This is a genomic window from Salmonella sp. SAL03688 (assembly GCF_046551895.1).
Lineage (GTDB): Bacteria > Pseudomonadota > Gammaproteobacteria > Enterobacterales > Enterobacteriaceae > Salmonella > Salmonella enterica.
In genome coordinates this window covers 1-40853 of record NZ_JBGDVI010000031.1, presented here as the reverse complement: position 1 = coordinate 40853, position 40853 = coordinate 1, and the positions used below count along the sequence as shown (strand labels likewise).

At 52.3% G+C, this 40853-nt stretch carries 30 protein-coding genes, 1 tRNA gene and 1 pseudogene; 13 read left to right on the top strand and 19 right to left on the bottom strand.

The annotated features are described in order from the left end of the window. Positions 1–155: 155 nt before the first annotated feature. The 7 genes from ihfB to ACLJR2_RS21910 form a co-directional block, all read right to left on the bottom strand. Complete coding sequence (ihfB, locus tag ACLJR2_RS21940) at positions 156–440, bottom strand: integration host factor subunit beta (protein WP_000167332.1); 285 nt, start codon at positions 438–440, stop codon at positions 156–158. A gap of 155 nt (positions 441–595) precedes the next feature. After that, the gene (gene rpsA, locus ACLJR2_RS21935) at positions 596–2269 is read right to left on the bottom strand and encodes a 30S ribosomal protein S1 (protein WP_000140325.1); all 1674 of its coding nucleotides are present in this window, start codon (positions 2267–2269) and stop codon (positions 596–598) included. Between the two features lie 113 nt (positions 2270–2382). Further along, complete coding sequence (cmk, locus tag ACLJR2_RS21930; RefSeq protein ID WP_000125007.1) at positions 2383–3066, bottom strand: (d)CMP kinase; 684 nt, start codon at positions 3064–3066, stop codon at positions 2383–2385. A gap of 172 nt (positions 3067–3238) precedes the next feature. After that, complete coding sequence (locus ACLJR2_RS21925; RefSeq protein ID WP_000792301.1) at positions 3239–4000, bottom strand: M48 family metallopeptidase; 762 nt, start codon at positions 3998–4000, stop codon at positions 3239–3241. A gap of 142 nt (positions 4001–4142) precedes the next feature. Then, positions 4143–5426: a 3-phosphoshikimate 1-carboxyvinyltransferase gene (gene aroA, locus ACLJR2_RS21920; protein ID WP_001535014.1), complete on the bottom strand. Its 1284-nt coding sequence runs from the start codon at positions 5424–5426 to the stop codon at positions 4143–4145. A 70-nt stretch (positions 5427–5496) separates the two neighbouring features. Further along, positions 5497–6585, bottom strand: coding sequence for a 3-phosphoserine/phosphohydroxythreonine transaminase (serC, locus tag ACLJR2_RS21915; RefSeq protein WP_000079590.1), 1089 nt, complete (start codon positions 6583–6585; stop codon positions 5497–5499). A gap of 185 nt (positions 6586–6770) precedes the next feature. After that, the gene (locus tag ACLJR2_RS21910) at positions 6771–7463 is read right to left on the bottom strand and encodes a DUF421 domain-containing protein (RefSeq protein ID WP_000642868.1); all 693 of its coding nucleotides are present in this window, start codon (positions 7461–7463) and stop codon (positions 6771–6773) included. A gap of 136 nt (positions 7464–7599) precedes the next feature. Here ACLJR2_RS21910 and ycaO point away from each other — a divergent pair, with 136 nt between their 5' ends. From ycaO to pflB, 3 genes are all read left to right on the top strand, one after another. Next, complete coding sequence (gene ycaO / locus ACLJR2_RS21905) at positions 7600–9360, top strand: 30S ribosomal protein S12 methylthiotransferase accessory factor YcaO (RefSeq protein ID WP_001535017.1); 1761 nt, start codon at positions 7600–7602, stop codon at positions 9358–9360. A gap of 404 nt (positions 9361–9764) precedes the next feature. After that, positions 9765–10622: a formate transporter FocA gene (gene focA / locus ACLJR2_RS21900; protein ID WP_000642539.1), complete on the top strand. Its 858-nt coding sequence runs from the start codon at positions 9765–9767 to the stop codon at positions 10620–10622. 59 nt (positions 10623–10681) lie between these two features. Continuing rightward, complete coding sequence (pflB, locus tag ACLJR2_RS21895) at positions 10682–12964, top strand: formate C-acetyltransferase (RefSeq protein WP_001292799.1); 2283 nt, start codon at positions 10682–10684, stop codon at positions 12962–12964. A 75-nt stretch (positions 12965–13039) separates the two neighbouring features. Here pflB and sopD2 read toward each other — a convergent pair whose 3' ends face one another. After that, positions 13040–13999 carry an SPI-2 type III secretion system effector SopD2 gene (gene sopD2, locus ACLJR2_RS21890; RefSeq protein ID WP_001145549.1) on the bottom strand — a complete coding sequence of 320 codons (960 nt, stop codon included), beginning with the start codon at positions 13997–13999 and terminating at the stop codon, positions 13040–13042. Between the two features lie 130 nt (positions 14000–14129). Between sopD2 and ACLJR2_RS21885 the strand changes: the two are divergent. Then, positions 14130–14466: pseudogene (locus ACLJR2_RS21885) on the top strand (cytoplasmic protein). A gap of 118 nt (positions 14467–14584) precedes the next feature. Beyond that, a complete protein-coding gene (pflA, locus tag ACLJR2_RS21880; protein ID WP_000067928.1) occupies positions 14585–15382 on the top strand; it encodes a pyruvate formate lyase 1-activating protein in 798 nt (265 codons plus the stop codon). Between the two features lie 291 nt (positions 15383–15673). Here pflA and ACLJR2_RS21875 read toward each other — a convergent pair whose 3' ends face one another. The 10 genes from ACLJR2_RS21875 to lrp form a co-directional block, all read right to left on the bottom strand. Beyond that, positions 15674–17095: an APC family permease gene (locus tag ACLJR2_RS21875; RefSeq protein WP_001134264.1), complete on the bottom strand. Its 1422-nt coding sequence runs from the start codon at positions 17093–17095 to the stop codon at positions 15674–15676. Positions 17096–17312: 217 nt separating this feature from the next. Then, a complete protein-coding gene (locus ACLJR2_RS21870; RefSeq protein ID WP_000109271.1) occupies positions 17313–18461 on the bottom strand; it encodes an MFS transporter in 1149 nt (382 codons plus the stop codon). 349 nt (positions 18462–18810) lie between these two features. Then, the gene (locus ACLJR2_RS21865; RefSeq protein WP_000534681.1) at positions 18811–19674 is read right to left on the bottom strand and encodes a dimethyl sulfoxide reductase anchor subunit family protein; all 864 of its coding nucleotides are present in this window, start codon (positions 19672–19674) and stop codon (positions 18811–18813) included. Between the two features lies 1 nt (position 19675). Further along, complete coding sequence (gene dmsB / locus ACLJR2_RS21860; RefSeq protein WP_000213069.1) at positions 19676–20293, bottom strand: dimethylsulfoxide reductase iron-sulfur subunit DmsB; 618 nt, start codon at positions 20291–20293, stop codon at positions 19676–19678. Positions 20294–20303: 10 nt separating this feature from the next. Further along, entirely contained in the window at positions 20304–22748 is a 2445-nt protein-coding gene (gene dmsA / locus ACLJR2_RS21855; RefSeq protein WP_000850247.1) for a dimethylsulfoxide reductase subunit A, read from the bottom strand. 235 nt (positions 22749–22983) lie between these two features. Then, positions 22984–24276 carry a serine--tRNA ligase gene (serS, locus tag ACLJR2_RS21850; RefSeq protein ID WP_000886697.1) on the bottom strand — a complete coding sequence of 431 codons (1293 nt, stop codon included), beginning with the start codon at positions 24274–24276 and terminating at the stop codon, positions 22984–22986. 258 nt (positions 24277–24534) lie between these two features. Then, complete coding sequence (rarA, locus tag ACLJR2_RS21845; RefSeq protein WP_000067785.1) at positions 24535–25878, bottom strand: replication-associated recombination protein RarA; 1344 nt, start codon at positions 25876–25878, stop codon at positions 24535–24537. A 9-nt stretch (positions 25879–25887) separates the two neighbouring features. After that, positions 25888–26499 (bottom strand): outer membrane lipoprotein chaperone LolA, encoded by a 612-nt coding sequence (gene lolA / locus ACLJR2_RS21840; protein WP_001519746.1) that lies wholly within the window; start codon positions 26497–26499, stop codon positions 25888–25890. A 142-nt stretch (positions 26500–26641) separates the two neighbouring features. Next, complete coding sequence (gene ftsK / locus ACLJR2_RS21835) at positions 26642–30781, bottom strand: DNA translocase FtsK (protein WP_001535019.1); 4140 nt, start codon at positions 30779–30781, stop codon at positions 26642–26644. 134 nt (positions 30782–30915) lie between these two features. Next, the gene (lrp, locus tag ACLJR2_RS21830; RefSeq protein ID WP_000228469.1) at positions 30916–31410 is read right to left on the bottom strand and encodes a leucine-responsive transcriptional regulator Lrp; all 495 of its coding nucleotides are present in this window, start codon (positions 31408–31410) and stop codon (positions 30916–30918) included. A 546-nt stretch (positions 31411–31956) separates the two neighbouring features. Here lrp and trxB point away from each other — a divergent pair. The 5 genes from trxB (at position 31957) to infA (ending at position 37806) form a co-directional block, all read left to right on the top strand. Continuing rightward, positions 31957–32925 (top strand): thioredoxin-disulfide reductase, encoded by a 969-nt coding sequence (gene trxB, locus ACLJR2_RS21825; protein WP_000537406.1) that lies wholly within the window; start codon positions 31957–31959, stop codon positions 32923–32925. Positions 32926–33038: 113 nt separating this feature from the next. Further along, positions 33039–34805 carry a heme ABC transporter permease/ATP-binding protein CydD gene (cydD, locus tag ACLJR2_RS21820; RefSeq protein ID WP_001535016.1) on the top strand — a complete coding sequence of 589 codons (1767 nt, stop codon included), beginning with the start codon at positions 33039–33041 and terminating at the stop codon, positions 34803–34805. Next, positions 34806–36527: a heme ABC transporter ATP-binding protein/permease CydC gene (gene cydC, locus ACLJR2_RS21815; RefSeq protein WP_001202257.1), complete on the top strand. Its 1722-nt coding sequence runs from the start codon at positions 34806–34808 to the stop codon at positions 36525–36527. Between the two features lie 44 nt (positions 36528–36571). Then, complete coding sequence (gene aat / locus ACLJR2_RS21810; protein ID WP_001241650.1) at positions 36572–37276, top strand: leucyl/phenylalanyl-tRNA--protein transferase; 705 nt, start codon at positions 36572–36574, stop codon at positions 37274–37276. A 311-nt stretch (positions 37277–37587) separates the two neighbouring features. Then, complete coding sequence (gene infA, locus ACLJR2_RS21805) at positions 37588–37806, top strand: translation initiation factor IF-1 (protein WP_001040187.1); 219 nt, start codon at positions 37588–37590, stop codon at positions 37804–37806. A gap of 90 nt (positions 37807–37896) precedes the next feature. On the opposite strand, the gene ACLJR2_RS21800 is transcribed toward infA, so the two are convergent. After that, complete coding sequence (locus ACLJR2_RS21800) at positions 37897–38808, bottom strand: LysR family transcriptional regulator (RefSeq protein WP_000597932.1); 912 nt, start codon at positions 38806–38808, stop codon at positions 37897–37899. Positions 38809–38916: 108 nt separating this feature from the next. On the opposite strand from ACLJR2_RS21800, the gene ACLJR2_RS21795 reads away from it, so the two are divergent. From ACLJR2_RS21795 to ACLJR2_RS21785, 3 genes are all read left to right on the top strand, one after another. Further along, positions 38917–39777 (top strand): pirin family protein, encoded by an 861-nt coding sequence (locus tag ACLJR2_RS21795; RefSeq protein WP_000809969.1) that lies wholly within the window; start codon positions 38917–38919, stop codon positions 39775–39777. Between the two features lie 19 nt (positions 39778–39796). Next, complete coding sequence (locus tag ACLJR2_RS21790) at positions 39797–40474, top strand: hydrolase (RefSeq protein ID WP_000097893.1); 678 nt, start codon at positions 39797–39799, stop codon at positions 40472–40474. Between the two features lie 148 nt (positions 40475–40622). Then, a tRNA-Ser gene (locus tag ACLJR2_RS21785) sits at positions 40623–40710 on the top strand. The last annotated feature ends 143 nt before the right edge of the window (positions 40711–40853 follow it).

The following is a 40853-nucleotide window of genomic DNA, read 5'->3' as shown; positions in this document are numbered from 1 at the left end:
ATAGAGGATAATCGCGTTGGGTGCGTTTGAACTCAGTCATCATCACGTTCTCCGGATTTAAGTCTGGAACGTGTCAACGCTATTCAGGACGGGTCATATAAATGAAAAAAGCACCCTGACGGTGCTTTTTTCGGGTTCAAGTTTTGCGTTAAAACTTAACCGTAAATATTGGCGCGATCGCGCAGTTCTTTACCCGGTTTAAAGTGAGGAACGTATTTTCCTTCCAGTTCCACTTTATCGCCGGTCTTGGGGTTACGTCCGGTACGAGGCGCGCGGTAATGCAAAGAAAAACTGCCGAAACCGCGGATTTCAATACGCTCGCCCTGCGCAAGAGTCGAGGCCATATGCTCCAGCATCTCTTTTACCGCGTCTTCAACCGCCTTAGCGGGAATGTGAGATTGCTGGGTTGCAAGTCTTTCAATCAATTCTGACTTGGTCATGATTCCTCCGGTTCCTTAAAGGCAAATTGGCTGCAGCCGTGAGATTGATTAAGGGCGGCCGTAGCCGCCCTTAGTGCTTGATTACAGGCCGAAACCTGCAATCTGTCAAGTAATCTCGTTATACTTCGGACTAAAAGGCCCGAAGTTTCAGAGGATTACTCGCCTTTAGCTGCTTTGAATGCTTCAGCCATTGCGTTGTTAGAGAAGTTTGCATCTTCCTGTTTGTTAACAGTTGCGATGGCATCTTTCTCGTCAGCTTCGTCTTTCGCACGAACAGACAGGCTGATTGCGCGGTTTTTACGATCAACGCCGGTGAATTTAGCTTCAACTTCGTCGCCAACGCTCAGAACCAGAGTCGCATCTTCAACGCGGTCACGGGATGCTTCAGAAGCACGCAGGTAACCTTCAACGCCGTCAGCCAGTTCTACGGTTGCGCCTTTAGCGTCAACTGCAGTGACTTTACCGGTTACGATAGCGCCTTTCTTGTTCAGAGCAACCCAGTTGTTGAACGGATCTTCTGCGAGCTGTTTAACGCCCAGGGAGATACGTTCACGTTCTGCGTCAACCTGCAGAACAACTGCAGCGATTTCGTCGCCTTTTTTGTATTCACGAACTGCTTCTTCGCCTGCAACGTTCCAGGAGATGTCAGACAGGTGAACCAGGCCGTCGATGCCGCCGTCCAGGCCGATGAAGATACCGAAGTCAGTGATAGACTTGATTTTACCTTCAACGCGGTCGCCCTTGTTGTGGGTTTCTGCGAACTGCTGCCACGGGTTAGATTTGCACTGCTTCAACCCTAAGGAGATACGACGACGTTCTTCGTCGATATCCAGAACCATCACTTCCACTACGTCGCCAACGTTAACCACTTTGGACGGGTGGATGTTTTTGTTGGTCCAGTCCATTTCGGAAACGTGAACCAGGCCTTCAACGCCTTCTTCGATTTCAACGAAGCAGCCGTAGTCGGTCAGGTTGGTCACGCGACCGGTCAGTTTGGTACCTTCCGGATAACGTTTAGCGATAGCAACCCACGGATCTTCGCCCAGCTGTTTCAGGCCCAGGGATACACGGGTACGCTCGCGGTCGAATTTCAGCACTTTCACGTTGATTTCGTCGCCAACGTTCACGATTTCGCTCGGATGCTTAACGCGTTTCCAGGCCATATCAGTGATGTGCAGCAGGCCGTCAACGCCGCCCAGATCAACGAATGCACCGTAGTCAGTGAGGTTCTTAACGATACCTTTAACTTCCATGCCTTCCTGCAGGTTTTCCAGCAGCTGATCGCGTTCTGCGCTGTTTTCGGATTCGATAACGGCACGACGAGAAACCACAACGTTGTTACGTTTCTGGTCCAGCTTGATTACTTTGAATTCAAGCTCTTTGCCTTCCAGGTGCAGAGTGTCACGCACCGGACGAACGTCTACCAGAGAACCTGGCAGGAACGCGCGAATACCGTTCAGCTCAACAGTGAAGCCACCCTTAACTTTGCCGTTGATAACACCGGTAACAGTTTCAGCATCTTCGTAAGCTTTTTCCAGCGTGATCCATGCTTCGTGACGTTTAGCTTTCTCACGAGAGAGCAGAGTTTCACCGAAGCCGTCTTCTACTGCATCCAGAGCAACGTCAACTTCGTCACCAACCTGGATTTCCAGTTCGCCCTGGGCGTTTTTGAACTGCTCAGCCGGAATGGCAGACTCAGATTTCAGACCGGCGTCAACCAGTACTACGTCTTTGTCGATAGCAACAACAACACCACGAACGATGGAACCCGGGCGGGTTTCGATTTCTTTTAAGGATTCTTCAAAGAGTTGAGCAAAAGATTCAGTCATGTTTAATCTTCAGGTTTCATATTTAACGTCCACCTGGCTCCGTGCCGGATGGGGTTGTTTAACATACCCGCTGTCAATCCTTTGCAACGGGGGTACTACAAATTCGGTCGCATTTAAGCGAGAGCCAATTTTTGGCGCGCATATTGTAACGCTTTTTCAATCACTTGCTCAATGCTTAATCGGGTAGAATCCAAAACTAATGCATCAGCAGCAGGAACTAACGGCGCTACAGCGCGATTACGATCGCGATCGTCGCGTTCCTTGATCTCGGCCAAAAGGCGTTCAAAGTTAACACTAAAGCCATTCTCCTGCAACTGTAGCATACGTCGATGCGCACGTTCCTCCGAGGAGGCGTCAAGGAAAATTTTTACCGGCGCATCCGGGAAGACCACGGTCCCCATATCGCGTCCATCGGCGATTAAACCAGGCGCTTCGCGGAATGCGCGTTGGCGGCGAAGAAGCGCTTCACGCACGCGTGGGAATGCCGCCACCTGGGATGCCGCGTTCGCGACTTCCTGCGTACGGATTTCGCCGCTAACGTCCTCGCCTTCCAGGATAACTTCCAGGTTGCCGTCCGTTGAGACGAAACGCACGTCCAGATGGGACGCCAGCGGCACCAACGCATCTTCAGAGGCGAGATCGACATGGTGGTGCAATGCCGCCAGCGCCAGTACGCGGTATATCGCGCCGGAATCCAGCAGATGCCATTGCAATGCTTCCGCCATTGCTTTGCACAAGGTGCCTTTACCTGCACCGCTTGGGCCATCAATGGTTATTACCGGGGCAATTGCCGTCATCTTTATCTCCTTAAACAGGCGTACCGTTAACGTAAACGCCGCGCATTATACGCGCCAACGCTCGCGACCGTTAACGTTGCGTGCAAAAACCAGTTTTGTCTGTAATCAGATGCGGAATAATTGCGCAATTATAGCGGGCCGGCGAGAAACCAGCCCGAAAGATGACAATGATTTACTTTTTATCTTCGGCAATTCTGTCGCGCATATGCTGCGCGCGATCGGCTGAGGCCGGGTGGGAGTCCATCAATGATTTTGCATGACCTGCGTCCATTGTGGCGAATTTATCGAATGCCGTGACTAAGCCCTGGGTGTTAATCCCACGTTTTTTCAGCAGATCGTAAGAGAAGTCATCCGCATCAGACTCCTGACTGCGAGAAAACGCCGAATTGATGACGCCTTCCGCCAGATCGCCCAATTGAGACTGGGAAAGCTGCGCTGCGACGCCGCTGGTGGCGGAAATCGCATCGCGAGCCGCCAGTGTGGCATAGGCGGTCTGCATTGCCTTGCGGGAGTGCCCTAAAGAGACATGGCCCAGTTCATGGCCCAGTACGCCTTCAATTTCATTATCGGTCATCAGATCCATCAGGCCGGAGTATACGCGAACGCAACCGTTCGCCATCGCCCATGCGTTGATATCGCTGGTCATATAGACTTTATAGCTAACCGGCGTACCGTCAATGTTGTTACCCAGCGCTTTAGCGATTTTGCTCAGACGTTTGGTGTATTTGCTTTTCGAACCTGCCAGTTGATTCTCGCTGTCCATTTGTTTACAGGCATTATTAGATAATGCTTTAACATCCGCATCGGACAGTGTGGCGGCTTTGTAGGCTGACATGCCGGAACTGGCGATTAAATTGCCATTCACGCCATTTTTACATCCTGCCAGTAGCGTGGCGGAAATCGCCACCGCCAGTAATAATGATTTATTTTTCATACTAATCTTCCGTTGATAACTATTATAAAAAACACATAAATCAATGTGTTAAATCATCAACAAATTAGCATTAGTCATAATTATAAAAATAGTGCGAATACGGACTCGGCGCGCCAGCCCGTCGACTGGCGCAACAGAAGACTTAGGCAGGCGTACTCATTCGCGCCAGTTGTTCGAAATAATCAGGGAACGTTTTTGCGGTACATTTAGGGTCCAGGATCGTGACTGGCGTGTCGGACAGTGCGACCAGTGAGAAACACATCGCCATACGGTGGTCGTTGTACGTGCCAATATCCGCGTGTTGGAGCTTCGCCGGCGGCGTGATACGAATATAGTCGTGCCCTTCTTCGACTTCAGCGCCCACTTTACGTAGCTCGGTCGCCATCGCGAACAGGCGATCGGTTTCTTTCACTCGCCAGTTATAAATATTGCGCAACGTCGTGGTTCCTTTCGCAAACAACGCCGTGGTGGCAATCGTCATCGCCGCATCCGGAATATGGTTCATATCCATATCTATGGCGTGCAATTCGCCGCGCGTGCAGGCAATAAAATCATCGCCCCAGGTAATGGTCGCGCCCATTTTCTCCAGCACATCGGCAAAACGAATATCGCCCTGCATACTTTTGCGGCCAATCCCGGTCACTTTTACCGTGCCGCCTTTTATCGCCCCAGCGGCGAGAAAATAGGACGCTGACGAGGCATCGCCCTCGACCAGATAGCGACCTGGAGAGTGATACTGTTGACCGCCCTTCACGACAAATTGTTGGTAGTGATGGTTCGCTATCTCCACGCCAAAGGTTTTCATTAAATTTAGCGTGATATCGATGTAAGGTTTTGATACCAGTTCGCCTTTAACGCGAATAGTTGTGTCTTCAGGCGCCAGCGGCGCCGTCATCAGCAGAGCGGTCAGGAACTGGCTGGAAACGCTACCATCAACCTCAATGTCGCCGCCGGTAAAACCGCCGCGCAGACGCAGGGGCGGATAGTTTTCCTGCTCCAGGTAATCAATATTCGCCCCGCCCTGACGCAGCGAATCGATCAGATGGCCTATCGGACGCTCTTTCATACGCGGTTCGCCGGTTAACACTATCTCATTTTGCCCCAGACATAGCGCTGCCGCTAACGGACGCATCGCGGTTCCGGCATTACCGAGAAACAGTTCCAGAGCGCCTGGCGCACGTAATGCGCCGCCATTACCCGTGATATCACAGCGGGTGCGATCGGCAGAAAGGGTGTAATTGATCCCCAACGCGCTCAGGGCATTGAGCATATGGCGGACGTCATCGCTATCCAGCAGATTCGTCAGAACGGTTTTACCACAAGCTAAAGCCGCCAGGAGCAAAGCACGGTTTGAAACACTTTTGGAGCCAGGTAAATTAATGGCGCCATCGACCCGCGCGATGGGTTGTAACGTCAGGGATTCCATGAAACTCAACTCTCAAAAAACAGAAATAAAAACCCCACAGACTGGCCGTGGGGATGAAAAAAAAAACGTATTAGCCGTGGCGACGCTCAAAATCGATCATGAAATCGGTCAGCGCTTTCACCCCTTCAATTGGCATGGCGTTATAGATAGAGGCGCGCATACCGCCAACAACACGGTGCCCTTTTAAGGCGTGCAGACCGGCGGCGAAAGACTCTTCCAGAAAGACCTTGTCCAGCGCATTGTCCGCTAACTGGAACGGAACGTTCATCCGCGAACGGTTGGCCTGTGCGACATCGTTACGGTAGAAATCGCTGTTATCAATCACACCGTACAGCAACTCCGCTTTTTGCTGATTGATTTTGTGCATCGCCGCCACGCCGCCCTGCGCTTTCAACCATTTGAACACCAGGCCGGAAAGATACCAGGCGAAAGTCGGCGGCGTATTAAACATCGAGTCGTTATCATTCAGGACGGTGTAGTCGAGGATGGACGGGCAGCTCTCATGCGCCTTGCCTAACAGATCCTCCCGGACGATAACCAGCGTCAGTCCTGCCGGACCGATATTCTTCTGCGCGCCAGCATAAATTACGCCATAGCGAGAGACGTCCAGCGGCGCAGACAGGATGGTAGAAGAAAAGTCCGCCGTGACGACCACTTCCGGGCCAAAATCCGGCGTTTCATCGATGGCGATGCCGTCAATGGTCTCATTCGGGCAATAGTGTAAATAAGCGGCGTTATCGGAAAGCTGCCACTCGCGCATCGGTTTTACGGCACGTTTGCCGTCAACGGTGATTTTGGCGTCGATAATCTGCGGCGCACAGTATTTTTTGGCTTCTTTGATGGCGCTCGCCGCCCAGTAACCAGCATCGACATAATCCGCCGTGGTTTTATCGCCCAGCAGATTGAGCGGCACGCCAGCAAACTGCCCGCGACCGCCGCCGTGACAAAATAAGACTTTATAGTTGGAGGGGATATTAAGGAGATCGCGAAAATCCTGCTCCGCCTCTTCAGCGACCTGGATAAACTCTTTGCCTCGATGGCTAATTTCCATTACCGACGTACCAAGACCGTGCCAGTCACGCAGTTCCTGTTGCGCCAGTTTAAGTACTTCCGCCGGTAGCATCGCCGGACCTGAACTAAAATTAAAGACCTGAGCCATTTCCCCTCACCACGCTGCATTGTTTCCTGCCTGACAGACATCAGGCAAACGTTATTCATGTGAATATCGGTTTTATCATTCAGTGACACGCGCCGCAATGGGTAAAACAATGCGAGGAGAAAATGCGGCATGCGTCACACAACAGAATCTTCCGGATTAACCGTATAAATCCGATATTTTCGCTGTTAAACAACGCGTTTAGCCCGGCTTGCCTTCGTCCATTCTGGATTTGCGCAGCGCGGACATAATTGCTTTTCCCCGACGTTCATGCGTATCACTTCACTGCAACGTACGCAGGCATAGTCGCCAGCCTCCGGCGCCACGATAAAGCGTGGCGTACAGTGCTCAGGAAGAATGCTTAACCCCGGCTTAACGTCTTTATTTTCAAAGAAATAGACGCTGATTTGTCCGTTTGTCTCCAGGATGGCCAGTCTGACCTGCCCCAGTTGCTCAACGCCATTCAAGCGAAGCTCCATAAAAAATTCAAACTCCGTCATGTTCGAGCGCTGCAGTTTTTCCCACGCCAGTTCGCCGTCTTCAACAATGACCACCGACTTGCCTTCCAGCAGATCTTCCAACTTTTCACTATGCGCCATCAGCCACATGACCAGGCGATAGAGCAGCGCCAGGGTGATGAATACCACCAGAACAGGTAGCATCGGAACGTCATCATAAAACGCGACGTCGCCTGCCGCCGACCCCAATGTCAAAATGATCAGCACTTCAAAAAGCGACATTTGCCGTACGCCGCGTCGTCCTGTCACCTTTAAGAAAAGAAACACCAGAACAAAGGTGTAAAAGCTACGTAGCGCCACTTCCCCCAAAAACGCTACCGGCACGTTATCCAGCGCCATTCGTTGCAAATCAAATGCTTTCATTTTTTATGCTCTTCCTGTGAATTCCAGTGTAAAAGCATAGCCAATACTTTTATTTCCGCCGATGTCCCGGCGAGATAGCGCCCGTCACATAAAACCCGTATCATTGCGCGCTTTCCGTACGACAAAAGTGATTTTCATGACGCAAACATTTATTCCCGGCAAAGACGCCGCGTTGGAAGACTCCATCGCCCGCTTCCAGCAAAAGTTACTCGACCTCGGCTTTCACATCGAAGAGGCCTCCTGGCTGAACCCGGTGCCAAACGTCTGGTCAGTGCATATTCGCGATAAAGAGTGCGCGTTATGCTTTACCAACGGAAAAGGCGCGACCAAAAAAGCGGCGCTGGCCTCGGCGCTGGGCGAATACTTCGAGCGTCTGTCAACCAACTACTTTTTTGCTGATTTCTGGCTGGGTGAAACCATCGCCAACAGCCCGTTCGTGCATTATCCGAATGAAAAGTGGTTCCCGCTGACTGAAAATGACAACGTACCGGAAGGCTTGCTTGATGCCCGTCTGCGCGCATTTTACGATCCAGAGAACGAATTAACCGGAAGCATGCTTATCGACCTGCAATCCGGTAATGAAGATCGTGGCGTCTGCGGCCTGCCGTTTACCCGTCAATCTGATAACCAGACCGTGTATATTCCGATGAATATCATCGGCAACCTGTACGTCTCTAACGGAATGTCCGCCGGCAATACGCGTAATGAAGCCCGCGTTCAGGGACTGTCGGAAGTCTTCGAGCGCTATGTGAAAAATCGCATCATTGCAGAAAGTATCAGTCTGCCGGAGATTCCCGCAGAGGTGATGGCGCGTTATCCGGCGGTAATGGAGTCAATCGCCACGCTGGAAGCCGAGGGTTTCCCGATTTTCGCCTATGACGGCTCGCTGGGCGGTAAGTATCCGGTTATCTGCGTCGTGCTGTTCAACCCGGCTAACGGTACCTGCTTTGCTTCTTTTGGCGCCCATCCTGACTTTGGCGTTGCGCTGGAGCGTACAGTGACCGAGCTACTCCAGGGACGCGGTCTGAAAGATCTTGATGTCTTCACGCCACCAACGTTCGATGATGAAGAAGTCGCGGAGCACACTAATCTGGAGACCCACTTCATCGACTCCAGCGGCCTGATTTCCTGGGATCTGTTCAAACAGGACGCCGATTATCCGTTCACGGACTGGAGTTTTTCCGGCACTACCGAAGAAGAATTCGCCACGCTGATGGCCATCTTTGCTGCTGAAGATAAAGAAGTTTACATTGCCGATTACGAGCATCTCGGCGTATACGCCTGTCGTATTATCGTACCGGGAATGTCTGATATTTATCCTGCCGAAGATCTGTGGCTGGCCAACAACAATATGGGTAGCCATCTTCGTGAGACTCTGCTTTCGCTGCCCGGTAGCGCCTGGAATAAAGAAGATTATCTCAATCTGATTGAACAATTGGATGAAGAAGGTTTTGACGATTTCACCCGCGTGCGTGAACTGTTGGGTCTGGCGACCGGAGCGGACAATGGTTGGTATACACTGCGCGTCGGCGAATTAAAAGCAATGTTAGCGTTAGCGGGCGGCGATTTGGAGCAGGCGCTAATCTGGACAGAATGGACGATGGAGTTCAATTCGTCGGTCTTTAGTCCGGCACGCGCAAACTATTACCGTTGCCTGCAAACTCTGCTGCTCCTGTCGCAAGAAGATGCGCGTCAGCCACTGCAATATCTCAATGCTTTTATAAAAATGTATGGCGCAGAGGCTGTAGAAGCCGCCAGCGCCGCGCTTAGCGGTGAAGCGGCTTTTTATGGACTACCGGCTGTCGACCACGATCTACAAGCGTTCCCGGCGCATCAGTCCTTGTTAAAAGCGTATGATAAATTACAGCACGCGAAAGCGGCATACTGGTCAAAATAAGGCCATATGAGTGACTTAGGGTAGGTTTACCCTCTCGGCTGCGTTATATTACGGGGCGCCTTTGCGGCCCCGTTTTATTTATTTTCGCTAAACGGCGAAAAATGTAATAACAAGGTTAAATATTGGTTGTTGATATTAAATTAATTGACATAGTGATGTTACTTTATTTGTTGATTACTCCATATTAATTAACCGTGCAGCAGGAGGAGTCAGGAAAAAATTCAACTCTATTTATAATTTTTAAAATTTATTTTTATTAGGATAATCAAAAAGTTACACCGTAATTGCATAAAAGCCATGCGACTTACGGGCCTATAAGCCAGGCGAGATATGATCTATATCAAATTCTCATCTATAATGCTTTGTTAGTATCTCGTCGCCGACTTAATAAAGAGAGAGTTAGTGTGAAAGCTGACAACCCTTTTGACCTTTTACTCCCTGCAGCAATGGCCAAAGTGGCTGAAGAAGCAGGCGTCTATAAAGCAACGAAACATCCGCTTAAGACTTTCTATCTGGCGATTACCGCCGGCGTATTCATTTCAATTGCCTTTGTTTTTTATATTACTGCGACAACCGGTACTGGCGCGATGCCTTATGGCATGGCGAAACTTATCGGGGGTATCTGTTTCTCTTTGGGACTGATTCTCTGTGTTATTTGCGGCGCTGATCTCTTTACCTCTACTGTTCTGATCGTTGTAGCTAAAGCTAGCGGTCGCATCACCTGGGGGCAACTGGCTAAAAACTGGTTAAACGTCTATTTTGGTAACCTGATTGGCGCTCTGCTTTTCGTGTTACTGATGTGGCTTTCCGGCGAGTATATGACTGCCAACGGTCAATGGGGACTTAACGTCCTGCAAACCGCCGACCACAAAATGCACCACACTTTTATTGAAGCTGTCTGCCTCGGTATTCTGGCGAACCTGATGGTTTGTCTGGCCGTGTGGATGAGCTACTCAGGTCGTAGCCTGATGGACAAAGCGTTCATCATGGTGCTGCCCGTCGCCATGTTTGTCGCCAGCGGTTTTGAGCACAGTATCGCAAACATGTTTATGATTCCTATGGGTATTGTAATACGCGATTTTGCTACACCGGAGTTTTGGACCGCGGTTGGTTCGTCTCCGGAAAGTTTTTCTCACCTGACCGTGATGAGCTTCATCACTGATAACCTGATTCCGGTCACGATCGGTAATATTATCGGCGGCGGTTTGTTGGTCGGGTTGACATACTGGGTCATTTACCTGCGTGGTAACGAGCATCATTAATCTGTTGATGCCCATTACACGCAGTAAATAAAAAATCCACTTAAGAAGGTAGGTGTTACATGTCCGAGCTTAATGAAAAGTTAGCCACAGCCTGGGAAGGTTTTACCAAAGGTGACTGGCAGAATGAAGTAAACGTCCGTGACTTCATTCAGAAAAACTACACTCCGTATGAGGGTGACGAGTCCTTCCTGGCTGGCGCTACTGACGCGACCACCAAGCTGTGGGACAGCGTAATGGAAGGCGTTAAACAGGAAAACCGCACTCACGCGCCTGTTGACTTTGACACCTCCGTTGCTTCCACCATCACTTCTCACGACGCTGGCTACATCAACAAAGCGCTTGAGAAAATTGTTGGTCTGCAGACTGAAGCTCCGCTGAAGCGTGCGATTATCCCGTTCGGCGGCATCAAAATGGTTGAAGGTTCCTGCAAAGCGTACAATCGCGAGCTGGACCCAATGATCAAAAAAATCTTCACCGAATACCGTAAGACTCACAACCAGGGCGTGTTCGACGTTTATACTCCGGACATCCTGCGTTGCCGTAAATCCGGCGTTCTGACCGGTCTGCCGGATGCGTATGGCCGTGGCCGTATCATCGGTGACTACCGTCGCGTAGCGCTGTACGGTATCGACTACCTGATGAAAGACAAATTCGCACAGTTTACGTCTCTGCAATCCGATCTGGAAAACGGCGTAAATCTGGAAGCGACTATCCGTCTGCGTGAAGAAATCGCTGAACAGCACCGCGCTCTGGGTCAGATCAAAGAAATGGCAGCTAAATACGGCTGCGATATCTCTGGTCCGGCGACTAACGCTCAGGAAGCAATCCAGTGGACTTACTTCGGTTACCTGGCTGCGGTTAAATCTCAGAACGGCGCAGCAATGTCCTTCGGTCGTGTATCCACCTTCCTGGATGCGTACATCGAACGTGACCTGAAAGCAGGCAAAATCACCGAGCAAGACGCACAGGAAATGATTGACCACCTGGTCATGAAACTGCGTATGGTTCGCTTCCTGCGTACTCCTGAATATGATGAACTGTTCTCCGGCGACCCGATTTGGGCAACCGAATCTATCGGCGGTATGGGCGTTGATGGCCGTACTCTGGTCACCAAAAACAGCTTCCGTTTCCTGAACACCCTGTACACCATGGGGCCGTCTCCGGAGCCGAACATCACCGTTCTGTGGTCTGAAAAACTGCCGCTGAACTTCAAGAAATTCGCCGCTAAAGTCTCCATCGACACTTCTTCTCTGCAGTACGAGAACGATGACCTGATGCGTCCGGACTTCAACAACGATGACTACGCTATCGCATGCTGCGTAAGCCCGATGATCGTTGGTAAACAAATGCAGTTCTTCGGCGCGCGTGCAAACCTGGCGAAAACCATGCTGTACGCTATCAACGGCGGCGTTGATGAAAAACTGAAAATGCAGGTTGGTCCGAAATCCGAACCGATCAAAGGCGATGTTCTGAACTTCGACGAAGTGATGGACCGCATGGATCACTTCATGGACTGGCTGGCTAAACAGTATGTCACCGCGCTGAACGTTATCCACTACATGCACGACAAGTACAGCTACGAAGCCTCTCTGATGGCGTTGCACGACCGTGACGTTATCCGCACCATGGCGTGTGGTATCGCAGGTCTGTCCGTTGCGGCTGACTCCCTGTCTGCCATCAAATATGCGAAAGTTAAACCGATTCGTGACGAAGATGGTCTGGCTATCGACTTCGAAATCGAAGGCGAATACCCGCAGTTTGGTAACAACGACGCTCGTGTAGATGACATGGCGGTTGACCTGGTAGAACGTTTCATGAAGAAAATTCAGAAACTGACCACCTACCGTGGCGCTATCCCGACGCAGTCTGTTCTGACCATCACTTCTAACGTTGTGTATGGTAAGAAAACCGGTAACACCCCGGATGGTCGTCGCGCTGGCGCGCCGTTCGGACCAGGTGCTAACCCGATGCACGGTCGTGACCAGAAAGGCGCTGTCGCTTCTCTGACCTCCGTTGCTAAACTGCCGTTTGCTTACGCGAAAGATGGTATTTCTTATACCTTCTCTATCGTTCCGAACGCACTGGGTAAAGACGACGAAGTTCGTAAGACTAACCTGGCAGGTCTGATGGATGGTTACTTCCACCACGAAGCGTCCATCGAAGGCGGTCAGCACCTGAACGTCAACGTCATGAACCGTGAAATGCTGCTGGACGCGATGGAACATCCGGAAAAATATCCGCAGCTGACCATCCGTGTATCTGGTTACGCAGTACGTTTTAACTCCCTGACGAAAGAACAGCAGCAGGACGTTATTACTCGTACCTTCACGCAGACCATGTAATGGGTTTGACTGAAATTACGCCATAAAAAGCGTACAAAAAAGGCTCCATATCAGTGGGGCCTTTTTAATGACTTTTTATATAAGCATATTGCGACAACTCGACTTTTCACTTATAAATAAAGTGTTATTATGTGATCTATATATTTTTCTTAGAATAGCATCAATTTCTCTTTTATTATTTTGATAATCATCATAATCCTTATTTAATACATCAGAAAACAGCATGGTGTTAGTTTCTATTAAATCAGATGACAATGACGGTTTATATGCTTGTAGCAGATAGCTAAGTGTTGGATGAACCATATCAAACAGGACTTCCCCCTCTAATTCCCAGTAACCTATTTTAAAAAATTGGGTAGTAATATTAAAAGACCCCATTTGAAGACAGCGTAGTTTATTCTTCTCCTCTTCAGTAAGAGTACCATTCCATTCAACACATGCCATTTTTCGATCTTCTCCAGATCGCATAAGCTTATAAACTTCATCCTTAACGTCATCATCCTCATTAACTGCATCTTTAAGTTTATTAGCAAATCCTTCTAATAATTCTGGATAGCGAGCAATTTTTTCTCCATACTTAATACATATTTTAAGAAACAACTCTTCTTCATCTTCTTCCATCACTTTAAAAATACAGTTTTCTGAAACATTGAGGAGACGATGCAAATTACATTTATCAATAACCTTGCCATCAATCTCAAATAAAACTTGTGTCTGATTCATATCAAAACGCATAACAAAGCGGTCTTGTTGAGATGGATTAGCATATTGTTTTAATTGTGTAAAGGCATGTATCTTCTCCATGCCGGTTATATCAACATTAAGTTCAGCTTGATTTTCACGTTCACATCCATGGATGAGTGTATATAATACCTCCAGCACCTCTTGTTTTTTGTGTGTTCTGAAGCAGTCCTTAAATCTATCCCATACCCCCATGTATAGCGCTTCTTCTTTATCAGGACTCATCAAACGGGCTAGCCGTGAAGTATTAATTTCATAGTGATGACGATTACCAAAACTTAACGTAACTGGCATAATAACTCCCTTGATTATTTACCGCGAAAGCAAAATCCAATCCGTTGCTCTCATTTTTTGATTAAAGCCACACTCTATTTAAGAGATTGAATCAGTCCGGCTTTAGAAATGGCATCAGATTTACACCTGATTGCGCGTTGAATGCGACGCCAGGCACTGGACGGGCATAACGTTCTTTGGACACATCTGAATTATGTTGAGAATTATTTTCGTTCTAACCACAACAAAACGGCTCCAACCATTCGAAAAAAGAGGCGGATCATAAACAGCAAAACCAGGACGCTATGGATGATACACTTACAGTATGTATTGCGGCTCGGGCGTTAAACAGAGGTACCGGGCTGATGAATGAGCCACAATTTCTGGCGGTGCGAGTTATGCAGCATAGATTTGCCGTATATTTTATACTGAATAGAGGTAAAATAGCTCCATTGCAGCACATTCTGGAACAGCCACACATTCTGTAGTCCAAAATTTACGCTCGCAGTACCGCTTTTTTACAGGATGCAACCCCCTTACCAGGGTGCTCAACATGCCCGGAATGTGTCCATAAACCCCATGTTATTTAGAGCTAGCCGAAGCGATATGAGTAACTTAACCGATTGTATTACAAATGAAAGTGTTGCAGTAACTGCTGATAAAAAGCCGGTTATTGGTCGCATTCACTCCTTTGAGTCCTGTGGCACCGTTGATGGCCCAGGCATCCGCTTTATTACCTTTTTCCAGGGCTGCCTGATGCGCTGCCTGTATTGCCATAACCGCGACACATGGGATACGCATGGCGGTAAAGAAATCACCGTTGAAGACTTAATGAAAGAGGTGGTGACCTATCGGCATTTTATGAATGCTTCTGGCGGCGGCGTGACGGCATCCGGCGGCGAGGCCATTTTGCAGGCAGAATTTGTACGCGACTGGTTTCGCGCCTGTAAAAAAGAAGGTATCCACACCTGTCTCGACACCAACGGCTTTGTGCGCCGTTATGACCCGGTGATTGATGAACTGCTGGACGTTACCGATCTGGTGATGCTCGATCTCAAGCAGATGAATGATGAGATCCACCAGAATCTGGTCGGTGTCTCTAATCACCGGACGCTGGAATTCGCGCAGTATTTATCAAAGAAAAATGTGAAGGTCTGGATCCGTTACGTTGTCGTTCCCGGCTGGTCTGACGACGATGATTCCGCGCATCGCCTGGGCGAGTTTACCCGCGATATGGGTAATGTCGAAAAAATCGAGCTGCTGCCCTATCATGAGCTGGGCAAACATAAATGGGTGGCAATGGGCGAAGAATATAAACTGGATGGCGTGAAGCCGCCCAAAAAAGAGACTATGGAGCGTGTAAAGGGTATTCTTGAGCAGTATGGTCATAAAGTAATGTATTAATCGCCTGCTATCTTACCCGCTTTTAAACGGCTGCCCATGAGGGTAGCCGTTTTGCTGTCTGGATAACGCTCTTACCGCTAAAATACCCGACCCCGCCGTCAGACAGGCCTGGTTAACAATATTGCGCTTACCAGGTATCAAATACAGAGTCGCTTATCTGCTGCTGGGTTGAAGGTCTGACAACTATTGCTGACCCGGCACCTGTTAATACCGTGGTCTCCGCCTGGAACCCAGGCACCTGTAACCTTAAAAGGCGCTCGCCTGGCAGGAGCGCCGTGGAAAAGAACGTCGTTATGTGTTTCTACGCGCCAGCAGTGGGAAAATTAATCCCAACCCGACCAGGACAAAAGGCGTCACGATGTTCAACGTCAGCTGGAATGTCCACTCCGGCGTGAACGCCTCCATTTTGGGGAAAATACCGGTAAGGCAGGCAAACGCGGTGAAGGCAAAACACCATATTCCCACAGTTAACGCCAACGCCCGGTTGCGAATAAACACATATTCAGGTTTATACTTTTGCGCCAGTCGAATGACGGCAATAAAGGCGACAAATACCCACAGATAGCGCAGCGGCATAACGACTGAATTGAGATTAAGCAGCCATTTGTACAGGTTGTTCATATCGCCGATGCCAAGCGTTGGCAACATAATCAAGATAGCGACCAACACTAATGTCAGCAAATAACCGTTAACTGGCGTACCTGAAGCGTTAGTACGACATAAGCGCTGCGGGATATATTTACTGTCTGCATCACCCAGTAAGACTTTCAGTGGCGCATCAATAGAAAACACCAGCGCGGCGATTTGCCCCAGAGTATTGGCAATGGCATAAATCACCATTAATGAATTACCCATATGGTAATACTCACCCAATTTCTGGAATGCATAATATTGCCCATTGGTCATTAAATCGTCAGGTATATGCCGCGAATCAAACATCATTCCCATCGCCAACGAACCGAGGATAGCGCAGACCGCAACCATGACGGCTAAAAAGAGCATCCCCTTCGGAAATTCTTTTCCTGGATTCCGCGTCTGGTTAACGTAAGGCGAGATCTTCTCTGCCCCACCAACCGCAAAGACCAACATAGAGATGGTGGTGATATAGGTAAAATCGATATGAGGAATAAATGACTGCCAGGTGATGTTAGTGGTCGCAATTTCAACGTTTGTAATTGCTGGCGCGGTCACTGCCATCACAACATATAAAATTGACATGATAAACATGGCAATCCCGGCCACAGACCCAACAACCTTTAGCGATTTCATCCCCCTGGAAGCAACCCACATAAAGAAAACAAACAATGCCAGCGTCAGCCCCTGCAAGGCAACGACGGTATATTCTTTTATCAACGAGCCGTCGCCTTTTAAAGCCCATCCCAATGCAATGAGTATCGCCTGCGGCTTTTGCGCCAGGTAGGGAATATGCACGACCCAATAGGTCCATGCCGCAAGGTAAGCCAACCCCGGCCCCATCGTATGCTTAATCCAGGTACTGACGCCCCCTTTTCCCTCTTTGAAGGTTGAGCCCAGTTGCCCTACGATTAAGGCATAAGGAATAAAATAGAGCGCAAAAATAAACACCCAGGAGAAGACAACCACTAACCCCTGGTTAGCATAGTTATTGACAACATTGCCGAATCCCCAAACGGTAATAAACGACATCAGGGCGATGTTGTACCATCGCAACTGTTTTTCCTGCACATTCGGCATAACGCGATCCTTCGTGAACACAATGCTATTACTATAAATGAAGCGGGGGATTATGCGCGGTAAAGACGAAGAGAGAAAATAGAGGAGCGCAAAATTATAACCTTCGGCACATTTTATTTTTCAGTAAAGCAAGAAAATTATGCAGGTCAATTATTTTACGTAAAACATAAACAAAGAGTATGCAAGACTCACGTCCTGCATACGATTCAGAGAACAGTCAGATGTGGGCGACAGGATTAGGCGTCTGGCCAGCGTTACGTAACAGCATCAGCAGATAAATAAACGATACGCTGGCGATCATAATAAACAGCAGATTATCTGAATAATTCTGCATTAACATCGCAGCAAAAGACGGCCCCAACAGGCTCCCTACCGTATAACTTAACAACAGCGCCTGGTTCATTGCCACAAGCTGGTGGTGTTCGACTTTTTCACAGGCCCAGGCCATTGCAACAGGATAAAGCGTAAAACCCGCCGCCCCCAGAATAAACAGAGCTGGCGCCATCGCCGCCTGGGTTAACATGGCAATACTACCGAGTATGACAACGAATACCTGTACGCGTAACACCAGCAAGCGACCAAATTTGTCCGCCAGACGTCCCATTGGCCATTGCCCCAAAATGCCGGCGCTCACCAGCACCGCCATCCAGAAACCGATGCTGGCGTTAGCCATCCCCTGATGCTTCAGATATAACGGCATCAGGCCATATAATGAACCAAGAACAATGCCGGAAATAATACAACCATTCACGCCAAGACGCGCCTGGCGTAGCTTCAGCATGGCGCTAATAGAAGAGGAATGACGTGCCTGCGTTTGCTGATTTACAATTCGGGTAAAGAGTAGCGGCAGAATTCCCGCCAGAATCATTCCGGTCACCCAGGGAAGGACGTGCAGCAATTCACCAGATACTTTACTGACCAATAATTGTCCAAGGAAGGTCCCCATGTAATAGACCATCATATAGGCAGCAAGCAGGCGCCCGCGATTATGCGAGGTTCCGCTGCACATCAACGCGCTTTCGACAACCACCCAAATCATAGCGCAGCCGATACCGGCAATAAAACGCCAGCTCATCCAGCTCCAGAACCCCACCATCACCCCCAATCCGACACAACCCGCGGCGAAGATCAGCGAGGCAAGATAATAGCTACGGTTAAACCCAATGCGTTTAATTAAATACCCGGTAAATAACGTCCCGACCAGATTGCCGGTAAAATAAGACGAGCTGACCATCCCCACCTGCCAGGTCGGAAGGTTTGCCTGAGCAAGCCACAGCGGCACAAGCGTATTCAGTACCGCAATGGCCAGGGTCAACAAAAGTAGCCCGCACAGCAAAAGCATGACGGGACGGGTATAGGTGGACATGAATAAAAACCGTGAGGAAGTTCAAATTTCATGCGCATCATGCCATCGCCAAAAACATTGTCAATCGGCTCCGCATGGGCGATCCGCAAGTTTTGAGACTATCGATTTGATTTACTTATTCTGTACGTGAATATATTGAAAGGCTAAAAATTCATCCCCTTGTTTTTATTGATCTAACCCGCAAAATCGGCGTTTTGTTCAGTCGAAAAATTTCATGGTTCCTTTAGCTTCGTTTTCTTCTCTATGGATTTATATGCGCCTTCTCCACCCCGGTTATATTCCTTAGATTGATGGTGGCTAAAGGCGCATTCGGCCTGCACGTTCTGCAGGCCGAATGCGCGTCAACGCGTTAGCTGGCTACCGCCATGCCCACGGTCATATGCAGCCCATAGAATACGCCGCGGCCAATCAATTCCCCCGCCAGCATCAGAATGAAGGCGACAGAGAGCAACGGTACCGCAGGTTGATACCCTTTTAACTGTGGCACAATCCAGCAGCACAACGCCGCCGCAAGCAGCACCATACGCCAGGCCATCAGCGAGCCATAATCCGGCACCAGAGCAGACGCCTGCTGAATGGAACTGTGAATCGTCGCCAGTTCCGCGCCCTGCATGGCCACCATAATGGCAATAACCACCAGCGCCAGCACCGACACCGCAGGCAACAAACGCATCGCCCAACCGTTCACGCCTGCGATGCGCAGCAGCAGATAACCCAGTAGCGGCCCCCCCATAAAGAGCGTCAGGAAGAAGCCCAGCGGCGTCCAGACGCTATACCAGGTCGGTACTGTATCGATGCTGTTATAGACGCGTACCATCATCCAGACGAAGACGACGCCCAGTACCATCGTGATAATCAGCCAGAGTGTGCGCAGTGCCGGCGGCAGCTTTTTCAGTACCGCCAGCAGCCAGCCAATCCCGCCGACCGCAAAAAACACCGAGCCGCTGGCAATTTCATTGCTCAGTGCGGAAGCACCCACGCGGTTAAGCGAGTTAAACGCGCGCATCGGCGAGCCCAGATGCAGCATCGAGGCGATAAAGCCAATCCCCATCAGCACCCACAGACCAAACATACAGGCGATCACCCGCTGCTGCGTTTCCGCGCGCAGGTCGCCCTTCATCAGCGCCAGAGCCAGAACAATAAAACCACCGGCCACGCACTGACCAAAGACCGTGAAGATCATCAACGGCCATTCATGCCATCCACTTCCCATCTTATACCTCCTTCGGATTGGCCAGATAACCGGTAGTATCCCCGGTCGGGCGGCTGTTGGCGTTGGGTTTAATCACAATATTCGGCTTCGTGAAATGCGCGCGCGGCAACGGCGCGACGGCAGCCAGCTCACCGTGTTTTTTACGCAGTTCGTCTATCGGGCCAAAATCCAGCGCCCGCAGCGGGCAGGATTCCACGCAAATCGGTTTCTTGCCTTCCGCCACCCGGTCATAACAGCCGTCGCACTTGGTCATATGACCTTTGGCCGCGTTGTACTGCGGCGCGCCGTACGGGCAGGCCATGTGGCAGTAGCGGCAGCCGATACAGACCTCTTCGTTCACCACCACAAAACCGTCATCGCGCTTGTGCATCGCGCCGCTCGGACAGACTTTGGTACAGGCCGGGTCTTCGCAGTGGTTACAGGAGATGGAGAGATAGTAGGCAAAGACGTTCTGGTGCCAGACGCCGTTATCTTCCTGCCAGTCGCCGCCCGCATACTCATAAATGCGGCGGAAGCTGACATCCGGGGTCAAATCTTTGTAGTCCTTGCAGGCCAGTTCGCAGGTTTTGCAACCGGTGCAACGGCTGGAATCAATAAAAAATCCATACTGGGTTGTCATCGGTTACTCCTTACGCCTTTTCAACCTGAACGAGGTTCGTATGTGACGGGTTCCCCTTCGCCAGCGGAGAAGGACGTTGGGTCGTCAGTACGTTAATACATCCGCCCTGATCCACGCGTTTTGCATCCGGGTCATACCATGCGCCTTCTCCCAGGGCGACCACACCCGGCATCATGCGCGGCGTCACTTTAGCCTCGATATGTACTTCGCCGCGATCGTTGAAGATGCGGACTTTATCGCCATTGTTGATACCGCGTTTCTGCGCATCCATTGGGTTAATCCACATTTCCTGGCGACAGGCGGCTTTCAGTACGTCTACGTTGCCATAAGTGGAATGCACACGCGCTTTATAGTGGAAACCCGTCAACTGCAGCGGGAATTTATCCGTTAGCGGATCGTTATAGTTTTCAAAACCTGGCGTGTAGATCGGTAATGGATCGATCACGTCGCCTTCCGGCAGCTCCCAGGTGGCGGCGATATCCGCCAACGCCTGTGAATAGATTTCAATCTTGCCCGATGGCGTTGTAAGTGGATTCGCTTGCGGATCTTCGCGGAAGTCTTTATAGGCGACATGGTGGCCTTCGGGGTCACGCTGTTTGAAGATGCCTTGCTTACGGAACTCCTCAAAGGTAGGCAGATTCGGAATGGATTTACGCGACTGTTCGTACAGATGACGCATCCACTCTTCTTGCGTCCGGCCTTCGGTAAACTGTTGTTCCACGCCAAGACGTTTCGCCAGTTCGCTGGTCATCTCATAAATCGTCTTACACTCGAAACGAGGTTTAATCGCCTGGTCAGTGAAGATAACGTAAGACATGTTCCCGCAGGAGGCATCCAGCGCAAAGTCCATCTGCTCAGAAGCAGTGCAATCAGGCAACAGAATATCGGCGTATTTTGCCGACGAAGTCATATGACAGTCGATAACGACGATCATTTCGCATTTCTTGTCATCCTGCAGGATTTCGTGGGTGCGATTAATCTCAGAGTGCTGGTTAATCAAACAGTTGCCAGCATAGTTCCAGATCATTTTGATCGGCACGTCCAGCTTATCTTTCCCCCGCACGCCATCACGCAACGCCGTCATTTCCGGGCCGCGTTCAATGGCATCGGTCCACATAAACATGGAGATGCTGGTTTCAACCGGATTTTCCAACGTGGGCATACGTTCAAATGGCAGGGCATAAGACCCTTCGCGCGCGCCGCTGTTACCGCCGTTAATCCCAACATTACCCGTCAGGATCGCCAGCATCGAGATGGCGCGCGTGGCGATTTCTCCATTAGCATGACGCTGTGGCCCCCACCCCTGGCAAATATAGGCGGGTTTAGCGCTGCCGATTTCTCGCGCCAGCTTAATAATGCGATCCGCCGGAATACCGGTAATTTGCGCCGCCCACTCCGGCGTCTTCGCAATACCGTCTTTACCCTGGCCCAGAATATAGGCTTTGTAGTGACCGTTTTTCGGCGCGCTGGCAGGCAAGGTTTTTTCGTCATAACCGACGCAATATTTATCCAGGAACGGCTGATCGACCATGTTCTCGGTGATTAAGACATATGCCAGACCATTGACCAGCGCCGCATCGGTACCTGGACGAATCGGAATCCACTCATCTTCGCGACCGGCGCCGGTGTCGGTGTAACGAGGATCGATAATGATCATCCGCGCGTTTGATTTCTGCCGCGCCTGTTCAAGGTAATAGGTTACACCGCCCCCGCTCATGCGGGTTTCGCCAGGGTTATTACCAAACAACACCACCAGCTTACTGTTTTCAATGTCGGATGGACTATTGCCATCCGCCCAGCCGCCATAGGTGTAGTTCAGACCCGCTGCGATTTGCGCGGAAGAGTAATCACCGTAGTGGTTAAGATAACCGCCGCAGCAGTTCATCAGACGAGCGACCAGCGTTTTTCCCGGCGGCCATGAACGTGTCAAAGTGCCGCCCAGCGTTCCCGTGCCATAGTTCAGATAAATGGACTCGTTGCCATACTCTTTGATAAGACGCTGCATATTGGTGGCAATGATATCGTAGGCTTCGTCCCAGCTAATACGCTCAAATTTACCTTCGCCGCGCGCGCCGACGCGCTTCATCGGATACTTGAGCCGATCCGGGTTATAGACGCGACGACGCATAGAACGACCGCGCAGGCAGGCGCGAACCTGATGCAAGCCATCGTAATCATCGTCTCCGGTATTATCCGTTTCTACATATTTGATTTCGCCATCCACAACATGCATACGTAGCGGACAACGGCTGCCACAGTTTACCGTACAGGCGCTCCAGACGACTTTCTCGCCGGTTTTCGCCGGGCTTATTGCCTCTGCGGCGTTAGCGATGCGGGTAAATGGCAGGGTAAATGCGCTACTGGCCATCGCCAGGCCGCCTATCGCGGTGGTTTTGACTAAACCACGACGGCTCACCTCGGCTGCCAGCACGGCATCAGGGATCTTAGTTTTCATAAGGGCTCACTCTGCTGCTCACAATAAAAAATAATAAAACGATGTATAGAATTTTATATAGCGATAACATCGCTATAAAGTCTGATATATATCGAAAAAGTAGAAAAATAGTGTTAAAAACTGACCTTCATTCGAAATCAGTATTACCCCTAATAGGGTAGGGATTATTGTCCGGTATCAAACTGGCATAAAAAAAGCGCCCGAAGGCGCTTTTTAGAAGAGGAGAAAGCGAGGATTAGCCGATATATTCCAGTCCGTTCATGTACGGACGTAATACTTCCGGCACTTCAATGCGGCCATCAGCCTGCTGATAGTTTTCCATCACGGCCACCAGGGTACGACCTACCGCCAGACCAGAACCATTCAGGGTATGGACCAGACGGGTCTTTTTGTCGGACTTGCTGCGACAGCGTGCCTGCATACGACGCGCCTGGAAGTCCCAGACGTTAGAGCAGGAAGAGATCTCGCGGTAGGTATTCTGCGCCGGAACCCAGACTTCGAGGTCATAAGTTTTGCAGGCGCCGAAGCCCATATCGCCAGTGCACAGAATGATTTTACGGTACGGCAGTCCCAGTAGCTGGAGCACTTTTTCCGCGTGGCCGGTCATCTCTTCCAACGCAGCCATAGAATCTTCCGGGCGAACGATCTGCACCATTTCCACTTTGTCAAACTGATGCATACGAATCAGGCCACGGGTATCACGACCATAAGAACCTGCTTCAGAACGGAAACAAGGCGTATGCGCCGTCATTTTAATCGGCAGCTGATCTTCGTCGATGATTTCATCGCGTACCAGATTGGTCAGCGGAACCTCCGCCGTCGGGATCAAAGCATAGTTGCTGCTGTCTGCTTCTTCTTCCAGCGGACGGGTATGGAACAAGTCGCCTGCGAATTTCGGCAGTTGACCGGTGCCATACAGCGTGTCGTGGTTAACCAGATACGGCACGTAGTTTTCGCTATAGCCGTGCTGTTCCGTATGCAGATCCAACATGAACTGCGACAATGCGCGATGCATACGCGCAATCTGTCCTTTCATCACCACAAAACGGGAGCCGGTCAGCTTAACCGCGGCGGCAAAGTCGAGGCCGGAGTGCATTTCCCCTAAGGTGACGTGATCGCGGATTTCAAAATCAAACTCACGCGGGGTACCCCAGCGGCTGACTTCAACGTTGTCGTTTTCATCTTTACCTACCGGCACTTCATCCGCAGGCAGGTTTGGGATGGTCAGCGCGATATCACGGATCTCCGCCAGCAAGGTATCCAGCTCGGCTTTCGCCGCATCCAGCTCTTCGCCCAGTTTATTCACTTCCAGGCGTAAAGGCTCGATATCTTCCCCGCGCGCTTTCGCCTGGCCGATGGATTTCGATCGAGAATTACGCTCCGCCTGCAGGTTTTCCGTGTTGACCTGCAAAACTTTACGACGCTCTTCAAGAGCGCGCAGCTTATCTACATCCAGCTTAAAGCCCCGGCGTGCCAGTTTTTCAGCGACTGCGTCTGGCTCATTACGCAGCAGATTGGGATCGAGCATGCTTATCCTGTGCTTATCGAATAATAAAAGGAAACGCGATCAATTGATGATCGCCTCTGATTGTATTGATGAACGTAAACCGCGTTTACGTAATAGCGACGTTTTCGCCTTACCAGACCGACGACAGCAACAACGCATCCATTGCGCTATACCCGCGGACCTCATAAGCAACGTGCTATCAGGCATAACGAGGTTCATCATCAACGCCATGATACCTGGAGCATCATATTTAGAGATAACCTTACCGCAACGTTTACACTAGCGGTAGCGTTTTGTGGGGCTATTTTGATCCTGTTCAGCCAGCCAGGCGAGCTTTTCGCCAATCTTGCCTTCCAGACCACGATTTGTCGGATGATAATAGCGCGTTTGCGCGATTTCCGGCGGGAAGTACACTTCACCCGCAGCATAGGCATTGGGCTCATCGTGGGCATAGCGGTACTCCTGGCCATAGCCCATCTCTTTCATCAGTTTGGTTGGCGCATTACGCAGATGGACAGGAACGTCATAATCAGGACGTTCGCGCGCGTCGGCCAGCGCAGCCTTAAAGGCGGTATAGACGGCGTTGCTCTTCGGCGCGCAGGCGAGATAAACGATAGCCTGCGCGATCGCCCTTTCGCCTTCAGCCGGACCGACGCGGGTGAAACAATCCCACGCGGCAATAGCGACCTGCATCGCGCGCGGATCGGCATTACCCACATCTTCCGAGGCAATCGCCAGGCAGCGACGCGCCACGTACAGTGGATCGCCTCCCGCGGTAATGATACGGGCATACCAATAGAGGGCGGCATCCGGCGCGCTGCCGCGCACTGATTTATGTAAGGCGGAAATAAGATCGTAGAAGCGATCGCCTTTGTTATCAAAACGCGCGCTGCGCTCGCCGGCGATCTCGGTCAACAAGGCGGGCAATAAAACGCGTTTGCCGCTGTCATCCGCCTCCGCCATATCGGCCATCATTTCCAGCGTATTTAAGGCGCGCCGCGCGTCGCCATTGACCAGCTCAGCAATCGCTCGCCGTGTCTCATCCGGTAACACGATATCCTGATCGCCGTAACCACGCGTTTTGTCCTGCATCGCCTGGTCCAGTACTTGCTCGATATCGTCAGTGGTTAACGATTTCAGCAGATAGACCCGCGCTCGCGACAATAGCGCCGAGTTCAGCTCAAAAGAGGGATTTTCCGTGGTCGCGCCGATAAAGGTGATAGTGCCATCTTCGATATGCGGTAAAAAGGCGTCCTGCTGGCTTTTGTTAAAGCGATGCACTTCATCGACAAACAGGATGGTACGGCGACCGGCATTACGATTCTGGCGGGCGCGCTCGATAGCTTCGCGAATCTCTTTTACCCCAGAAGTGACGGCGGAAATACGCTCGACATCGGCGCTGGCGTAGCGGGCGATCACTTCAGCGAGCGTGGTTTTCCCCGTCCCTGGCGGCCCCCATAAAATCATGGAGTGCAGATGCCCGGCCTCAATAGCGCGAGGCAACGGCTTACCTGCGGCCAGCAAATGCTGCTGGCCGATATACTGCGCTAAATTTTCCGGCCGCATTCGCGCGGCCAGCGGTTGAAACGTATTATCAGAAAAATCGAGCGACAGATTGCTCACTCATCGCCTCTACTTACGTTGGTCGTCTATCGTTACCCCTTGCGGCGGAGTAAACGTAAATTTTGACGGATCAACCGCGCCGTTTTGCTGGGATTTTAGCTGATAGGCGCTACGCTGATCGTCTTGTTCTACGGCGCTAAACTGGTGGATAGTCCCGTCGCGTCCCACATTGATGGTGAACTGTTTCAGATTGCCGTTGCTGGCTTTCGGCGTCAGCACAAAATTATCGCCATCCTGCTTAATATTATACTGCTGCCAGTCGCTGGCCTGGTTGCGGGCAATCAGCATAAACGGTGTATTTCCGGTGGCATCTTTCAACCACGTGGCGGTAGCCTGTTCTACAAACGGGTTATAGAACCATAACGTTTTGCCGTCAGAAACCAGAATACTCTCGTCAGGTTGCGTCATATGCCAGTTGAATAGATTTGGCCGCTTAACCCATAAATCACCCTGTCCCTCCTGCACCGCGGCACCGCTGCCATCGGTGACTTTTTGAGTAAAGGTGGCATGAAAGCTGCTCACTTTATCCAGACGGCTTTTCAGAGAGCTGGCGGCGTCAGCCCATACGCTGCTGGCTACAACGCTTGAAAGTAATGCACAGGCGATTGCCATTTTTTTCATCATTATTCCTCAGGTTTCGACACTCCCGACCAGGAGCTCCTTTTGCTTTCTATTCCAGGCCAAAAATCAGCATGAGGAAAGAAGAAAATACTGAATTTTGTTGCCGGATGGCAGCCTGCACAGCGCCATCCGGCTTACAGGTTTACTCAAAAGGCGGCGGAGCCAGCACTTCACGATTACCGTTATGCCCCTGAGCGCTAACAATACCCTGCGCTTCCATCTGTTCGATAATACGCGCCGCACGGTTATAGCCGATGCGGAACTGACGCTGAACGCCGGAAATGGACGCTTTACGCTTCTGGGTGACGAAATTAACGGCCTGATCGAATAGCGCATCTAATTCTTCGCCGCCGTCAAAACCGCCACCGCCACCTTCGCTTTCGCTGTCGGAGGTAATGCCATCCACATATTGCGGACGACCGCGCGCTTTCCAGTCCTGCACCACCGCATGGACTTCCTGGTCACGCACAAACGCCCCATGGACACGTACCGGCATGGTGGAGTTTGGTCCGGAATAGAGCATGTCCCCCATTCCCAATAGCGACTCAGCGCCACCCTGATCAAGAATGGTGCGGGAGTCGATCTTGCTGGATACGGTAAAAGCGATACGGGTTGGAATGTTGGCTTTAATTAAACCAGTAATCACATCGACCGACGGACGCTGCGTCGCCAGTACCAGGTGAATCCCCGCAGCGCGCGCTTTCTGCGCCAGACGCGCGATCAGCTCTTCAACTTTTTTACCGACGGTCATCATCAGGTCGGCAAATTCATCAACCAGTACCACGATATACGGCAGTTTTTCCAGAACCGGATGCTGAACATCCATACTGTCGCCCGGCTTCCAGTACGGGTCCGGAATCGGACGCCCCATGCGGGCCGCTTCGGCGATTTTCTCGTTATACCCAGCCAGATTACGCACGCCGAGCGCGGACATCAGCTTATAGCGACGCTCCATCTCATTGACGCTCCAGCGTAACGCGTTAGCCGCGTCTTTCATGTCGGTAACAACTTCCGTCAGCAGATGCGGTATACCTTCATAGACCGAAAGTTCTAACATTTTCGGGTCGATCATGATAAAGCGAACGTCTTCCGGCTGCGCTTTATACAGCATACTGAGGATCATGGCGTTAACCCCGACCGACTTACCGGAACCGGTCGTACCGGCCACCAGCAGGTGAGGCATTTTCGCCAGATCCGCCACTACCGGATCGCCCGCGATATCCTTACCTAACACCACGGTAAGCGGCGACGGATTCTCGCGGAATTTGGCGTTATCCAACACTTCGCGCAGATAAACGGTTTGCCGTTTCTTGTTCGGCAATTCCAACCCTACGTAAGGTTTGCCTGGAATGACTTCCACAACGCGTACGGCTACCGTTGACAATGAGCGCGCCAGATCCCGGGAAAGGTTGGAGATACGCGCCGCTTTAACGCCCGGGGCCAGATTGAGTTCAAAGCGAGTAATGACCGGGCCTGGCGAATAGTTCACCACATCAGCTTTAATGCGGAAATCCGCCAGACGCGCTTCAACCAGACGCGCCATTTGTTCCAGCGCAAAGGTATCTACCGGTTCAACTTCGCTCGGCGGCGGCGTCAGAAGATCTAATGAAGGCAGCGGCGTCGTCGGACGCTGCAATGGACGACTGTCGCCGTTACGCATCAACAGCGGGTGGATCAGGCTGTCTTGCGGCGCTGTCGGCTGTTGCGGCTGCTGATACTGCGGTTGCGGCGCTACCGGCTGTTGCGGCTGCTGATACTGCGGCTGCGGCGCTACCGGCTGTTGCGGCTGCTGATACTGCGGCTGCGGCGCTACCGGCTGTTGCGGCTGCTGATACTGTGGCTGCGGCGCTACCGGCTGTTGCGGCTGCTGATACTGCGGCTGTGGCGCTGTCGGTTGCTGCGGCTGCTGATACTGCGGCTGCGGTGCTACCGGCTGTTGCGGCTGCTGATACTGCGGCTGCGGCGCTACCGGCTGCTGCGGCTGCTGATACTGCGGCTGCGGCGCTACCGGCTGCTGCGGCTGCTGGTACTGTGGCTGAGGCTGCGGCGCTACAGGTTGCTGAACAGGCGTTGACTCGGGCATGACACCCGGCGTGAACAGCGGTTCGTGCGGACCTTCATCAACCAATACTTTCATTGGCGAGAAATCCAGATCGTCCAGTGAGAACGGCTGCGCGCCAGCGGGTTGCTCGCCGGAATAGCGCTGCTGTTGCGAAGCGGCAAACTGGCGGGCTAATTCAGCTTCCGCAGCGGTATCGTCATCTTCTGCCTGTTGCGTATCATGCTGATACGTCTCACCATAACGATGCTGCTGCGACTGCGCAAACTGACGGGCTAACTCGTCCTGATGCATTGCATCTATTTCTTCATCGGTTAGCTGCGCGCCCGTCTCGTACTGATTGCGCTCCGCCTCGCGGGCTTTTTCTTCTGCAATCCTCTGTGACGGCAGCTTAATACCGTACGATGCCAGTTCCCGTCGGGTCGGCACGCGAACGCGGTTCGGACGCGGCAGTTGCGGACCAATCCCCTCTTTCACCTGCGGACGCGGCGCGCCGCCGGTAGCCAGACTAAAGGCAGGCGCAGCGGCCGCGGCGCCTGCTGCCAGGGCGCCACTCTTAATACCTGCGTCAAGCGACGCGGCGGCGGCTACCGCTTCCACTGGCGGTATGGACGGCGCGACAGATACCGTAGGTTTGACCGGCACGTTCTCTTTTACCGGCTCCGGAATCGGTTGATACCATGCCGCCAGTTGTTCGCGCTCACGGGCGCGTTTCTCTTCCACCTCTTCAAAATAGTAAAGCGGAGGACGGGCGGGTCTGGTCTCTTCTGTGTCAGGTTCAGGCTCGGTGGCAACCGGCTGTTCGATAACCGGCGGCGGCATGTGGGAAGGTTCAGCCGCTATCGGCTCCGGCTGATAAACCGGCTCCGGCTGATGGGTCGGCTCCGGCTGATGGGTCGGCTCCGGCTGCCAGTGTTGTTCGGCATCCGGCGCCTGCCATTGCGGCTGTGTTTCCTGCGGCGCAAGAGAGTCATATTCTGCTGCGGTCGCTGGCGTCGCGGCGTATTGCGGCGCGGAAGCGACAGGCACAGGTTGCTGCCACGGCGCACTTTGCGCCTCTTGCGGTTGAGCATATTGCGGATGCGGCTGATACCCCTCCGGCGCAGGCGCGATAACCGGTTCGCCGGTTTGCGGCCCCGGTACGGGCTGCCACTCCACGGTCGGTTGCGCGACAACCGGCTCAGCCCCCGGCATGGGCGGCGTTTGCATTATGGGATCGGCGGACGCTGCCCACGTCTGGGTGACGGCAGTTGCAGCCGCAGCGGCGGCGACCGGTTCAGTGACAGAATAGCCGTTTAACAGCGGATCATATTCATCATATTCCGGCTGCGTCGCACGGTTGCCCGAAAACAGAACGTCGTCGGGATCGGCAGCGACGCCGCGCGCGCTATACTGAATGTCCTCGTCATCATCCATCCGTTTGCCGGAAAAGAGCGCGGCATCGGTCTGACGGCCCCGTGGATTGCTGAATTTTTCAGCCAGTCGCTTACGACGCGCCAACGCGCCGCGCAAAATACGCGCCCGGCGAGATTCACGCTGCACGCCGTCGGTTTCTTCATCGTATTCGTCATCATACTCTTCGTCGTCAACCCACGTATCATCACGCCGGGTACGGTTGCTGGCGAAGGTCAGTATATTAAGCAGCCAGCCGCCTAATTTTTCGGCGATACTGACCCAGGACCAGCCGGTAAAGAGCGTCAGCCCGGCAGCCCAAATACAGAGAAGCATTATCGTTCCGCCGCTACTATGCAACAACGGCTGCAGCGTGGTGCTTAACAGGCTGCCAATTACGCCGCCGGAGGCGAAATACCAGATATCGTCGGCATTAATGGCCGCCAGACCGCAGGAAGTGAGAATCAGCGCCAGCACGCCGATAAGGCGTAGCGACACAGCAAAATAGTCGATGTAATCATCCGTAGACTGATGACGCCACGCAAACCAACACCCGCCGACAATAATGACAGGGATGGTGTAGGCCATTACGCCAAAAATAAAGAACAGTGTATCGGCCAGCCACGCGCCCGGCGCGCCGCCTAAATTATGGATGGGTTCATGCCAGGCGGTTTGCGACCAACTGGGGTCCGAAGGGTTAAAGCTCAACAAGGCCGCCATCAACCAGACGGCAAAAAGGGCAATAAGTATCAACAACGCTTCCAGAAGTCGGCGCCCGCTGCTTAACTTCGTCAATGTGACGTCTTTGTCTTCAGTATATTCCTGGCTCAAAAAAGGCTCTCCAGGTTCCAGGCTTTTCCCGCCCGATGCTAAAACGGACAACAGCACCGGGTTGCCCCGGCACTGTTGCTGTATGGATTAACAGGAGTGTAATCAAACTACGGCGATTTTGCACCTGTTCCGTGTTAGCGTGTCTTAATAACCAGACGATTACTCTGTTTTACCTCTTCCATCACTACGTAAGTTCGGGTGTCGTTCACACCTGGCAAGCGCAGCAACGTCTCTCCCAATAGTTTTCGATACGCTGACATATCCGGTACACGGGTTTTCAACAGGTAGTCGAAATCGCCGGAAACCAAATGACACTCCTGAATCTCTTCAAGCTTTTGCACGGCGGCATTAAACTGTTCAAACACATCCGGCGCGCCGCGATTTAAGGTAATCTCAACGAATACCAGAAGTGACGCATCCAGATAATGCGGGTTCAACAGCGCCGTATAGCCCTGGATAAACCCCTGTCGCTCCAGCCGACGCACACGCTCAAGGCAAGGTGTCGGCGAAAGTCCTACTCGTTTAGAAAGCTCGACGTTGGAAATACGCCCATCCTTTTGCAGTTCATTAAGAATGTTACGATCGATACGGTCGAGATCTTTGCCAGGGCGCTTCTTGCTATCTACCATTATTATTGTCTCTCTGTATTCCTTCCCTACTCCTGCCTGACTCTACTCACATCACTGTTCAGAGTCGCTGCCCATCACAATAGACCGAAACCCAGAGGGATTAACGGCGCGCAATGCCTGGTCTATGGTGAGAAGACCGTTGCCTCACGGCAGCTATCGACATCACGAATGGCGTCTGTCCACGCCATGCGTAGATTTCACTAGCCCGGTAAACATGGTATTTACATGCATGATTATGCAGCACATACATAACACAGTTTTTTTCTTCCTCGAATGTTTTCGCAAAACAGCAGGTGATTGTCAAAGCAAAACATCGATTTTTAGTACAACATGCCAGTTATTCATTAGAGAGGGCGGTAAACTGTCATTTCGTCACCTTATAAGTTACCGATTTTAATTAAAGTTTGTGATGATAACGTCGCTGTCGCGGTCGTTCATCGGTTCATGCTATTACACATATTGTTAACAAAATCGTTATGCTCTTTTTTTACGTCTGTAAATTCCCTACAATTCTGCTCATTGTCTGCCAACAACTATGGGGATCTCATGGGCACGACCAAACACAGTAAGCTGCTTATTCTGGGCTCAGGACCGGCGGGATATACCGCGGCGGTGTATGCCGCGCGCGCAAATTTACAGCCGGTACTTATTACCGGTATGGAAAAAGGCGGTCAACTGACTACCACGACGGAAGTGGAAAACTGGCCCGGCGATCCAAACGATTTGACCGGCCCGCTGCTGATGGAACGCATGCATGAACATGCGGCAAAATTTGAAACCGAGATAATCTTTGATCACATCAACAAAGTGGATCTGCAAAATCGTCCGTTCCGTCTGACAGGTGACAGCGCAGAGTACACTTGTGATGCGTTGATCATTGCGACCGGCGCTTCCGCGCGCTATCTGGGGCTGCCATCGGAAGAAGCCTTTAAAGGGCGCGGCGTTTCCGCCTGCGCAACCTGCGACGGTTTCTTCTACCGCAATCAGAAAGTGGCGGTGATCGGCGGCGGCAACACCGCGGTTGAAGAAGCGCTTTATCTGTCCAACATCGCTTCGGAAGTGCACCTTATCCATCGCCGTGACGGTTTCCGCGCTGAAAAAATCCTCATTAAGCGCCTGATGGATAAAGTCGAAAATGGCAATATCATTCTGCACACCAACCGGACGCTGGAAGAAGTGACCGGCGATCAGATGGGCGTTACTGGTCTGCGTCTTCGCGACACGCAGCAAAGCGATAATATTGAGACGCTGGACATCGCCGGACTTTTCGTAGCCATCGGTCATAGCCCAAACACGGCGCTCTTCGAAGGCCAGCTTGAGCTGGAAAATGGTTATATCAAAGTTCAGTCCGGCACCCATGGCAACGCCACACAAACCAGCATCCCTGGCGTATTCGCGGCGGGTGACGTTATGGATCATATTTACCGTCAGGCGATCACCTCTGCGGGTACGGGCTGTATGGCGGCGCTGGATGCCGAACGCTATCTCGATGGTCTGGCCGACGCGAGCAAATAGTTTTTACAAATCAGTAACAAAAGTAAAAAAGGCGACTATAAGTCGCCTTTATTTTTGCGTCGTTGTAACATTGCCCTGCCTGAAATTCCAATAACTCACCTGCTAAGCGTGCAATGAATAAAACCCGTCAAAAAGAGCTGACCCGCTGGTTAAAACAGCAAAGCGTAATCTCCCAACGGTGGTTGAATATTTCCCGCCTGTTGGGGTTCATGAGTGGCGTATTAATTGTCGCTCAGGCCTGGATCATGGCGCGTATCCTGCAACATATGATCATGGAGAACATTCCACGGGAAGCGCTGTTGCTCCCTTTTATCCTGCTGATACTGGTCTTTGTCCTCCGCGCCTGGGTGGTGTGGTTGCGCGAGCGCGTCGGTTTTCATGCCGGACAACATATTCGCTTTGAGATCCGCCGTCAGGTGTTGGATCGTCTGCAGCAAGCCGGCCCAGCCTGGATTCAGGGCAAGCCCGCCGGTAGCTGGGCGACGCTGGTGTTGGAACAGATTGACGATATGCATGACTATTATGCGCGCTATCTGCCGCAAATGGCGCTTGCCGTTTGCGTACCGCTCTTAATCGTGGCGGCGATTTTCCCGTCAAACTGGGCGGCGGCGCTGATTCTGCTGGGCACCGCCCCGCTCATTCCCCTATTTATGGCGATGGTGGGGATGGGCGCGGCTGACGCCAACCGCCGCAATTTCCTGGCGCTTGCCCGGCTAAGCGGCCATTTTCTTGACCGTCTGCGCGGGATGGAAACGCTGCGAATTTTCGGTCGTGGAGAAGCGGAAACCGAGAGCATTCGCGCAGCATCGCAGGATTTTCGTCAGCGCACGATGGAAGTTCTGCGCCTCGCCTTTTTATCTTCCGGCGTGCTGGAGTTTTTCACCTCGCTTTCTATTGCGCTGGTCGCCGTTTATTTTGGCTTCTCTTACCTGGGCGAGCTGAACTTTGGTCATTACGGTACCGGCGTGACGCTCGCCGCCGGGTTCCTCGCCTTGATCCTCGCGCCGGAGTTTTTCCAGCCATTACGCGACCTCGGCACGTTTTATCATGCTAAGGCGCAGGCGATTGGCGCGGCGGATAGTCTGAAGACGTTTCTGGAAACGCCCCTCGCCCACCCGGCGCGCGGCGAAGTTGAGCTGGCGGAAAACGAGCCTGTAACCATTGACGCAGTCAATCTTATTATCACCTCGCCAGAAGGCAAAACGCTTGCCGGGCCGCTGAATTTCTCATTAGCGGCAGGAGAACGCGCCGTCCTGGTAGGACGCAGCGGTTCCGGTAAAAGCACTCTGTTGAATGTATTATCCGGTTTTCTCTCCTATCAGGGATCTTTGCGTATTAACGGTGTCGAGCTTCGCGATCTCTCGCCGGAATCCTGGCGCCAGCATCTCTCCTGGGTTGGGCAAAACCCGCAATTACCTGCGGCGACGCTACGCGAAAATGTATTACTGGCGCGCCCGGACGCCAGCGAGCAGGAACTTTATGCCGCGCTTGACGCCGCATGGGTAAGCGAATTTTTACCGCTGCTGCCGCAGGGAGTAGACACCCCGCTCGGCAATCATGCCAGCAGACTTTCCGTCGGCCAGGCACAGCGTGTAGCGATCGCCCGTGCGCTACTTAATCCCTGTCAACTGCTACTGCTGGATGAACCGGCGGCAAGCCTGGACGCTCACAGCGAGCAACGCGTCATGCAGGCGTTAAAAGCGGCGTCAAAACGCCAGACCACATTAATGGTGACGCATCAGTTGGAAGATCTCGCCGACTGGGACGCTATCTGGGTTATGCAAGATGGCGCGATTGTCGAACAAGGCAGTTATGCCGAACTCAGCGCCGCCAACGGCGCTTTTGCGACGTTATTGGCTCATCGTCAGGAGGATATTTAAATGCGCGCGCTACTCCCTTATCTGACGCTTTATAAACGCCATAAATGGATGCTAACGCTGGGAATTGCGCTGGCAATCCTGACCCTGCTTGCCAGTATCGGGCTGCTGACGCTTTCCGGCTGGTTCCTGTCCGCGTCCGCTATCGCAGGCTTCGCGGGAATTTACAGTTTTAACTATATGCTCCCGGCGGCCGGCGTGCGCGGCGCGGCCATTACCCGTACCGCCGGTCGTTATTTTGAACGTCTGGTAAGTCATGACGCCACGTTCCGCGTGCTGCAACATCTGCGTATTTATACCTTCAGCAAACTTTTACCGCTCTCCCCCGCGGGTCTGGCGCGTTATCAGCAAGGTGAACTGCTGAACCGCATCGTTGCCGACGTCGACACGCTGGACCATCTCTATTTGCGCGTCATCTCCCCGCTGGTCGGCGCTTTTGTAGTGATTATGATTGTCACCCTGGGGCTTAGCGTTCTCGACGTGACGCTGGCGATCACGCTGGGCGGCATTATGCTGTTGACGCTGTTTATTATGCCGCCGGTGTTTTATCGCGCCGGCAAAAATACCGGCCAAAATCTGACGCATCTACGAGGTCAGTATCGCCAGCAGCTCACGTCATGGTTACAGGGCCAGGCGGAACTCACCATTTTTGGCGCCAGCAAACGCTATCGGGCGCAAATGGAAGCCACCGAATTACAATGGCATGAGGCCCAACGCCGACAGTCTGAACTGACCGCCTTATCGCAGGCGTTAATGCTGCTGATTGGCGCGCTGGCGGTGATGTTAATGTTGTGGATGGCCTCCGGCGGCGTTGGCGGCAATACGCAGCCCGGCGCGCTCATCGCGCTGTTTGTCTTCTGCGCGCTGGCGGCTTTCGAGGCGCTTGCGCCCGTTACCGGCGCATTCCAGCATCTGGGGCAGGTTATCGCCTCTGCGCTTCGTATCACTGAATTAACGGAGCAAAAACCGGAGGTGACCTTTCCGCAGGCAGAAACTCCCGCGCCGGAAAAGGTCACACTCACCCTGCGGGACGTTTCGTTTCGTTATCCCGACCAGCCGATTAATGCGCTCAATGCCCTCTCATTACAGGCTAATCCTGGCGAGCATGTCGCTATTCTGGGGCGTACCGGCTGCGGAAAATCAACGCTGTTGCAGCTACTCACCCGCGCCTGGGACCCGCAACAAGGCGAAATTCTGCTCAACGATCTTCCGCTATCCTCGCTGAGCGAATCCGCCTTACGCCGGACTATCAGCGTGGTGCCGCAGCGTGTCCACCTGTTCAGCGCCACGCTGCGTGATAATTTATTACTGGCGGCGCCCAATGCCAGCGACGAAGCCCTTTCCGACATGCTGCGTCGCGTCGGCCTCGAAAATCTGCTCGAAGATAGTGGGCTTAATAGCTGGCTCGGCGAAGGCGGTCGCCTGCTATCCGGCGGCGAACTTCGTCGTCTGGCCATCGCCCGCGCGCTGTTGCATGATGCTCCGTTAATGCTGTTGGATGAGCCCACTGAGGGGCTGGATGCGACCACCGAGAGCGAAATGCTGGAATTACTTGCCGATGTGATGCGCGAGAAAACCGTCCTGATGGTGACTCACCGTTTGCGCGGTCTGGCCCGTTTTGATCAAATCATCGTAATGGACGACGGGCGCATCATTGAGCGAGGCACTCATGCAGAATTGTTAGCCGGACAAGGGCGCTATTATCAGTTTAAACAACGTCTGTAAGCTATTATTGAACGATCCGACTTGCGTACTGGAGTTTCGCCGTCATGCGTCTGGTTCAGCTTTCCCGACATTCTATCGCCTTCCCTTCGCCGGAAGGCGCTTTACGCGAGCCTAACGGTTTACTGGCGCTGGGCGGCGATCTCAGCCCTGCCCGGTTGTTAATGGCCTACCAGCACGGGATTTTCCCGTGGTTTTCGCCGGGCGACCCGATTCTGTGGTGGTCGCCCGATCCGCGCGCCGTGCTGTGGCCTGAAAAGTTTCACCTCAGTCGCAGCATGAAGCGCTTTCACAACGCATCCCCTTACCGCGTGACGCTCAATTACGCTTTCGATCGGGTCATTGATGGATGCGCCAATCACCGTGACGAAGGCACCTGGATAACGCGTGGTATTGAGGAAGCCTATCGCCGATTACATGAATTGGGCCACGCGCACTCCATTGAAGTGTGGCGCGATCGGGAACTGGTCGGCGGGATGTATGGCGTCTCGCAGGGGGCGCTATTTTGCGGCGAATCGATGTTTAGCCGCCAGGAGAATGCCTCTAAAACCGCACTGCTGGTTTTTTGCGCTGAATTTACCCGCCACGGCGGTAAACTTATTGATTGTCAGGTACTTAATAGTCATACTGCCTCGCTCGGTGCCATTGAAATTCCACGTCGTGACTACCTCGATCACCTCGCGGCCTTACGCCAACAGCCGCTGGCCTCCCGTTTTTGGGTGCCGCGGACATTATTTTTGCCCCGGAAGTGAATGTTTTCGGCACATTTTTTATTGGGGTGTTATAATTGCTGCCGCAGAATTGGTTTAGCTCATTATCCCGCAGCCCGTTGTCAGGTAACGCCCATCGTTTATTTCACCGTTCCCTTATATGTTGCGCTTATGTCGATACATCAGGCGGTAGTATCAGGGAAAAGGTGTATAACGCGGCGTTGTCGTGTGTCGCGGAATCATGTGCTAAACCTGGTTTGCTGTGTTTTAAACGCACAAATCTTTACTTATCAAAAGAAGTTCGGCATTATCTTGCCGGTTCAAATTATGGTAGTGATACCCCAGAGGATTAGATGGCCAAAGAAGACAATATTGAAATGCAAGGTACCGTTCTCGAAACGTTACCTAATACCATGTTCCGCGTAGAGTTAGAAAACGGTCACGTGGTTACTGCACACATCTCCGGTAAAATGCGTAAGAACTACATCCGCATCCTGACGGGCGACAAAGTGACCGTTGAGCTGACCCCGTACGACCTGAGCAAAGGCCGCATTGTCTTCCGTAGTCGCTAATTGTCTCCTCACGCCCTGAAGGGCGGCTGGATAAAAGGTCGGTTTAACCGGCCTTTTTTGCGTCCATTAAGTCGATGAATGACGAGCAGGTTACTCTTCCACCATCCGCGCATACTCTTCTGTCAAAAAATCGACCAACGCGCGTACGGAAGGTAATAATCCTCGCCGGGATGGGAACACAGCATGAATAACCTCCCGCCGGGGCTCCCACTCTTCCAGCACCGCGACCAGTTCACCGGCGGCCAGTTGTTCTTTCACCATTAAGACAGGTAACTGCACAAGCCCCACGCCCGCCATCGCCGCCTCGCGTAGCGCCAACATGTCTGTAGTAATCATACGCGGGGTAAAATGGACTTCCGCACGCGCGCCCTGCGGGCCGTAAAGTTCCCAGCGGTGGATATGCTTGCCGGATGCAAGACTTAGCCCTGGCCAATGGCTCAACTCCGACGGCGCGGAAGGGATTCCCATCCGTGCGATAAGATCCGGGCTGGCAAACAGGCGATGCCCTCTGTCAGCCAGGACGCGCATCACCAGGTCGCTATCCTCAAACGGGCGCGGCCTGACGCGAATCGCCACATCCACCCCCTCCCCTACGACGTCCACCCGACGATTGGTTGCTTCAAGCTGTAGCGAAACATCAGGATAACGCGCCATAAACTTCGCCAGCATTGGGCCGATGTGTACATGCAGCAGCGTCACCGGGCAGGTCAGCTTCACGATACCGCGAGGCTCTACCTGCAATGCGGCAATGGCATCCTGCGCCGCCTGAGCTTCCACCAGCATCGCTTTACAGTGCTCATAGAATGTTTGCCCCACTTCGGTAACGTTAAACTGCCGGGTGGTTCGCTGAATCAATCGCACGCCCAGCCGTTCCTCCAGTTGTGCAATACGCCGGCTCAGTTTTGATTTTGGTTCATCAAGCGCACGCCCCGCCGCGGCAAACCCACCCTCTTCGACCACATGCACAAACCACGCAAAATCATTGAGATCCGTTTTTATCATTACATTGTCCTATTAATGGAACGGTATGAGCCATTTTAGCCACTACCGAACCTTTTGTCATGAATATAAGCTTATTCACATCAAGACAACGCCACTGAGGAGAACACCATGAAACAGATTACAGGCGTCTATACCGCACCTCGACCGCACTGGGTTGGCGATGGATTTCCGGTTCGTTCACTCTTTTCTTATCAGTCACATGCGCAGCAGTTGAGTCCCTTCCTGCTGCTGGATTATGCCGGGCCGCACACATTTACGCCGGGTAATGAAAAACGCGGCGTTGGGGAGCATCCACACCGCGGTTTCGAGACCGTGACGATTGTTTATAGTGGCGAAGTCGAGCATCGGGACTCTACCGGTCGCGGCGGCGTTATCGGCCCGGGCGACGTTCAGTGGATGACCGCAGGCGCAGGCATTTTGCATGAAGAGTTCCATTCCGACGCGTTTACCCGTCGGGGCGGCGAACTGGAAATGGTGCAGTTGTGGGTTAACCTTCCAATGAAGGACAAAATGACCACCCCGGGTTATCAAAGCATTACCCACGATGTTATCCCGACCGTTACGTTGCCGGATGACGCCGGAGTCGTGCGGGTCATTGCAGGGCGTTATGAAGAGACAAAAGGCCCGGCGCACACTTTCTCGCCGCTCAATGTCTGGGATATGCGCCTGCAACGCAATCGCCAGCTTACATTGGCACAGCCGGAAGGATGGAGCACCGCGCTGGTGGTACTGAAAGGCAATATCACGGTGAACGGCACGACGCCGGTCAACGAAGCGCAACTGGTGGTATTGAGCCAGCAAGGGAAAACGCTGCACCTTGAGGCCAGCAGCGACGCCAGCGTATTGCTGTTATCAGGCGAGCCGCTGAATGAACCGATTGTGGGTTACGGCCCATTTGTTATGAACACGAAACAAGAGATCGCAGAAGCAGTCCGCGATTTCAACTCCGGCCGTTTTGGCCAAATCTGAAAACATGAAGGAGAACACGATGTCAAGTCCTGCTAATTTTAATGGTTTGCGCCCGGTAATTGATGTTAACGATTCCGTGATGCTTTTAATCGATCATCAAAGCGGTCTTTTCCAGACCGTAGGCGATATGCCAATGCCGGAATTACGCGCTCGCGCCGCGGCGTTGGCGAAGATGGCGACGTTAGCGAAAATGCCGGTCATTACCACGGCATCCGTACCGCAAGGTCCGAACGGCCCGCTGATCCCGGAGATCCACGCTAATGCGCCACATGCGCAGTACATTGCGCGCAAAGGTGAAATTAACGCCTGGGATAACGAAGATTTCGTTAAGGCGGTAAAAGCGACGGGTCGTAAGACGCTGATCATTGCCGGGACGATTACCAGCGTGTGCATGGCATTCCCGGCCATTAGCGCGGTAGCGGAAGGTTATAAGGTATTTGCCGTGATCGACGCATCCGGTACCTACAGTAAGATGGCGCAGGAGATCACCCTGGCGCGTATCGTACAGGCTGGCGTCGTACCGATGGATACTGCCGCAGTCGCCTCTGAGCTGCAAGGCACCTGGAACCGTGAAGACGCCGCCGCGTGGGCCGACGTTTATACTCAGGTATTCCCGGCCTATCAACTGCTGATCGAAAGCTACAGCAAAGCGCAGGATGTGGTGAAAAACAACGAAATGTTGGATTCACAGCGCTAATTTGCCTCCCCGCGCCAGTTTGGGCGGGGATTATGTCTATTGCATGAGCAAACGACAGTGAATATGTAAATTCTGCTTGACCGTTTTAGCGCAACTCCCTATAGTAGCGCCCCGTTGCCCCCCAAGTGGTCAGGCAGCAATACAATATGGTGAGGTGTCCGAGTGGCTGAAGGAGCACGCCTGGAAAGTGTGTATACGGCAACGTATCGGGGGTTCGAATCCCCCCCTCACCGCCATATTTAAGAAAGAGCTCGTACGAAAGTACGGGCTTTTTTTTCACATATGACCCGTCCTGAATAGCGTTGACACGTTCCAGACTTAAATCCGGAGAACGTGATGATGACTGAGTTCAAACGCACCCAACGCGATTATCCTCTAT

Coding starts and splice junctions, on each gene's coding strand:
- ACLJR2_RS21910 (WP_000642868.1), bottom strand. CDS start 7,463: ATGAAAGCATTTGATTTGCAACGAATGGCGCTGGATAACGTGCCGGTA.
- aat (WP_001241650.1), top strand. CDS start 36,572: ATGCGTCTGGTTCAGCTTTCCCGACATTCTATCGCCTTCCCTTCGCCG.
- lrp (WP_000228469.1), bottom strand. CDS start 31,410: ATGGTAGATAGCAAGAAGCGCCCTGGCAAAGATCTCGACCGTATCGAT.
- ACLJR2_RS21800 (WP_000597932.1), bottom strand. CDS start 38,808: ATGATAAAAACGGATCTCAATGATTTTGCGTGGTTTGTGCATGTGGTC.
- ACLJR2_RS21795 (WP_000809969.1), top strand. CDS start 38,917: ATGAAACAGATTACAGGCGTCTATACCGCACCTCGACCGCACTGGGTT.
- cmk (WP_000125007.1), bottom strand. CDS start 3,066: ATGACGGCAATTGCCCCGGTAATAACCATTGATGGCCCAAGCGGTGCA.
- aroA (WP_001535014.1), bottom strand. CDS start 5,426: ATGGAATCCCTGACGTTACAACCCATCGCGCGGGTCGATGGCGCCATT.
- lolA (WP_001519746.1), bottom strand. CDS start 26,499: ATGAAAAAAATGGCAATCGCCTGTGCATTACTTTCAAGCGTTGTAGCC.
- trxB (WP_000537406.1), top strand. CDS start 31,957: ATGGGCACGACCAAACACAGTAAGCTGCTTATTCTGGGCTCAGGACCG.
- dmsA (WP_000850247.1), bottom strand. CDS start 22,748: ATGAAAACTAAGATCCCTGATGCCGTGCTGGCAGCCGAGGTGAGCCGT.
- serC (WP_000079590.1), bottom strand. CDS start 6,585: ATGGCTCAGGTCTTTAATTTTAGTTCAGGTCCGGCGATGCTACCGGCG.
- ACLJR2_RS21870 (WP_000109271.1), bottom strand. CDS start 18,461: ATGTCCACCTATACCCGTCCCGTCATGCTTTTGCTGTGCGGGCTACTT.
- rpsA (WP_000140325.1), bottom strand. CDS start 2,269: ATGACTGAATCTTTTGCTCAACTCTTTGAAGAATCCTTAAAAGAAATC.
- pflB (WP_001292799.1), top strand. CDS start 10,682: ATGTCCGAGCTTAATGAAAAGTTAGCCACAGCCTGGGAAGGTTTTACC.
- ACLJR2_RS21865 (WP_000534681.1), bottom strand. CDS start 19,674: ATGGGAAGTGGATGGCATGAATGGCCGTTGATGATCTTCACGGTCTTT.
- ihfB (WP_000167332.1), bottom strand. CDS start 440: ATGACCAAGTCAGAATTGATTGAAAGACTTGCAACCCAGCAATCTCAC.
- pflA (WP_000067928.1), top strand. CDS start 14,585: ATGAGTAACTTAACCGATTGTATTACAAATGAAAGTGTTGCAGTAACT.
- dmsB (WP_000213069.1), bottom strand. CDS start 20,293: ATGACAACCCAGTATGGATTTTTTATTGATTCCAGCCGTTGCACCGGT.
- ycaO (WP_001535017.1), top strand. CDS start 7,600: ATGACGCAAACATTTATTCCCGGCAAAGACGCCGCGTTGGAAGACTCC.
- cydC (WP_001202257.1), top strand. CDS start 34,806: ATGCGCGCGCTACTCCCTTATCTGACGCTTTATAAACGCCATAAATGG.
- sopD2 (WP_001145549.1), bottom strand. CDS start 13,999: ATGCCAGTTACGTTAAGTTTTGGTAATCGTCATCACTATGAAATTAAT.
- ACLJR2_RS21925 (WP_000792301.1), bottom strand. CDS start 4,000: ATGAAAAATAAATCATTATTACTGGCGGTGGCGATTTCCGCCACGCTA.
- serS (WP_000886697.1), bottom strand. CDS start 24,276: ATGCTCGATCCCAATCTGCTGCGTAATGAGCCAGACGCAGTCGCTGAA.
- ACLJR2_RS21875 (WP_001134264.1), bottom strand. CDS start 17,095: ATGCCGAATGTGCAGGAAAAACAGTTGCGATGGTACAACATCGCCCTG.
- infA (WP_001040187.1), top strand. CDS start 37,588: ATGGCCAAAGAAGACAATATTGAAATGCAAGGTACCGTTCTCGAAACG.
- ACLJR2_RS21790 (WP_000097893.1), top strand. CDS start 39,797: ATGTCAAGTCCTGCTAATTTTAATGGTTTGCGCCCGGTAATTGATGTT.
- cydD (WP_001535016.1), top strand. CDS start 33,039: ATGAATAAAACCCGTCAAAAAGAGCTGACCCGCTGGTTAAAACAGCAA.